Annotated in this window: 50 protein-coding genes and 1 pseudogene; 21 read left to right on the top strand and 30 right to left on the bottom strand. The window is 53.8% G+C overall.

Going from position 1 to position 57,671, the window contains the following annotated elements:
* The first annotated feature begins 209 nt into the window (after positions 1-209).
* The 3 genes from ABEA08_RS08010 (at position 210) to ABEA08_RS08000 (ending at position 932) form a co-directional block, all read left to right on the top strand.
* Complete coding sequence (locus ABEA08_RS08010) at positions 210-524, top strand: hypothetical protein (protein ID WP_345334771.1); 315 nt, start codon at positions 210-212, stop codon at positions 522-524.
* 61 nt (positions 525-585) lie between these two features.
* Positions 586-759: a PspC domain-containing protein gene (locus ABEA08_RS08005; RefSeq protein ID WP_345334770.1), complete on the top strand. Its 174-nt coding sequence runs from the start codon at positions 586-588 to the stop codon at positions 757-759.
* Entirely contained in the window at positions 756-932 is a 177-nt protein-coding gene (locus ABEA08_RS08000; RefSeq protein WP_345334769.1) for a hypothetical protein, read from the top strand. Before ABEA08_RS08005 ends, ABEA08_RS08000 begins: the two co-directional genes overlap by 4 nt.
* Positions 933-990: 58 nt before the next feature.
* On the opposite strand, the gene ABEA08_RS07995 is transcribed toward ABEA08_RS08000, so the two are convergent.
* Positions 991-1,731 (bottom strand): enoyl-CoA hydratase-related protein, encoded by a 741-nt coding sequence (locus ABEA08_RS07995; RefSeq protein ID WP_345334768.1) that lies wholly within the window; start codon positions 1,729-1,731, stop codon positions 991-993.
* Positions 1,732-1,790: 59 nt separating this feature from the next.
* Between ABEA08_RS07995 and ABEA08_RS07990 the strand changes: the two genes are divergently transcribed.
* Genes ABEA08_RS07990 through ABEA08_RS07980 form a run of 3 tightly spaced genes read left to right on the top strand, consistent with a single transcriptional unit; the run spans position 1,791 to position 3,925 of the window.
* Complete coding sequence (locus tag ABEA08_RS07990; protein ID WP_345334767.1) at positions 1,791-2,243, top strand: copper chaperone PCu(A)C; 453 nt, start codon at positions 1,791-1,793, stop codon at positions 2,241-2,243.
* Positions 2,244-2,274: 31 nt separating this feature from the next.
* Positions 2,275-3,249, top strand: a complete 975-nt coding sequence (locus ABEA08_RS07985) for a DUF2333 family protein (protein WP_345334766.1) — start codon at positions 2,275-2,277, stop codon at positions 3,247-3,249.
* Positions 3,250-3,256: 7 nt separating this feature from the next.
* Entirely contained in the window at positions 3,257-3,925 is a 669-nt protein-coding gene (locus ABEA08_RS07980) for a TIGR04219 family outer membrane beta-barrel protein (protein WP_345334765.1), read from the top strand.
* A gap of 98 nt (positions 3,926-4,023) precedes the next feature.
* Here the strand turns inward: ABEA08_RS07980 and tolC are convergent, their stop codons facing one another.
* Positions 4,024-5,361, bottom strand: coding sequence for an outer membrane channel protein TolC (tolC, locus tag ABEA08_RS07975; protein WP_345334764.1), 1,338 nt, complete (start codon positions 5,359-5,361; stop codon positions 4,024-4,026).
* Between the two features lie 210 nt (positions 5,362-5,571).
* Here tolC and nudF point away from each other — a divergent pair, with 210 nt between their 5' ends.
* From nudF to rraB, 10 genes are all read left to right on the top strand, one after another.
* A complete protein-coding gene (gene nudF, locus ABEA08_RS07970) occupies positions 5,572-6,195 on the top strand; it encodes an ADP-ribose diphosphatase (RefSeq protein ID WP_345334763.1) in 624 nt (207 codons plus the stop codon).
* The gene (locus ABEA08_RS07965) at positions 6,192-6,650 is read left to right on the top strand and encodes a DUF1249 domain-containing protein (protein ID WP_345334762.1); all 459 of its coding nucleotides are present in this window, start codon (positions 6,192-6,194) and stop codon (positions 6,648-6,650) included. The genes nudF and ABEA08_RS07965 overlap by 4 nt, the downstream gene beginning before the upstream one ends.
* Positions 6,651-6,652: 2 nt before the next feature.
* Positions 6,653-7,480 carry a 3',5'-cyclic-AMP phosphodiesterase gene (cpdA, locus tag ABEA08_RS07960; RefSeq protein ID WP_345334761.1) on the top strand — a complete coding sequence of 276 codons (828 nt, stop codon included), beginning with the start codon at positions 6,653-6,655 and terminating at the stop codon, positions 7,478-7,480.
* Positions 7,481-7,525: 45 nt separating this feature from the next.
* Positions 7,526-8,146 carry a YqiA/YcfP family alpha/beta fold hydrolase gene (locus tag ABEA08_RS07955; RefSeq protein ID WP_345334760.1) on the top strand — a complete coding sequence of 207 codons (621 nt, stop codon included), beginning with the start codon at positions 7,526-7,528 and terminating at the stop codon, positions 8,144-8,146.
* A gap of 53 nt (positions 8,147-8,199) precedes the next feature.
* Positions 8,200-10,089, top strand: a complete 1,890-nt coding sequence (parE, locus tag ABEA08_RS07950; RefSeq protein WP_345334759.1) for a DNA topoisomerase IV subunit B — start codon at positions 8,200-8,202, stop codon at positions 10,087-10,089.
* Between the two features lie 13 nt (positions 10,090-10,102).
* Positions 10,103-11,266 carry a PQQ-dependent sugar dehydrogenase gene (locus ABEA08_RS07945; RefSeq protein ID WP_345334758.1) on the top strand — a complete coding sequence of 388 codons (1,164 nt, stop codon included), beginning with the start codon at positions 10,103-10,105 and terminating at the stop codon, positions 11,264-11,266.
* The gene (parC, locus tag ABEA08_RS07940) at positions 11,263-13,545 is read left to right on the top strand and encodes a DNA topoisomerase IV subunit A (RefSeq protein ID WP_345334757.1); all 2,283 of its coding nucleotides are present in this window, start codon (positions 11,263-11,265) and stop codon (positions 13,543-13,545) included. Before ABEA08_RS07945 ends, parC begins: the two co-directional genes overlap by 4 nt.
* 69 nt (positions 13,546-13,614) lie before the next feature.
* Positions 13,615-14,292, top strand: a complete 678-nt coding sequence (locus tag ABEA08_RS07935) for a CatA-like O-acetyltransferase (protein ID WP_345334756.1) — start codon at positions 13,615-13,617, stop codon at positions 14,290-14,292.
* Positions 14,293-14,377: 85 nt separating this feature from the next.
* Entirely contained in the window at positions 14,378-15,106 is a 729-nt protein-coding gene (locus tag ABEA08_RS07930; RefSeq protein ID WP_345334755.1) for a 1-acylglycerol-3-phosphate O-acyltransferase, read from the top strand.
* Positions 15,107-15,117: 11 nt separating this feature from the next.
* Positions 15,118-15,486: a ribonuclease E inhibitor RraB gene (rraB, locus tag ABEA08_RS07925; protein ID WP_345334754.1), complete on the top strand. Its 369-nt coding sequence runs from the start codon at positions 15,118-15,120 to the stop codon at positions 15,484-15,486.
* Positions 15,487-15,573: 87 nt separating this feature from the next.
* Here the strand turns inward: rraB and ABEA08_RS07920 are convergent, their stop codons facing one another.
* The 9 genes from ABEA08_RS07920 to ABEA08_RS07880 form a co-directional block, all read right to left on the bottom strand.
* Positions 15,574-16,602 (bottom strand): hypothetical protein, encoded by a 1,029-nt coding sequence (locus tag ABEA08_RS07920; protein WP_345334753.1) that lies wholly within the window; start codon positions 16,600-16,602, stop codon positions 15,574-15,576.
* A 243-nt stretch (positions 16,603-16,845) separates the two neighbouring features.
* Positions 16,846-18,594, bottom strand: coding sequence for an aryl-sulfate sulfotransferase (locus ABEA08_RS07915; RefSeq protein WP_345334752.1), 1,749 nt, complete (start codon positions 18,592-18,594; stop codon positions 16,846-16,848).
* Positions 18,595-18,750: 156 nt separating this feature from the next.
* Entirely contained in the window at positions 18,751-19,437 is a 687-nt protein-coding gene (locus ABEA08_RS07910) for a TetR/AcrR family transcriptional regulator (protein ID WP_345334751.1), read from the bottom strand.
* A gap of 249 nt (positions 19,438-19,686) precedes the next feature.
* The gene (locus tag ABEA08_RS07905) at positions 19,687-20,307 is read right to left on the bottom strand and encodes a disulfide bond formation protein B (protein WP_345334750.1); all 621 of its coding nucleotides are present in this window, start codon (positions 20,305-20,307) and stop codon (positions 19,687-19,689) included.
* An 11-nt stretch (positions 20,308-20,318) separates the two neighbouring features.
* Positions 20,319-20,936 carry a thiol:disulfide interchange protein DsbA/DsbL gene (locus ABEA08_RS07900; RefSeq protein WP_345334749.1) on the bottom strand — a complete coding sequence of 206 codons (618 nt, stop codon included), beginning with the start codon at positions 20,934-20,936 and terminating at the stop codon, positions 20,319-20,321.
* A 75-nt stretch (positions 20,937-21,011) separates the two neighbouring features.
* Entirely contained in the window at positions 21,012-22,766 is a 1,755-nt protein-coding gene (locus tag ABEA08_RS07895) for an aryl-sulfate sulfotransferase (protein ID WP_345334748.1), read from the bottom strand.
* Positions 22,767-22,975: 209 nt separating this feature from the next.
* Positions 22,976-23,935 (bottom strand): LysR family transcriptional regulator, encoded by a 960-nt coding sequence (locus ABEA08_RS07890; protein WP_345334747.1) that lies wholly within the window; start codon positions 23,933-23,935, stop codon positions 22,976-22,978.
* 296 nt (positions 23,936-24,231) lie between these two features.
* Positions 24,232-24,852: a disulfide bond formation protein B gene (locus tag ABEA08_RS07885; protein WP_345334746.1), complete on the bottom strand. Its 621-nt coding sequence runs from the start codon at positions 24,850-24,852 to the stop codon at positions 24,232-24,234.
* Positions 24,853-24,863: 11 nt separating this feature from the next.
* A complete protein-coding gene (locus ABEA08_RS07880; RefSeq protein WP_345334745.1) occupies positions 24,864-25,481 on the bottom strand; it encodes a thiol:disulfide interchange protein DsbA/DsbL in 618 nt (205 codons plus the stop codon).
* A gap of 435 nt (positions 25,482-25,916) precedes the next feature.
* Here ABEA08_RS07880 and ABEA08_RS07875 point away from each other — a divergent pair, with 435 nt between their 5' ends.
* Positions 25,917-27,698 (top strand): aryl-sulfate sulfotransferase, encoded by a 1,782-nt coding sequence (locus ABEA08_RS07875; RefSeq protein WP_345334744.1) that lies wholly within the window; start codon positions 25,917-25,919, stop codon positions 27,696-27,698.
* A 259-nt stretch (positions 27,699-27,957) separates the two neighbouring features.
* Here ABEA08_RS07875 and ABEA08_RS07870 read toward each other — a convergent pair whose 3' ends face one another.
* The 5 genes and pseudogenes from ABEA08_RS07870 to ABEA08_RS07855 form a co-directional block, all read right to left on the bottom strand.
* Positions 27,958-28,980, bottom strand: coding sequence for a LysR family transcriptional regulator (locus ABEA08_RS07870; RefSeq protein WP_345334743.1), 1,023 nt, complete (start codon positions 28,978-28,980; stop codon positions 27,958-27,960).
* Positions 28,981-29,238: 258 nt separating this feature from the next.
* Positions 29,239-31,008, bottom strand: a complete 1,770-nt coding sequence (locus ABEA08_RS07865) for an aryl-sulfate sulfotransferase (protein ID WP_345334742.1) — start codon at positions 31,006-31,008, stop codon at positions 29,239-29,241.
* 474 nt (positions 31,009-31,482) lie between these two features.
* Entirely contained in the window at positions 31,483-32,130 is a 648-nt protein-coding gene (locus ABEA08_RS07860) for a substrate-binding domain-containing protein (RefSeq protein WP_345334741.1), read from the bottom strand.
* A gap of 145 nt (positions 32,131-32,275) precedes the next feature.
* A pseudogene (locus ABEA08_RS22015) lies at positions 32,276-32,473 on the bottom strand (helix-turn-helix domain-containing protein); the annotation flags it as partial.
* Between the two features lie 243 nt (positions 32,474-32,716).
* Positions 32,717-34,495, bottom strand: a complete 1,779-nt coding sequence (locus ABEA08_RS07855; RefSeq protein ID WP_345334740.1) for an aryl-sulfate sulfotransferase — start codon at positions 34,493-34,495, stop codon at positions 32,717-32,719.
* 264 nt (positions 34,496-34,759) lie between these two features.
* On the opposite strand from ABEA08_RS07855, the gene ABEA08_RS07850 reads away from it, so the two are divergent.
* Complete coding sequence (locus ABEA08_RS07850; RefSeq protein ID WP_345334739.1) at positions 34,760-35,416, top strand: TetR/AcrR family transcriptional regulator; 657 nt, start codon at positions 34,760-34,762, stop codon at positions 35,414-35,416.
* Between the two features lie 74 nt (positions 35,417-35,490).
* On the opposite strand, the gene ABEA08_RS07845 is transcribed toward ABEA08_RS07850, so the two are convergent.
* The 4 genes from ABEA08_RS07845 to ABEA08_RS07830 form a co-directional block, all read right to left on the bottom strand.
* Positions 35,491-37,248, bottom strand: a complete 1,758-nt coding sequence (locus ABEA08_RS07845; RefSeq protein ID WP_345334738.1) for an aryl-sulfate sulfotransferase — start codon at positions 37,246-37,248, stop codon at positions 35,491-35,493.
* A gap of 317 nt (positions 37,249-37,565) precedes the next feature.
* Complete coding sequence (locus ABEA08_RS07840) at positions 37,566-38,516, bottom strand: LysR family transcriptional regulator (RefSeq protein ID WP_345334737.1); 951 nt, start codon at positions 38,514-38,516, stop codon at positions 37,566-37,568.
* Positions 38,517-38,740: 224 nt separating this feature from the next.
* The gene (locus ABEA08_RS07835) at positions 38,741-39,424 is read right to left on the bottom strand and encodes a TetR/AcrR family transcriptional regulator (RefSeq protein WP_345334736.1); all 684 of its coding nucleotides are present in this window, start codon (positions 39,422-39,424) and stop codon (positions 38,741-38,743) included.
* A 124-nt stretch (positions 39,425-39,548) separates the two neighbouring features.
* Positions 39,549-41,291 carry an aryl-sulfate sulfotransferase gene (locus ABEA08_RS07830; protein WP_345334735.1) on the bottom strand — a complete coding sequence of 581 codons (1,743 nt, stop codon included), beginning with the start codon at positions 41,289-41,291 and terminating at the stop codon, positions 39,549-39,551.
* An 810-nt stretch (positions 41,292-42,101) separates the two neighbouring features.
* Between ABEA08_RS07830 and ABEA08_RS07825 the strand changes: the two genes are divergently transcribed.
* Positions 42,102-42,470 (top strand): hypothetical protein, encoded by a 369-nt coding sequence (locus tag ABEA08_RS07825; protein WP_345334734.1) that lies wholly within the window; start codon positions 42,102-42,104, stop codon positions 42,468-42,470.
* 156 nt (positions 42,471-42,626) lie between these two features.
* Here the strand turns inward: ABEA08_RS07825 and ABEA08_RS07820 are convergent, their stop codons facing one another.
* From ABEA08_RS07820 to ABEA08_RS07795, 6 genes are all read right to left on the bottom strand, one after another.
* On the bottom strand, positions 42,627-43,394 hold the full coding sequence (locus ABEA08_RS07820; RefSeq protein WP_345334733.1) for a nucleoside-specific channel-forming Tsx family protein: 768 nt from the start codon (positions 43,392-43,394) through the stop codon (positions 42,627-42,629).
* 764 nt (positions 43,395-44,158) lie between these two features.
* The gene (locus tag ABEA08_RS07815; protein WP_345334732.1) at positions 44,159-45,961 is read right to left on the bottom strand and encodes an aryl-sulfate sulfotransferase; all 1,803 of its coding nucleotides are present in this window, start codon (positions 45,959-45,961) and stop codon (positions 44,159-44,161) included.
* A 417-nt stretch (positions 45,962-46,378) separates the two neighbouring features.
* The gene (locus tag ABEA08_RS07810; RefSeq protein ID WP_345334731.1) at positions 46,379-47,095 is read right to left on the bottom strand and encodes a TetR/AcrR family transcriptional regulator; all 717 of its coding nucleotides are present in this window, start codon (positions 47,093-47,095) and stop codon (positions 46,379-46,381) included.
* 367 nt (positions 47,096-47,462) lie between these two features.
* On the bottom strand, positions 47,463-48,080 hold the full coding sequence (locus ABEA08_RS07805) for a disulfide bond formation protein B (RefSeq protein ID WP_345334730.1): 618 nt from the start codon (positions 48,078-48,080) through the stop codon (positions 47,463-47,465).
* Between the two features lie 11 nt (positions 48,081-48,091).
* Positions 48,092-48,709: a thiol:disulfide interchange protein DsbA/DsbL gene (locus tag ABEA08_RS07800; protein ID WP_345334729.1), complete on the bottom strand. Its 618-nt coding sequence runs from the start codon at positions 48,707-48,709 to the stop codon at positions 48,092-48,094.
* A gap of 398 nt (positions 48,710-49,107) precedes the next feature.
* Positions 49,108-50,907 carry an aryl-sulfate sulfotransferase gene (locus tag ABEA08_RS07795; RefSeq protein WP_345334728.1) on the bottom strand — a complete coding sequence of 600 codons (1,800 nt, stop codon included), beginning with the start codon at positions 50,905-50,907 and terminating at the stop codon, positions 49,108-49,110.
* A 249-nt stretch (positions 50,908-51,156) separates the two neighbouring features.
* Here ABEA08_RS07795 and ABEA08_RS07790 point away from each other — a divergent pair, with 249 nt between their 5' ends.
* On the top strand, positions 51,157-51,906 hold the full coding sequence (locus tag ABEA08_RS07790) for a TetR/AcrR family transcriptional regulator (protein WP_345334727.1): 750 nt from the start codon (positions 51,157-51,159) through the stop codon (positions 51,904-51,906).
* 142 nt (positions 51,907-52,048) lie between these two features.
* Here the strand turns inward: ABEA08_RS07790 and ABEA08_RS07785 are convergent, their stop codons facing one another.
* From ABEA08_RS07785 to ABEA08_RS07770, 4 genes are all read right to left on the bottom strand, one after another.
* A complete protein-coding gene (locus ABEA08_RS07785) occupies positions 52,049-53,059 on the bottom strand; it encodes a porin (RefSeq protein ID WP_345334726.1) in 1,011 nt (336 codons plus the stop codon).
* 290 nt (positions 53,060-53,349) lie between these two features.
* Positions 53,350-53,970, bottom strand: coding sequence for a disulfide bond formation protein B (locus tag ABEA08_RS07780; RefSeq protein ID WP_345334725.1), 621 nt, complete (start codon positions 53,968-53,970; stop codon positions 53,350-53,352).
* 11 nt (positions 53,971-53,981) lie between these two features.
* Entirely contained in the window at positions 53,982-54,599 is a 618-nt protein-coding gene (locus ABEA08_RS07775) for a thiol:disulfide interchange protein DsbA/DsbL (protein ID WP_345334724.1), read from the bottom strand.
* 101 nt (positions 54,600-54,700) lie between these two features.
* Positions 54,701-56,488 carry an aryl-sulfate sulfotransferase gene (locus ABEA08_RS07770; protein ID WP_345334723.1) on the bottom strand — a complete coding sequence of 596 codons (1,788 nt, stop codon included), beginning with the start codon at positions 56,486-56,488 and terminating at the stop codon, positions 54,701-54,703.
* Between the two features lie 290 nt (positions 56,489-56,778).
* Here ABEA08_RS07770 and ABEA08_RS07765 point away from each other — a divergent pair, with 290 nt between their 5' ends.
* A complete protein-coding gene (locus ABEA08_RS07765; RefSeq protein WP_345334722.1) occupies positions 56,779-57,468 on the top strand; it encodes a TetR/AcrR family transcriptional regulator in 690 nt (229 codons plus the stop codon).
* Positions 57,469-57,671 lie beyond the last annotated feature (203 nt).

Genomic DNA, 57,671 nt, shown 5'->3' with positions numbered 1-57,671 from the left:
CTTGTGTGACGACTTACGTTGCACTCTATAAAAAGCCCATAGAATCAGTGGCTTGCAGTTTTTGTGAAAGTTGGCATGCCCTCTGCAATCCCTTTAGTCGTCTTTCATTGATAACTGAGGTTACTACCATGTCTGCGTTTACTTCTTTGGTTCGTTGTTCCGTTATTGCTTTGGCTGTGTCGGCTGGGACCGCGCAGGCAGGACAAACCATGACGCTGGCCCAAGCGATCGATCTGTCACTGCGAGCCGGCTTTGCACAAACCACACAGGCCATCGCCAGTGAAGCCCGGGTTGAGGCGCAGCAGTTGGCCCATGAAAGTGTCGGCGATCTCGAATTTACGCTGGTCGCCGAGCCCGCCACTGAGCTGACGGAGACGCTGCAGAGCAGCTTTGCACAAACCCGTCAGACCATCGCTGCTGAGGCCTTGCTGGCGGCGCAGCACTCTGCCGAGCAAAGCCTGACGCTGCCAAGTCGGAGTGTGGCGGCCCACGATGCGGCGACGGTTCAGTTTGGGGCCAAGTAAGGGAGAGGGCGCCGCAACCGGCGCCCGTTCGCAGTGGCGGTGTCGATAAGGGGGAGTGAACATGGCACGTTCAGTAACGAATAAGTGGATCTTTGGGGTGATCGCCGGATTGGCGGCGCGGTTGGAGTGGCATGTGGGCTGGACCCGGGTGGCGACGCTGCTGTTGGTTTGGGTGGCACCGCTGATGGTGGTGGTGCTTTATCTGCTGGCCGCTTGGATCATGCCGCGCTCATGAATTCGCTCTTCACGGTGATACTGGTTGTTTTAACGCTGTTGTTGGTTCTGGCATTGATCGCCTTGGTCGGATGGGTGGATCTCTGGTCGCTGGCGATGATGGATTGGTCGCAGGCGTGGTGGTTGGCCTCCTTGCTGTTGCTGCCCCTGCTTTGGCGCTGGTGGCACCATTAATATCACGTCACGTTCCCGGCGTGAGTCTGTTGGCCCCGGCTTATGCCGGGGCTTTTTTTCATTTGCGCACCATGCCGGCGATGATGGCGCGGGCTTCGTCGCTGTGGACGCGCTCGGTGAATAGGGCGATCTCGCGATCCACCACCTGCGTGAGATCCTTTGGCCGGGCATGACGCAGCAGCGAGAGGGTGTCGGCCAGAGCCAGCGGCGGCTTTCGGGCAATGGAATGGGCCAAACCGAGGGCGGTTTCCAGCAGAGTTTCGGCGGGACAGAGTTGATTGATCAGCCCCCATTGGTGAGCCTGTTCGCCACTGAAGGGCTTGCCCAGTAAGAGCAGCTCGGCGGCCTTTTGGTAGCCCACCAGCGCTGGTAACAGGGTGCTGGAGCCGGCTTCCGGTACGATGCCAAGATTGACAAAGGGCAGGGCCAGTTTGCTGTCGGCGGTGGCGACGATCAGATCGCAATGCAGCAGCAGGGTGGTGCCGATCCCAACGGCCGGGCCGGCGACGGCGGCGAGCATGGGTTTGTTGATCCGAGGCAGCAGGCGCAAAAAGCGGATCACCGGCGTATCCTGATCTAACTGCGTTAAGTTAAGAAAGTCGTGCAGATCGTTGCCAGCACAGAAGCAATCGGTCTGCCCCTGAAACAGGATGGCTTTGATTGAAGGGTCGTCATTAGCGCGTTCAAGGTGGTGACATAGCTCAGAATACATATGCTGTGTCAGTGCGTTACGCTTGTTCTGTCGATTGAGGCTCAGTACCATGACGGCATCGTCAAGGTGGCAAAGGATGGGTTCCATCGGGGCTCCTGCACGGGATTGGCGTCCATGTTTCACAACAGTTTAAGGGAAGAGACGGTATGTTAAAACGTTTGTTTGGATTAGGGGGGCTGGCGCTGTCCAGTGCATCTGCGTGGGCGGCGGTTTCGGTCGAGGACCCTCACGTGCGGGCGATGCCACCTGGGGTGCCGAATACGGCCGGTTATCTTATTTTGACCAGTGACAGCGGCAGCGATCGTTTGCTGGCGGCGCAGTGTGACGGGGTGAAGACCACGGAGATCCACACCATCTTAGAGCAGGATGGGGTGATGAAGATGCGCCCGGTTGAGGCCATTGTTTTGCCTCAAGGCGAAGCGGTGGCGCTGACGCAGGGGGGCTACCATTTAATGATGATGGGGTTGGAGCAACAACCTGAGATCGGCCAAACCCTGCAGTGTCAGTTGCGGTTTGAACGACAGGCGCCGCTGACGGTGACGTTTGCCGTCCGGGATCTGAATCAGGCCGAGCACCAGCATCATCATCATCACCACTGAGCGACCAGCGTCAATGATTGGAGAGCGAGCTATGGAACGTGTGACCCCGAAGCGTATTGGCCTGATCGTGATGGCGATCGTATTGATCAATTACCTGATCGCCGTGTGGTGGAGTGTTGAGCCGGACATGATCACTCACGCTCAGCTGCAGCCGCCAGAGCAGGAAGCGGTGGTCGGTTATGCCACAACCTCGGCGGCGATCCTGGTGGGCGCCACCTTGCTGGATAAGCCGGGCGGCTTCCTGTCCAATGACGTGCTGCCGCCGTCGGTGTTGATGGACAACATGCCGGCGTTTGAGTTTGGCGCGCTGGAGCAGCTGCGTGATCTTGTGCTGGTGATGCGGCGTGACTTTGCTCGCTCGCAATCGCAGTCGACCGAGGATAAGGATCTGCAGATCGCGCAGCCCAAATTCAATATCGATCACCGCAGTTGGATGGTGCCTCGGGCTGAGTCTGAGTACCGGGATGGCATTCGCGCGCTGGAGCGCTACCGGGGGCGGATCTTAGATCAGGGCGATCAACAGGGTCAGTTCTATGCCCGTGCCGATAACTTGGTGAGTTATCTGGATATGGTGGAAAAGCGCCTAGGTAGCCTGTCGCAGCGATTGGCGGCGAGCGTTGGGCAGGAGCGACTCAACACCGATCTGGCCGGCGACGAGGCGGCACGACAGTCGACGGGCACGTCGAGCAGCAGCGAGATCCGCACCAGTTGGTGGAAGATCGATGATGTCTTCTACGAGTCCCGCGGCAACTGCTGGGCCTTGTTGGCTTTCATGCGTGCGATCGAACAGGATTTTGGTCCGGTGCTGGATAAGAAGAATGCGCGGATCAGCCTGCAGCAGATCATCCGCGAATTGGAGGCAACCCAGGACACGGTCTGGAGCCCCATGATCTTAAACGGGGGCGGTTTCGGCCTCGTGGCCAATCACTCGTTGGTGATGGCCAATTACATTTCTCGCGCCAATGCGGCGCTTATTGATTTGAAGCAATTATTAACACAAGGGTAAATAACACATGAAATTAAAGCCGAGCGTAATGGCAGTAGCTCTGGCAGCCGGTCTGGCGATGCCAGCACAGGCCGATTTTTTGGGCGCCAAGGTCGGGATGGATCTGTTTTTCGTTGCCACCGACGGTAGCCTGTCTTCCGACACACAAAACTGGAATGACAAGAGCCGTTTGAGTGCCTACGCGGCGTTTGAGCACTTTATCCCGCTGGTGCCGAATCTGATGATCCGTTACAACCAGATGGGCACCACCGCAGCCGGCAATGAGCTGGATCTGTCCAACACCGATTTCGTGTTCTACTACCAGTTGCTGGACAACACCGGGGTTGAGCTGGATCTGGGCATGAACTACCGCCTCTACAGCGGTGAAGCCCGCGAAACCGGCGATTGGGCGTCGACCGATCTGGATAAAGGTGTGCTGATGGGGTACGCCCGCAGCCGCGTGAACCTGGTCGGCACCGGCCTGTTTGCGTTTGCTGACGTCAGCCTGACCAACTACAACCGCAAGCAGATCAGCGATTTCCAGCTGGGCATGGGCTACAGCATGGGCCTGATCGCGTTGGATCTGAACCTGAAAGCGGGCTACCGTCAGCACGACTTTGATGTGCGTCGCTTTAATGGCGTGAACGTCGATGTGGTGCAGGATGGCTGGTTTATGGGCGCCGAGCTGAACTTCTAAGCGTCAGCTCAGAGCGTGGCTTGTCAGTTCTGCTGGCAAGCCATACGAAAAACCCGCCGAATGGCGGGTTTTTTGTGGCTCACGCAGTGGTGAGGTGATTACTTAGCATCACCGTCGTTGTCGGCGGAGGTGGCCGGGCGCAGACCCTTGTTGATCATCGCCAGATCGTCTTCAGACAGGGTACCTGCCGCTTGTTTCAGCGTCAGCGAGGAGATGATGTAGTTGTAGCGGGCATCAGCCAGCTGCTGCTTGGCGCTGTACAGCTGACGGGTGGAGTCCAGCACTTCAACGATGGTACGGGTGCCCACTTCAAAGCCCGCTTCGGTGGCTTTCAGGGCGCTCTCCGCGGATACGACAGATTGCTCATAGGCGCGGATAGAGCTCAGGCCAGCGTTGACGTTGTTCAGGCTAGCACGGGTGCTGCGCACCACGGAGCGGAAGCTCTCTTCCATGCCCTGCTGGGCGCCGACATAGTTGGCTTGTGCTTGCTTAACCTGGCTGGTCACGTTAAAGCCGCTGAACAGGGGGACGGAGACTTGAACGCCGATGTTGCCGCTGTCGGCGCTGCTCCAGCTGTTTTCAACGTCATAGCTTTGGCCCAGATTGGCGGTTAAGCCGACGCTGGGTAGGTGGCCAGTTTTGGCCAGGTTGATCTGCTGCTTGGAGATCTCAACCGCCAAACGGCTGATCAGCAGTGACAGGCTGGACTCTTCCGCGATCGCTTGCCAGCCTTCGTGGTTCGCCGGAGTCGGCGCACTTGGGCTAAAGCGGGCCGTATCCAGTACGTTGAGACGTTTGTGGTTCAGGCCGGTGATCTCACGCAGCGCCTCAAAATTGTTTTCCAACCGGTTTTCCGCGCTGATCTCATTGGCCACGGCCAGATCGTACTGCGCCTGGGCTTCGTGGACGTTGGTGATCGCGGTCAGGCCCACGGCGAAACGCTGTTTGGTTTGCTCGAGCTGGCGGTCAATGGCACGCTTGTTGGCGCGAACAAAGTCCAGATTATCCTGGGCCGACAGCACGTTGAAGTACGCCTGAGAAACGCGAACGATCAGCGCCTGTTCGGTTTGCTGGAATTGCAGCTCGGCGCGGGAGGCGCTCTGCTTGGACAGATCCAGATTGACGTAGTTGGTGTGGTTATAGATGCTCTGGCTCAGGCGCAACGTTGCACCGGCGCTTTGTATTTCAGCGGCCGGGTTACTGTCATTTTTAAAGGTATTGCCGTAGTCCAGCGTGGCATTCAGCTGTGGCAGCAAGCTGGCACGGCGCTGGCCAATGGCCTCGTAGGCGGCATCGCGATTGGCCATCGCTTGCAGTAAAACCGGATCTTTGGTGAGAGCTTGCTGATAGATCTGCAGCAGATCGTCCGCGTGAGCGGCCATAGAGCTGCAGGCCAAGCCAACAGCCACGCAAACTGAGCGCAGTTTGAGGTTCATTACCAATCCTTAATTTGTTACTGATACCAACCCAAGGGGCCGGGTTGTCTCGAGTGAGGGGTGGATCCCCACACAATCCCCTAGACGACCGAAACTTTGACAGCAATAGTTAACTGAATGTCGACCGATCAAGTCAATGCTAATTTAGCGGCTAAGTGTAACAGAGTACGCTGAACCTAAGCTGTAAGTAATTGTATAAGGAAGGGATGAATGCGAGCGCCACAGCGATTCACGAAAGAGATGGTCCAGATTGAGTCGATAGCGCCTCTATTTGAAGGCTTTTTTCGGATGGAGGAGATCCGTTTTCGCCATCCATTGTTTGCCGGCGGCGAAACGGAGCTGATCAGCCGTGAGGTGTTTGAGCGGGGCGATGCGGTGGTGGTCTTGGCGTACGATCCTCAGCGCGATCTGGTGGTGTTGACCGAACAGTTTCGAGTTCCGGCGATGCGCACTTCGGACAATCCTTGGCTGCTGGAACTGGTGGCCGGGATCATCGAGCTGGGGGAGGAGCCTGAACAGGTGGCTCGGCGGGAGTTGATGGAGGAGGCGGGACTGGTAGCGCACTCATTGACACCGATCTACAGCTATCTATCGAGCCCCGGAGGAAGTACGGAGCGGCTCTATCTGTTCCTGGCGGAAGTGGAGGCGAAAGCGGGTGAGGCGTTGTTTGGCTTGGCCCATGAGCAGGAGGATATCCGCCGGCACTTGGTGCCCCGTGAGCAGGCACTGGCGTGGATAGAGCAGGGGGTGATCGACAACGCCAGCACCATGTTGGGCTTGCAGTGGTTGGCTCTCAATCATGCCCGTCGTTGGGGGGCAGAGGCGGGCTCATGATGGCGTCGCGACGCTATGCCCCAAGTCTGGATCGCTTGCTGCGCTTATACAGCCGTAATTATCGTAACTTGAGCCGATTGTTGGCACGGGCGCGGCGGGTCAATGGCGAAGTGGCGCAGTACCGCTGGCAGCATGCACAGCAGGCGCTGATCCTGCAGCTGACGGTGAATGAGCAGACCCGCTACACCGAAGTGGTGACGGTCGAGCGATTGGCGCCGCCGCTGCCTTTGGTGGCACCGGCACGGATCGAGATCCGGCTCTATCACGATGCCCTAATGGCAGAAGTGTTAACTGGTCAACATTTTTTACGTTTGCTTCCCGCCTATCCTTACCCAAATGCGAGGATGCAGCAGCGTGACGAAAAATTTCAGGTTAATCTATTCCTTGCTGAATTATTGGAGCAATTTGCCCACCGTGAGTGGCAGCTGATAAGCGCGCGCGAGGAGAGTCGCTGATTTTGAGTAACGCATTGGACACACTGATCCCCCAGGCTGATGACGGTAGCGTTGTCCTGGCCCAGTTGAGCGATCCGCATCTGTTTGCGGAGCGCGATAACGTGTTTTTGGGGATCAATCCATACAACAGCCTACGGGCGGTGGTGGAGCAGATGCGGGGCGAAGCGGGCGTGGACGCGGTGCTGGCCACCGGCGATCTGAGCCAGGATCACAGCGTGGAGTCCTATCAGCGATTTGCTGAGTTGGTTGAGCCCCTGGCCAAGCCGGTGTTTTCCTTGCCAGGCAATCACGATCAGGCTGAGTTGATGCACGCTGCGTTAGCGCCGACTCATGTGCATGTACAACGTCGGGTGCAAATCGGCGCTTGGCAGGTATTGATGCTCAACTCGGCCGTGACTGGACTGCCGGCGGGCCATGTCATGCTCGAGGAGCTACGCTGGTTGCAGCAGGTTTTGGCCGAGGATCAAGCCACACCAACCTTGATCGCGTTACACCATCATCCGGTGCCCACGGGATGTGCCTGGCTGGATCAACACAGCCTGGATAACGGTGCCGAGTTTCTCGCGCTGTTGGCGCGCTACCCCAATGTGAAAGGGGTAGTGTTTGGTCACGTCCATCAGGAGATGGATCAATTCAGCCACCATATTCGTTTGATGGCGGTGCCTTCCACCAGCATTCAGTTTTTACCGCGCAGTGCCGGTTTTGTGCTGGACCCACGCCAGCCGGGCTATCGTTTACTGCGTTTATGCCCGGATGGTAGCATCGAAACTCAAGTCAAACGCTTGATCGGGGGACAGTTTGTTCCCGATCCCAGTGCCTCCGGATATTAGCGAGCCGCAGGCGTTTTCGATCGAGCCTGAACAGGAACGCTCCCCATGCTGCTCTATCTGCACGGTTTTAACAGTGCCCCTAGCTCCACCAAGGCGCAACAAGTTGCGCAGTATCTCGCTGGCCATTACCCCGCTGAAGTGGTGTCTATTCCGCAACTGGCCACCGCGCCTGCGGCGGCCATGGCGCAGATCTGGCCCATGGCCGAGCAGGCCTTAGCCCGGGGTGAGCCTTTGCGATTGATGGGCAGCTCGCTGGGCGGCTACATGGCCAGCTATCTGGTGGAGCAGCTGAGTGAGGCCTACCCGGATGGTGATATCCGTGCGGTGCTGATCAATCCGGCGGTGCGGCCCTATGAGTTGCTGACGGAGCTGCTCGGTGATCAGATCAACCCCTACACCGGGGAAGCCTATCGAGTTGAGCCTGAGCATATGGACGAGCTAATGGCTTTAGATACGCCGCTGATCCGTCGCCCGGAGGCGTATCGGGTGCTGCTGCAAAGCGGCGATGAGGTGCTGGATTACCGTCAGGCGGTTGCCAAGTATCAATGTTGCGAGATGTATCTTGAGCCTGGGGGCGATCACAGCTTTGTCGGCTTTGATCAGCAGATCCCCGCGGCCATGGTGTTTTTGGGCTTAGAGCCGGTTGCTCAGCCCTGCACCAGTTGAACCTTTACCCCCGCCATGACTAAGATGGCGGATCACCAAAAATGGAACAGTTGATGAGCAATCAATACAACTCAGATGCGATTGAGGTTCTCAGCGGACTGGAGCCGGTGCAGAAACGCCCGGGTATGTACACAGATACAACCCGGCCCAATCATATGGGCATGGAGGTCATCGACAACAGTGTTGATGAAGCGATGGCGGGCCACGCCAGCGAGATCCAGGTGATCCTGCACGCCGACCAGTCGCTGGAAGTGATCGATAACGGTCGTGGTATGCCGGTGGATATCCACCCGGAGGAGGGCGTGCCGGGGGTGGAGCTGATCCTGACCCGACTGCACGCCGGCGGTAAGTTCTCCAATAAGAACTACGAGTTCTCCGGCGGCCTGCACGGCGTGGGGATCTCCGTGGTCAACGCGCTGTCCAAGCGGGTTAACGTCAAGGTGCGCCGCGATGCGCAGGTGTATGAGATCGCCTTCGAGCATGGCGCCCGGGTCGAAGCGTTGACGGTGACCGGCACCGTTGGTCGGCGCAATACCGGCACCAGCGTGCATTTCTGGCCGGACGCCAGCTATTTTGATTCCGGTAACTTTTCAGCCACCCGCCTGGCGCACAGCCTGCGCGCCAAAGCTGTGCTGTGCCCGGGCTTGCGCATTCGTTTTGACGATAAGGTCAAAGGCGAGAGCCACGAGTGGCACTACGAAGCGGGCCTGAAGGATTACCTGATGGACGCGGTCAAGGAGTGGCCCAAGCTGCCGGAAACACCGTTTGTTGGCAGTTTCTCCGGCAATCTGGAAGCGGCGGATTGGGCGGTGCTGTGGCTGCCGGAAGGCGGTGACAGCATCACCGAAAGCTACGTTAACCTGATCCCAACCGCGCAGGGCGGCACCCACGTCAACGGCTTCCGTCAGGGTTTGCTGGAGGCGATGCGTGAGTTCTGTGAGTTCCGTAATCTGCTGCCCCGCGGCGTCAAACTGAGCCCGGAAGATATCTGGGACAAGGCCGCCTACGTCTTGTCGACCAAGATGCAGGATCCGCAGTTTGCCGGCCAGACCAAGGAGCGTTTGTCCTCCCGTCAGGCCTCGGCGTTTGTTTCCGGCGTGGTGCGCGACGCATTCAGCCTGTGGCTCAATGAGCACACCGACAACGCCGAACTGCTGGCGGAGCTGTGCATCAACAACGCCCAGAGCCGCTTGCGCAAGGCCAAGAAGGTCGCGCGTAAGCGGGTCACTTCCGGCCCCGCTCTGCCGGGCAAGCTGACCGATTGTTCCGGTCAAGACGCGAGCAAGGGCGAGCTGTTCCTGGTGGAGGGGGACTCGGCAGGGGGCAGCGCCAAACAGGCGCGGGATCGCGAGTTCCAGGCGATCCTGCCGCTGCGCGGGAAAATTCTAAACACTTGGGAGGTCGACGCGGGTCAGGTGTTGGCCTCGCAGGAGGTGCATGATATCTCGGTGGCGATCGGCTGTGATCCGGACTCGGACGATCTCTCCGGTCTGCGCTACGGCAAAATTTGTATCCTTGCCGATGCGGACTCCGATGGACTGCACATCGCGACACTGCTGTGTGCGCTGTTCATGCAGCATTACCGCTCCATGGTCAATGCGGGCCACGTCTATGTGGCGATGCCGCCTTTGTTCCGGATCGATCTGGGCAAGGAGGTGTATTACGCCCTGGATGAGGATGAGCGCGACGGCATTCTGGATCGCCTTGCGGCGGAGAAGAAGCGCGGTAAGATCCAGGTCACCCGATTTAAGGGACTGGGTGAGATGAACCCGGGCCAGTTGCGCGAGACCACCATGGATCCCAACACCCGCCGGCTGGTGCAGCTGACCGTGGACGATGCGGAAGCCACCATGGCATTAATGGATATGCTGCTGGCCAAGAAGCGCTCCGGCGATCGCAAGCAGTGGCTGGAAAGTAAGGGTGATCTGGCCCAGCTGGATTAAGGATAGCGACGGGATGAGAAGAGGGATCTTTGCATCGGCTCTGGCGGGGTTCGCCGCTTCACTGGCGCTGCCGCTGATGGCGGCCGTGCCGGCGGTTGAGCAGGCCCAGCTGCCCCCCGGCTTCCTGCTGGAGCTGTATATCGACGAGGTGCCCAATGCCCGGCAGATGGCCTGGGGCGATCAGGGCACCCTGTTTGTCGGCTCTCGCCGTGAAGGCAAGGTGCATGCGGTACTGGACAGCAATAACGACGGCCATCCGGACAGGGTGACCGTGCTGGCCAGTGATCTCACCTTGCCCTCCGGTCTGGCGTTTCAAGACGGCACCTTGTACGTCGGCGCGGTCAGTCAGATCCTCGCTTTCCCGGCGGTGGAGACCCATCTGCGTGATCATCCCGAGGTTCAGCCTGAGCCACAGTCGGTCTATGATCGGCTGCCGCAGGATCGGCATCACGGCTGGAAGTACTTAGCGTTCGCCCCGGACGGTCGATTGATCGTGCCGGTCGGCGCGCCCTGTAACAACTGCGAGCCGGATGAGCCCTACGCCACGATCCTGGCACTGGACCTTGCCTCTGGTGAGCGTGAGATCCTGGCTCGTGGTGTGCGTAATACCGTGGGTTTCGATCTTCACCCGGACAGCGGCGAGCTGTATTTCTCCGACAACGGTCGCGACATGATGGGCGACGACGTGCCGCCGGATGAGATCAACCGTTTGACGGTGCCTGGCAGCCACTTTGGCTATCCCTATTGGCACGGCGGCGCCGTGGCGGATCCTGAGTTTGCCCTGCCCAATGAACTTAAAGGTACGCTGATCGATCCCATCGCCCGTCTGCCGGCCCATGTGGCGCCGCTGGGCGTGCACTTTTATCGGGGCAAGCAGTTCCCCGAGCTGTGGCAGGGCGCGCTGCTCATTGCCGAGCATGGCAGCTGGAACCGCAGCAGCAAGGTGGGTTACCGCATTACCGCGCTGACCGATCCCACCGGCGCGCAGGGACTGGACAACAGCGGCTATCGAGTGCTGATCGATGGTTGGCTCGATGGCGACACCCCTTTGGCCCGTCCGGCGGCAATTTTGCCGCACCCGGACGGCAGTATTTTGATTTCCGATGACTATCACGGCCGGATCTACCGGCTGAGCTACACCGATGACACCGGTAGCACCAAGAAGAGAGAACCATGACCGAACTGACCGACATGAGTCTGGATGGGGTAGAGCAGCTACCCCTGCGCCAGTTCACCGAACAGGCTTATCTGAACTATTCCATGTACGTGATCATGGATCGCGCGCTGCCCTTTATCGGTGACGGCTTAAAGCCGGTGCAGCGCCGCATCATCTATGCGATGAGCGAGCTGGGCCTGAATGCGACGGCCAAGTACAAGAAGTCTGCCCGTACCGTGGGCGACGTGCTGGGTAAATACCATCCGCACGGTGACAGTGCCTGTTACGAAGCCATGGTGTTGATGGCGCAGCCTTTTACCTATCGCTATCCACTGGTGGATGGCCAGGGCAACTGGGGCGCGCCGGACGATCCGAAATCCTTCGCCGCCATGCGTTACACCGAATCCCGCCTGTCCCGCTTCTCCGAGGTGCTGCTGTCGGAGCTAGGCCAGGGCACGGTCGATTGGGGCGTCAACTTCGATGGCACCCTGAAAGAGCCGAAGACCCTGCCAGCGCGCTTGCCGCACATTTTGCTGAACGGCATTACCGGCATCGCCGTGGGCATGGCCACCGATATCCCGCCGCACAATGCGCGGGAGGTGGCCAACGCCTGTGCTCACCTGCTGGAAAACCCCAAAGCCGAACTGGCCGAGCTGATGGAGTTTGTACAGGGGCCGGATTATCCGACCGAGGCGGAGATCATCACCCCCAAAGCGGACATCGAAAAGCTGTACCGCACCGGCAAAGGCTCCATCCGCTCCCGCGCCATCTACAGCATTCAGGATGGGGAGATCGTCATTACCGCGCTGCCACATCAAGTGTCCGGCGCCAAATTGATTGAGCAGATCGCCGCGCAGATGCAGGCCAAGAAGCTGCCGATGGTGGCGGACTTGCGCGATGAGGCGGATCACGAGAATCCGGTCCGACTGGTGATCGTGCCGCGCTCTAACCGCATCGACACCGAGCAGTTGATGGCGCACCTGTTTGCCACCACGGATCTGGAAAAGAGCTTCCGGGTGAACCTCAACATGCTGGGGCTGGATAACCGCCCCTGTGTGAAGGATCTGCGCACTATCTTGTCCGAATGGTTGCAGTTCCGGACCGAAACTGTCCGCCGTCGCCTGCAGCACCGTCTGGACAAGGTGCTGTCCCGCTTGCACATCCTCGAAGGGATGCTGGTGGCCTTCCTTAACATCGACGAAGTGATCGAGATCATCCGCAGCGAGGACGATCCCAAGGCGGCACTGATCGCCCGCTTCGAGCTGTCCGAGAAGCAGGCAGAAGCGATCCTCGAGATCAAGCTGCGTCAGTTGGCCAAGCTCGAAGAGATGAAGATCCGCGGCGAAATGGACGAACTGAGCAAGGAGCGTGACAAGCTGGAGCTGATCTTGGGCTCCGAGCGTCGCCTCAAGACGCTGGTACGCAAAGAGCTGCTGGCGGACGCGGAAACCTACGGCGATGATCGTCGCAGCCCGCTGGTGGAGCGCTCCGAATCCAAGGCGATGAGCGAGCAGGATCTGACCCCGGCGGAAGCCGTGACCGTGGTGATGAGTGATAAGGCCTGGGGTCGCTGCGCCAAGGGCCATGAGGTGGATCCGCAAAGTCTGTCCTACCGCTCTGGTGATAACTACTTGGCGCACGCCCGGGGTAAGAGCAACCAGCCGGTGGTGTTCCTGGAGAGCTCGGGCCGCGCCTACGCCACCGAGCCGCATTCCTTGCCCACCGCGCGCAGTCAGGGTGAGCCGCTGTCCGGCCGCTTTAATTTGGTGGCCGGAGCCCGTCTGGAGCATGTGGTGATGGGCCAGAATGAGGATCTGTTCCTGATGGCGTCCGATGCGGGCTACGGTTTCATCTGTCAGTATCAGGATATGATCAGCCGCAACAAGGCGGGTAAAGCCCTGCTGACCGTGCCCATCGGCGCGGAGGTGTTGGCACCCCAGCGCATCACCGATCAGGGTAATGAGCGATTGCTGGCCATCACCACCGAAGGGCGCATGCTGCTGTTCCCACTGGCGCAACTGCCGGTGCTGTCCAAGGGCAAGGGCAATAAGATCATCGGCATTCCCGGTGAGAAGGCCAAAACCCGCGAGGAGTACCTCAAGCATCTTATCGTGCTGCAGCCGGGGGCCCGCATCACTCTGTGGGCCGGCAAGCGCAAGCTGACGCTCAAGAGCGACGATCTGGATCATTACATCGGTGAGCGCGGCCGTCGTGGCAACAAACTGCCACGCGGTTTGCAGCGGGTCGATAAGGTGGATGTGGAGCAGACCGACGCCGAGCCGGCTGCGCCTCAAGCCTAACCCACAGTACAGAACGCCCTCCAAGCCAGACCGAGAAGGTCTGGTTTTGTTCTTTTGCCAGAGTGAAACATGCACAACGTCACCACCCCGTTAGAGATGGCCACCTTTCCCCGGCGCCAGCAGTTTGAGTTTTATGGGGCGATGGAGCTGCCCAATACCACCTTGTGCGCCGATGTCACGGTGACCGCGTTGCTGGCCTACTGTCAACAACATCAGATCAGCAGCTACCGCGCAGTGGCCTATGCCATGCTCAGCGTGGCCCAGCAGCTGCCTTGGATGCGGTGGCGCATTCGTGATGAGGGCCGCACGGTGGTCGAGCACAGTGTGCTGAGCGCCGGCGCGACCATGTTGGGAAAGGATGAGCAGGTGCGCTTTACCTGTACGCCGTTTCAGCCGGAATTTAGGGCGTTTGATGCTGCGTTTAAGCGCCATACCCAGCAAGCGGCGAGCAGTGACACCCTGTTCAATCAAGGCACCACCAATGACGATACCGATGCCTTTTTGTATTTAACCTGTTTGCCTTGGTTGCGCTTTACCCAATTTAGCAATCCGATGCCGATCGATCGCTTTGATGCGGTGCCGCGACTGGCCTGGGGCAAATACGACGTGCAAGGGGCGGAGACTGTGATGCCGGTCGCCTTACAGGCCCATCATGGTCTGGCCGATGGCCTGCATCTGACCCAGTTCTATCATGCCCTAGAGCGGATGCTGGCACAGCCGGATCAATGGCTTAGCCCGGCTCAATAACTTCAGCGCACAACTGTTATCCAAAACCGTTGCAGGGCCAAGTCAGCGGGGTATACTGAGCGCCCCGAAATATTGGAGAGCTGCTGTGCTGAAGTTGTTGCGTGCCTTGATCCTCGTCCTGTTGGCGAGCGGTGCCTTTGTTGTTGGCGTGCTAATGTGCGTGTTGCGTCCGTTTCACCGAAACAACGTCCATCATGTGGCCTCCTGGTTTGGCCTGGCCAATCCGCTGCTGGGCTTGAAGGTGATCAACCGTGGCCGGGAGAATCTGCTGGTGGATACACCGGTGGTGTACGTCGGCAACCATCAAAATAGCTTCGATCTGGTGACCCAAAGCACCATGGTGCCACCGGGCACGGTCAGCATGGGCAAGAAGAGCCTGATCTGGATCCCGCTGTTTGGCCAGATCTACTGGCTGACCGGCAATATCCTGATCGACCGTGGCAACCGCAGCAAAGCGATCAGCACCATTCAGGGCGCGGCACAGAAGATCCGTGATAAGGCACTGTCGGTGTGGATCTTCCCGGAAGGTACCCGCTCCCGTGGCCAGGGGTTGTTGCCGTTTAAGACCGGCGCATTCCATACTGCCATCAACGCAGGCGTGCCGATCGTGCCGGTGGTGGCCTCCTGTCAGGCCGGATTGTGTATGAACAAACGCGACAATGGCGTGGTCATTGTCGAAGCACTGGAACCGATCTCCACCGAAGGGTTGGGACGGGAAGATGTGCGGGATCTGGCGCAACAGGTCTACGATAAGATGAACCAGCGGTTGCAGGAACTGAACGCAGAAGCGCAGCAGTTGTCCGCGACCCATTGAGGAGAGATCCCATGAACAACATTGAACAATTGATCGCCGATCAGCAGATGGAAACCCGCGAGATCGTGAATGCGCTGCTGGCCGATGGCTCCGATCCGAATGCCACCTACGACATCGAGCATCACTTCGCCTGTGAAGATTTCGATGCCTTGGAAAAAGCCGCCGTTGACGTGTTCAAGGCCGGTTTTGCTGTGGACGATGCCGAAGAGTTGGAGCTGGAAGATGGCAGCATCGCCTACTGCTTCTCGGCCATGGCCCAGCACGGGTTGGAGATCGAGCGTCTGGACGACGACTGCCAAGGCCTGATCCAACTGGCCAGCAAGCACAAGGTGCTGTACGACGGTTGGGGCACCCACTTCGTCGAAGCCGCTCAGGAGTAACAGACTCTTGGCCAACCAAAGCCAGCGCCAATGCGCTGGCTTTGTTGTATCTGGGGCAGTGCATTGCCGCTGCCCAGCTAGGTCGCATTAGAGCAACAAGGACAACGCCAGTGCGGGCAGGAGGGGAAGTATCAGTGCCAGCAGAAACGCCAAAGGCAGCATCTTGAGGTAGGGGATCCCTTGACGGCCGAACAACGCCATAATGTTGAGCGGCAGGATAAGCAGCGCGCTGGCGCACGCGATGTTGAGCAGTAAAGGCAAAACCATCAGATGTTGGATTGTGCTCATCAACTCCCAACTACCACTCTCGGCCAAAGCGATCAGGGCGATATCGCGATTGACCAGAGTTTTTAGCCCCCAATATTGCGCGATTGTGCTTGCGCAATCGGGAGAGAATCCCAGAGAGATGATCAGCTTTTGGGGCCAGAGCAGTAAAGTCTGTAGAAAGGACCAATCGACGATGATGTGGCTGGCCACTCCTTCGATAGCGACGATGACAAGTCCTTTGTTGACGATCAGCTTACAGGAGCCCAGCAGGTAATTTTTGCAGCGCTCCATTAATGGGATGGCAGATCCTGGCTGGAGAAAGTGGTTGATGGAACCCTCTCGTTTCAGGAAAGGGTAAAACACCGCTGCCAGCATTATGGGCAGCAAGACACTGGCCAGCAGCAATTGATACGCAGAGTAGCCCACAGCGCTAAGCGATAGGCAGGTTAAGCCTCCTGCGCTGCCGAAACAGATGGTCAGTAATACCAAGCGTTGTAGAGAGGTCAGTGCTTGTGGGCGGTCTTGCAACACCAGCATCAGCTTGGTGCAGCCAAATAGGATCGAAAATATCCCGACACTAAAACCAAAAGGGACGGTTTTCGAGAGCTGTTGCTCGGGGTAGCGACGCAATAGTGCTTCTATTCCATGGTAAAGCACTGCCAGCACGAGGCTGATAAAGAGGATCCGCGGGGCAACATCGGCTACGAAGATGGAGGTGATGTTGAGTACGGGAAAATGGAGAAGTAGATGCTCGCTTTGCAGGCGAAACATCGCAATTAGGCTAAATACGGATAGGAGTTGAAACAGCTGAGCGTTGGTGACAGGGACACGTAGGTTCTGATACGTCACTAACCGTTTTCCTTCTTTTGGCGTTCGAGAGGATGTATCGAATGCTCCACTCTAGCGGCAAAATTGGGAGTTGAATGTGTTGAACTGCATGAATTCGATTATAAATATCCAGTAATTTTATATCGTCCTCTTTCCTGCGACAGCGAGGATTTTGATGTCGCGGACTCAAATATCCTATTCAAGAAAATGAAGGATGGGGGCATTAGAATCCCCCCATCCTGTTCTAAGTCACTTGGCTTAGTGTTAGAACGCCTTGTCGGGATCGATCACCAGAGTACGATAGGCGGCCAATGACGGCGCTACGTGGTGGATCTTGATCTCCACTTTGACCTCTTTGGAATCGTCTGCTGCGACTTCGGTGATCCATGGAGTGGATACCTCAGGGGCGTTAAACAGGCCGGCGGAGCCAGAGAACATCACCATGGTATTGGTGTCTTCGTGGTAGCGAATGGAAGAGGTTACTGGGCTGTACCACTCGTAGCCTCGCTCTTTACCGTATTCCCAGACCTGCTCAACGGTCATCTTGTTCTCATCGATCTTGTACTCAACACCCCGGCTGTACTTCATGTTGGGCATCGCCGGTTGGTCGAAGGCACGACCATCACCGTTATCGAAGGAGATCACAGTGCCGCGAGAGGTCAACCATGAGGTGTGCTGGGTCCAGGGCCAGTCAAAGTCGCTGTTGTTACACACGCCGGCGTGACAGTCGAGCTTGCGTCCTTTGCTATCGACTGGCGTGAGCACCTTATCTTCCAGATCGCCCCAGCCCAGATTGCCGGCCAAAATCCATTTCACTTCCTTGTCACGACCGATCTTAACGGTGCCTTGGTGGCGGAGGGATAAGATGATGGAGTCATCTTTGTCATCGTAGGCGATGGAGTTGACGTGGGCCCAGTTGCGGCCCGGAGCGACGCCAACGCTGTCACCAAAGGGCGCATCCGGTTCGATTTCCACCTTCTGACCCATCTTGTCCATATCGATATTGAGACAGACTGCAGAGGAGTCCAAGACGGTGAGCAGGTCGCTGCGGTTGTAATCCAAGATGGAGTTCAGATCCCATTCCTCTACCACCTGGCCAAACTCGTCGATCTCAATGATGTGGTCGCGCACGGTACTGACAAATTGGCCATCCGGACGCAGGTAGTTCTTCTTAGCCACTCGGATCATGTAGGTGTCGTTGACGGTACGAATGATCTCGTGGCTGTGATCGATGTAGCCACGCGGCAGGCGGTTCTCGAACACCTTGCGGCCCATCAAGTCGAAGCGGTAATAGCTTTGGCCTTTGGCGACGATCAGATCGCCGTTATCCATTTGATGGTAACCCATCAGTACACCACGTTTGCCCAATTGCTCATCGCCAACAAAGGAGAAGGGGCTCAGGTACCAGCGCACATCGCCTTGAGTGTCGGTGATATATTGATAGTTAGGGTGGCTGTTCCACTCATAGGCACCGCCATTGGGGCGGATCAGGTTTTTGGACTCGGTGCCACGGTGGCTGGCGTTGACCAGATAGAGTCTATCCTCAAACCCTTTCTTGACGGTCTTCACCTCGTTTTCTGGATAGGGGCGCTGCATGCCATCGAATGCTTGAGTGAAGATGGGTTGAGTCTGTACCGCGTAAGTCTCTTGTTTCTTTTCGCCAGACTCAAGGGTGTAGCTCACTTCAACGGAATTGCGATGGTTCGGGTACAGGCCGAATACAGGAATACCATTGTGGGTCAGAATACTCTGGCGACGCACATCGTAGCTAATGTCGCGCCCTTTCTTGCCCTTGCCTTTTACGGTGACCTTGGCATCCACAAGTTTGCGGCCACCTAAGTCGATAACTGCAGCCAGCGGCGCGATGCCGTAGGGGTCGATCACTACGTTCCCAAGTGCTCCTTGAGTCGGTGGCCCACCTGTGGAGGATTTGATACCGACTTTGGCCATGGCAGCTGGGGCTATCATCAGTGCGCCAACCACGATGGCGGTGAGGGTTTTTGTGTGTTTCATCTGTCATCATCCTTTTGTTCATTGAGACAAAGCCAGATTACAGAGCCAGTATTTTGGGGAGGTGATGAGACTCACGGGTGCAGGTACAGCCTGTACTTCCCCAAACGGTGTATCTGATACAGGGTGTACTGGTGTGAGCGTAGTTGAGACTAAGGTTCAGTTAGAGTGCGTTTCCAAGTTTAGATCGCGATGGATCCAGCGCGCGATCTTTGCTCGATCAACAATAAGAACCGGGTTATCACAGTGGGTTAAGAGTTGATGTTCAAGACTGCCAACATAATGCTCAATAGGCAGGCACAAATATTGGTTGCGTGTCGCCACATTCAGGATGTTGACGATGTAGCCACGCTCCTGGGCCATCAAATCCAGCTCGGCCAAGACGATCTGTCTCGGTGACATTTTTATTTCCGCTGCAATACAGGCTTGCTCTAGCAGGTATTCGGGGAATTTGTAGATGCGCTGAAGTAATGCGGTCATCTCATCGACCCGCGATTTCTTCGCTTTGTGCCATAGCGTTGGGTTGGTGGGGAGGAATTTCAGGCCGTGTTGGCTGGGAGACTGGCATTGTAAGGCGATTGAAAGTGCATGGAAGGTCAGCACTTTTTCAACGTTATTCAACAAGGAGCAATGACTCACGGATTGGGCTTGTTGTAAGCGGAGAAGCAATTCACGCCGAAAAACCGCGAGCATGACGTCGTCTTTGGTTGGATACAGCTTATATACGGTAGATTTGGACACATGCGCGCTGTGGGCGACGCCGGAGAGGGAGAAATCGACGATCCCTCGCTGCTCGATCTCTAGCACGGCGATATCAAGAATGTGTTCACTGACGTCTTGCTGCATCGACTTCCTTTGCCCTTATTTCTGTTGCAATGGATACGTTGAGCCAACGATGATGCTCAACAACTGCAAGGGGTTAGCCATGTAGATTGGCGCCTTGTCCGGAGCAGGAAAAGGGTCGAAATGCCATTGTTGGTGTCGGCTCACGAGGTTGGGTGGTTTAAGGAGAAGATATTCGAATGCCGGTATGCTGATCGCTGGTGAAGGAATACAGCCTCTGTCTGCGTGACCGCAGGCAAAGGCTATATGGGGTTAATTGGCGGTCGCTGCTTTCTTCTTGGCAAAGCCTGCGGCCCAGCCGCCGGTAACGATCCCGAGTACGGCAATTTTGATGCTGTAGGTGAAGACCAGCCAGTGGCCCATGGTGCCGCCAAGGAAGCTCCAGTCATCTTCGCCACACACGCCGGTGATGGCGAACATGCCGGGCCACCACTCGTGCAGGGGCAGACCAAATGGATAGGCAGGCTCAGTGGCACAGGCGTTGGCGCCGCCACCGGCTGCGAAGAAGTCCATACCGGAATCCAGCGCGTCCATGGTGTGGTGGCTGGCAATGTAGTCCAGTGAATGGTTCAGACCGTAGAAGATGGCCCACCAGGCGAAAGCGAGACCTGCCAGCTTCATTACCATGTTGCGTGGGGCTGCTGCGAGGGCGATCCCGGCGATGATGATGCAGATCTGACTTAGGCGGATGTAGACACACTTCTCGCAGGGATCCATCGCCAACCAGCCCTGAAAGTACAAGGTGGAGCAGAGCATCAGGAAGCCGGACGCACCGGCCATCACCAACCAGACAGGGCTTTGATTGCCCCAGCGGTGCAGGGTCGGCACCGGTTCGGCCTTGACGTTGGCCCAAAGGGATTTAAGCAGTTCCATGGGGAGTATCCTTATTCGGCCAGCAGTTGGGCAACCATCTCATCGAGCATGGTCATGGAGCGGATCTGAGCGGTGTTGATCAGATATTTACCGTTGACCACCATGGCAGGGATCCCTTGGATCTTGGCCACTTCAACGCCTTGGTCCCAGTAGGCCAGCAGATCGGTCACAGCTTGAGTCTTAACGTGCTTGTCAAAGTCAGCTTTTTTGATCTTGGCGGCTTTGAGGCCGAACGCGATCGCTTCAGCACCGTCGCTGAAACGCTTTTTATCGTCGTGGAAGTGCTTGTAGTAAGCCATTTTGGCGGCTTTGTAGCCTTTATCGTTACCCATCACATTGGCGACGGCTAGCACTTGTGACTTTTCGACGCCCAGTGGGGTTTTGGTGGTGATGTGTAGGCCTTCGTAGCTGGCACCTTTAGGCAGGTTTTTCTCCATGTTGGGGATCACTGCCGTTTCGTACTTGTAGCAGAAGGGGCAGTTGACGGAGTACACCTTGGTGACTTCGCTGTTGGCGGTGAATTGGGCTTCCGGCTTCAGCACTTGATAATGTGTGCCCTCTTTGTAGGTGGCGGCTTGGCCACCAAAGGCGATGGCCAGAGTAAACAGGGCGGTTAGGGTCTTTTTCATGGGAAATTCTCAGCTAACTTTTTTTGAGGAGGGCGGTCAGGCTCAATGCCTGACCGCGTTCAGTTGGTGATCGAATTACTTCTGAAACGCCTTGTTCGGTCGGATCACCGTGGTCCGATAAGAGGGCTGGCGTGGTGTTGTGGATTCAATGTGCAGCTCCACTTTCACGTCCTGGCTGCCATAGCCCAGTTCCACCAGTTTGGGTTTGGTGGTGGCTTTTGAGAACAGCTCGGCGGAGGCGAAATACACCATCATGGAGTCTTTGTCCGCCTGGTATTGGGTGATGGAGGTGATCGGTGAGTAGAACTCGTACCCACGATCCTTGCCGTATTCCCATACCTGTTTAACGGTCATCTTCTTCTCGTCGATCTTGTACTCAACGCCCCGACTGTACTTGGATTCAGCAAAGGCGGGCTGCTCGTGATAGCGACCATCACCATTGTCAAAGGTCACCACGGTGCCCTTTTCTGGTACGACGTAGGAAGTGTGTTGCGAATAGCCAAAGTCAAAGTCGGTGTTTTCACACTTGCCCTGTGGCGAGCAGTTCAGTTTCTTGCCGCGTTTGTCGACCGGCGTCAGCAGCTTCTTGGCCAGATCATCGTTCCAGCCCTCGCTTGGACCTAAGATCCACTTCACCTCTTTATCGCGACCGATCTTAATGGCGGTGGCTTGGTGACGTGGCGAGATAACGATGGAATCATCACTGGCGTCGTAATCGACCGAGTTGACGTGGGCCCAGTTACGGCCAGTGCCGACGCCCGCATTGTCGCCAAACGGCGCATCTGGCTCGATATTGATCCCTTCGGCGTTGTCGTCGACGTTAAGACAAACCGCTTTGGCGTCCAGCGCGATAAGCAGGGCATCCCGCATTGGATCCAAAATGGTATTGAGATCCCAGACATCCACGACTTGACCGTGTGGGTCGACTTCCAAGATATGATCCCTGACGGTATCGACGACCTGCCCATCCGGACGGACGTAGTTTTGTTTGGCAGCACGGATCAGATAGTTGCCATTGGGCATCTCCTGCAGATCGTGTGAGAAGTCGATGAAGCCAGCGGGCAGATCGCGCTCGATGATCATGCGGCCGAGCAGATCCATGCGGTAATAACGTTGGCCCTGACCAAAGATGATGTCACCGTTATCGGTCTGGTGGACACCCATGATGACGCCACGTTTTTGGGTGACGTTAATGTCGTGCATCTTGTTGTGATCAAGGAACCAGCGCACTTCGCCTTGGGTATCGGTGATGAAGTTAATGGCCCAACGATCCCACTCGAATGCACCACCGCCGGCGCGGATCAACAGAGGGTCGTTGGAGTTGTGGGGTAAATGGTTGACCCAGTAGAGGCGGTCTTGAAACTCGCTGTCAACGGCAACGGGCGTCACTTGAGGGTAGGAGTGAACCTGGCCTTCGACGCTCGGGCCGACAACCGGCTGAGTGTGGATCTTGTAGGTTTCAGTGACCGGCTTGCCATCGAGGGTGTAGCTGAGTTCGACCAGATTGAGGTGATCGCCATACAGCCCAAATACAGGGACACCGTCATGGGTGCGCATCATCTGCTCACCAACCGGGTAGGAGATTGGCACCCCATCGTCGCCTTTGCCTAAGACGGTGACGATCATATCTTTGGGTTGTTGTTGCTTGAGATAGATGACGGCTGTCAGGGGCGCATAGCCATATGGGTTAATTTGAACGTTACCCAGTTGTCCCTGAGATGGACGAGTGATCTTCAAGACAGCGTGGGCCTCATTAATAAACGTTACCTGACCAGAGAGTGAGAGTGCCGACGCAATAACTGCGGATAACAGCGCGGTTCTTTTGTTCATTTTGAGCTTCCGATGATTGAATGGCACATTCATCGTAATTCTTGCGACAGTAAGAACCGTGCGCCTTCTGGCATCGAGCGTTCGAACGCTGTTACGCTTTAAGATTTTTGACGACTTTTGCTAAAGGTGAAATGAAATTTACACCTTACATAGCTCATTATCGGCCATGTCGTTAACTCTGTTATTTTTTTGGGCGGCAGAAGATTATGCTAGTCATTGATGGGGCTGTCAGACGACCGTGCGGTACCGCAGCTTTCGGATAAGATCTGTATCAGAAGTTTACGTAACCACTGGTGAAAAGGTGAATCGTGTCGTTCGTTGGGATAGAGCAGGTTATAGCCTCTTTGGTCGACAGTGGCGACCTCATCAGGAACCTCAATAAAATAGAGGTCTTTTCGAAAGGCATGCAAGCTGGTTTTAGAGCTGAAATAGAGGGCCGAACTCGATTTAATGATCGGAATGATGGCCGGCAAATAGCTTATTTTTGCTGAGATCTGCGGTGTGATCCCTTGTTGTTCGCACGCGGCTTCGATAATTGATTTGCCGTCTTTGTTTGCGTGGCTAACGCTGGGAAGTATGAGTGGATAGGCGCAGATATCTTGTAAGCTGACCTCTTTCTTGTTTTTCAATGGATGATGGTGGTGGCAGGCAAAGACACGATTTGACGGAGCCGCAGGTTGACAGCGAACCTGGCTTGAATTGATGGCGTGGAGGTGGATCCCGACGTCAACCTCGGCCTGCTTTATCTTCTCCAGTGAGCTCTCTTCCCAGGTGCGGATCACGATTTGCAAATGAGGGCAAAGCGCATGGAGTTTTTGATATATGGATGGAATGACGGTCATCGCGAGTGGTTCGATGATGTCAATTCTGACGGTTCCATGGAATAACTGGGGGTCAAAATCGACCCGTTCATTGTAGAGCACCTCCAGATCGTGAAACAGCTGAGGCAGGTGATTGTAAATGTGGTGCGCGTGTTCATTGGGGAGCAATCCTGCGCGATTCCGAAGAAATAGCGGGTTGTCGAAGATCTCACGCAGCTTTTTCAATTCGTAGCTGACCGTTGATTGCGACAGATTTAACCGGTCTGCGGCCTTGGTGGTTGAGCGCTCTTCATAGAGCACTTTAAATACGCGAAGTGAGCCTATCCGGATATCGTCTAATGCACTCATTGCTTTCCCCTCTAGCTTGCTGCACGAACACTCACAGTGGCTTGCATGATACGGGTAACAGAAAAGCGATCTGTTGTCGTGTTGCCATCGTGTGCTCGGTGATTGTGCTGAGTTAGCTAGAATGACGACTTGGCGGTTGTTAAGGAAGTCTTGGCGGGCAACGCTGGAAATGAGATCACGGCGATCAGCCAAATACTAGGGAGGATCTTCGAATCGTGTTGCTTGAAGTGCAAAGGGGGGAGGGGGCGAAAAAGCCCCTGCGGCGCTCTAAGCAAGCGACACGGGGGCTTCGTATTTTAGCTTGCGGAAGCGGTTTTGGGCTTAACGAAACCGGCCAGCCAGCCGATGGTGACGGTGCCGAGAACGGCGATCTTCACACCATAGATGAACACCAGCCAGTGACCCATGCTGCCACCAAGGAAGCTCCAGTTGTCTTCACCGCAAACGCCGGTGATGGCGAAGGTGGTTGGGAACCACTCGTGTAATGGCAACCCAAACGGGAAGGAGGGTTCGGTTGCACAGGCGTTCGCCCCACCGCCAGCGGCAAAGAAGTCCATGCCGGTATCCAGTGCTTCCATGGTTGAATGGCTCGCGACTAGGTCAACTGACCAGACCATGCCTTGGAGGATCGCCCACCAGGCGATGTAGAGGCCGATCAGCTTTAACACCAGGTTTTGCGGCTTGATGGCGATCAACAAACCGGCAAACATGATGCAGAACTGGCTGTAGCGGATGTAGACGCACTTTTCGCACGGATCCATCGCCAAGAACCATTGGAAATAGATGTGGGCCGTTGCCTCGAGAAACAGGGCGGCGCCAGCCATGACAAACCAAACCGGGCGCAGGTTGGCCCAGCGGTGCAAGGTGGGCACAGGCTCGGCTTTGACGTTCGCCCAAAGAGACTTCAGTAACTCCATTGGATACGTCCTTATTCAGCAAGAAGCTGTGCAACCATCTCATCGAGCATGGTCATTGAGCGAACCTTTGCGGTGTTGATCAGGTATTTACCGTTCACTACCATGGCAGGAATGCCTTGGATCTTGGCGACTTCAACGCCTTGGTCCCACTGCGCCATTTGATCTTTCACTGCTTTGGTGTTGACCTGCTTGTCAAAATCACTGCGGCTGATCTTTGCGGCTTTGAGGCCAAAGGCGATAGCTTCTTCACCGTTGGCAAAGTGCTTTTTCTCATCGTGGTAGCGGTGATAGAAAGCCATCTTGGCTTCTTTGTAGCCTTTTTCATTACCCATGACTTTAGCAACGGCTAAGACTTGGGTTTTTTCGGTGCCGAGTGGGGTCTTGGTGGTGATGTGGTAGCCGTCGTATTTGGCACCTTTAGGTAGGTGAGAGACCATTCCTGGGATAACGGCGGTTTCATATTTGTAGCAGAATGGGCAATTGACCGAGTAGATCTTGGTGACCTGATTTGGAGCATTGAATTGCATTTCAGGCTTCAATACCTGGTAGTGCTCACCTTCTTTATAGGTGGCTGCGAGAGATGGCATGGCCAAGCAGGCGAAAACGGCGGCGAGAATGACATTGCGCATGGTCTTTCCTTAGATCAGTGATGGATTGGATTCCGTTATCTAATTCTTTATTTCATTTTTTGGATGTCCGCCTTTGCATGCCCGAGCATAAACGAGAGCGGAGTGTGATCATGCTCACTTGGTACGGAGGTAGGCGCAACCATTTGTTTATTTTTATCGGGCGCCGCGCAAGCTTTTTGCTGTCTTATCTAATTATTTAATTGGAGCGTTCGAAAAACCTAATGGTGTGCCGATGGATAATTTGATTTTTTTAATTGTGTGTAGTGAATAGTTGAAAGCAAGGGGGGATTTAGTGGTGCGTTTCTGATTTGTAGCATCGTAATTTTTGTCGAAACAATGTTCGCGGCCAAGGTCGCAAATCGCGGCGAGTTGTCAAACTTATACTGATTTCAACGGGCGGCCGGTGGCAGCTCAAGATAAAAAAAGGATGCGATGATGAACAAAAAGTTACTGGTAACTGCGGTTGCAGTGGGCTTGTTTTCTGCAAGCAGTGTGATGGCTGCGGGCTTCCCTGCGGCTCCTGCGGTTGGCGACCTAGGCCAGATGTGGGTTAATCCAACGGGCAACTCTCCTCTGACTGCTCTTTTAGAAACTGGTCAAAAGAACATTACCGATGTTCATGTCACCGTTCATGGTAAAGGTAAAAAGGGCGTTGATGTTGCTTACCCGGTTGGCCCAAAAGCCATCCTGCGTCATCATGGTATCCCCATTGTTGGTTTGTACGCGGACCACAAAAACAAGGTTACAGTCACCTTTAAAAAGGACGGCAAAAAGCATGTCGATAAATATGATGTTCTGACATCACCTATCCAAAATAAATACGTTGATGCTCGTAACGTCACGGCCATGCAAGAGGTCGAGGTCATCAAGGTCGATAAGAAGTTTAAAGATCGGCTCTACCTCGTAAACTCTCATACACTGACTCAGCAAGGTTCTGACATCCACTGGTCCGGCTCTAAAGGCCCGAGCTCCAAATTGTTTGATGCCACGCCAGCCATGGGCTCTATGCCATTCGAGGCGGCGCCAATGACCTATGTCGTTGATACCAATGGTGACTATCGTTGGTGGTTGGATCAAGATGCGGTATATAATGCCAATGATATCGATATCAATAAACGTGGCTACTTTATGGGGGTTCGCAAAACTGACACCGATAAATTTACCTACGTGCAGGGTCAGCGCTGGGGCCACTTCGATCTGTTAGGCAATTTCAATTCGTTCCGCTTACCACGGGGCTATCAAGATGCCTCTCACGAAGCGGTGACTATGCCAAATGGCGACGTATTAGTCCGTGCGGCAAAAACCAACTACATCAACAGCCGTGGCGATAAGGTACACACGGTTCGTGACCACATATTACAAGTTAACCCTCGCGGTGAACTAGTTGATGTTTGGGTACTGCCAGAAATCATGGATGAGTATCGTGATTCTCTGCTCTCGGCTCTGGATCTGGGCGCCGTCTGCGTTAACGTAGATATCGACCAGGTTGGTCAAACCATGGATGAGATCCCACTCGACGCCCCATATGGTGATACTGCAGGGGTTGTCGCTGGCCGTAACTGGGCGCACGTGAATTCCATCTCCTACGATCCAAGCGATGACGGCATCATTCTATCATTCCGCCACCAGGGTACAGCGAAACTGACTCGCGATAAAAAAGTGAAATGGATCCTGGCGCCACGAGAAGGTTGGCGCGGCGAGCTGGCAGGCAAAGTGTTGCAACCGGTTGATGCTAACGGGAAACCTATTGAATGTACCAGCAAAGGGAAATGTGAAGGTGACTTCGACTTCTCCTATACCCAACACACTTCCTGGTTGAGCCCTCGTGGCACTGTTACCGTTCTTGATAACGGCGATGGTCGCTGGTTAGACCAACCCGTCATGCCGACTGACAAGTGGACCCGCTTCGTAGAGTACGACATTGACGAAGAGAACATGACCGTTAAGCAGGTTTGGGAATACGGTAAGGAGCGTGGTTATGACTGGTATAGCCCAATTACTTCTAACGTAGAGTATGTGCCAGATCGCAACACCATGTTTGGTTTTGGTGGCTCTGTACACTTGCTGGAACCTGGCAGTCGCGTTACCGGTATGATCAACGAGATCGACTACGACACCAAAGACGTTAAAGTTGAGATCCGCGTGAAATCCGATAAGAAAAATGCACCGCATTATCGCGCCCTGTTCATCGAGCCTGCGAAGATGTTCGGTGAATAAGCTTTAGCGGTTCTACTAATATGAATCAAAAGCCCGGCGATGCCGGGCTTTTAGTTTGATGCCTTTTATTGGTATAAGCATTAACCTGATCAGGGCAAGAGCATGAGTGTTTAGTTCCTAACCTGCGCTGGAGAAGGTGGTTAATGTAGTCTCCGAAAAGGCACAATTAATGAACGCAGACGCACGTGGCACTATGAACAATCTCAGCAAGAGTGTGATCAAGCTTCATTCATGATCTCGCCCTGCTAACCTGATTTACTCAGTTGGCTGCGGTAACGGTTAATTTACTTAAATAATCTTCCAGTAGCTCATTTTGTTGCATCAAGGTGCGGGATATTTCTGGTCGGTCTGTCTCTTCATATAGCGACTGAAACGAATCATAGAGCAGCTCCGTCATGAAACTGGTCTCTTGTGAGCCATAGCGGTGACCAGAAATATACAGGCTGTAATGGGTTTTGACTTGGGTGAGCTCCGGGGGAGCAGGTAGCAGTGCGTAATCACTTAGCTCGTATGGTAGTGCCAAGACAGATGAATAGGTGATAGCATTGCTGTATTTCAGAGCTTCGAATAGAGCATGACTGTCGGACAACCTTGCTTTCAAGTTTAATTGCAAGTTATGAGCCTTCAGCACGTTCTCCATAACGGATTGACCATGACAATTCCAGCCGCTTAGATGGTGGATTAGTACCGGATATTGAGTTAGGTCTTGTAGCGCAACTTTGCCATGTTGTGCCAAAGGATGGCCTTTTCGCATGATAAATACACGTTCAGTCGGCCCCAAGGGGATATTATGAAAGTGTGCTGGGGTGTTGGTTAAAATATGAACACCAAAGTGCACTCGCCCCTGCTCAAGCTCTTTGAAGCTTTGAGAGTTCCAGCCTTGTGTCGTCAGGGTAACCCGAGGTGTGCGCTTTTTAAGTTCAGCGAGCAGCAATGGATGCCAGCGCCAACAGGTGGGATCCGTGACAACCCACAACTCCTTTTGCACGTTGGCTGGATCAAAAGAGCCACATTGCAACAAGTCGTCTTCGATGCGACTTAATATGTCATTGATGTGGTGCGATAGCCGCTGGCAATGTTCTGTTGGCTTTAAGCCATTTTGATAGCGGACAAACAGTTCATCATCAAACAAAACCCTGAGGTTTTTTAGGTGGTAACTGACCGAAGATTGGCTGAGCCCGAGTTCTTTTCCTGCATCAGCGGTGCTGCGGTGGATCAACAGCTTTTGGATCAACTGTAAATGGATAACGCCGAGGTCTTTGAGTTGACGGGGAGCAGTCATATGTTCGCCTTTCCTCTACACACAGGTACTCAGAGCATTGCAGCAACAACTTGAAAAAAACAGAACAATAAAAGGGGAGGTGACGACTTTGTTGAGCAAGTTTCGTTTTGTGGCTTTTAGGGGGGCAATGTTTCGATTCGTGTTTTGACTGGGCTGGTTGAGTGTTATCTAAGGTAAGCGGGTTGATGCAGCTTGTGACAGGCTCAAAATAATAGGCCTGACATTCCGTCAGACCTTGGCAGTTATACAGATAGGAATTTATTCACCGAACATTTTGGCCGGCTCTACGAACAAGGCCCGGTAGTGCGGTGTGTTTTTCTTATCCGATTTTACACGGATCTCAACTTTGACCTCTTTGGTGTCGTAGTCGATCTCGTTGATCATACCGGTTGCGCGGCTGCCGGGTTCCAGCAAGTGCACGGAGCCGCCAAAGCCAAACATGGTGTTGCGATCGGGCACATACTCGACGTTGGAGGTAATGGGGCTGTACCAATCGTAGCCTCGCTCTTTACCGTATTCCCAAACCTGCTTCACTGTCATGTTTTCTTCGTCGATATCGTACTCAACGAAGCGGGTCCACTTATCGGTCGGCATGGCGGGTTGCTCATGCCAGCGGCCATCGCCGTTGTCGAGCACGGTAACAGTGCCGCGTGGGCTCAAATAGGAAGTGTGCTGAGTGTAGGAGAAGTCGAAGTCACCCTCACATTTCCCTTTGATGGTGCACTCGATAGGCTTGCCATTGGCATCGACGGGTTGCAGCACTTTTTCTGCCAATTCGCCGCGCCAACCTTCCCGTGGCGCCAGGATCCACTTCACCTGCTTGTCGCGGGTGATTTTTGCGGTGCCTTGATGGCGGAATGACAGGATGATGCCATCATCGCTTGGGTCGTAGGAGATCGAATTTACGTGGGCCCAGTTACGTCCTGCCACAACGCCAGCAAGGTCACCGTAAGGGGCATCGAGGTCCATCTCATCCAAGGTTTGACCGACCTGCTCGATATCCACATTGACGCAGACGGCGCCCAGATCCAGTGACGAGAGCAGCGCATCGCGGTACTCATCCATGATCTCCGGTAGCACCCACACGTCGACGAGCTCACCCAGTCTATTGACTTGCAGGATGTGGTCACGGACGGTGTGGACTTTATCACCGCGGCTGTTGATGTAGTTGGTTTTGGCCGCACGGACCAGCACATCGCCATTGGGCATGGTTACCGCTTCGTGAGAGGCGTCTTGATAGCCCCGTGGTAAGCGGAACGAATTGAAATTGCCTAGCAGATCGAAGTGGCCCCAGCGCTGACCTTGAACGTAGGTAAACTTATCGGATTCGGTTTTCCGAACGCCCATAAAGTAGCCACGCTTATTGATGTCGATGTCATTGGCGTTGTATACCGCGTCCTGATCCAACCACCAACGGTAGTCGCCATTGGTATCGACGATGTAGGTCATCGGCGCCGCTTCAAATGGTATAGAACCCATGGATAGGGTTGCGGACTCTTTCCCTTTGGGAGCAGACCAATGGAGATCGGAACCTTGCTGAGTCAGTGTGTGGGAGTTCACGAGGTAGAGGCGGTCTTTAAACGCTTTATCAACCTTGACGACCTCGACTTCCTGCATCGCGGTGACATTACGGGCGTCGACGTATCTGTTATTAATGGGGGAAGTTAATACATCGTATTTGTCGACGTACTTTTTGCCGTCCATCTTAAAGGTTACCGTGACTTGGTTTTTGTAGTCGGGGTACAGACCGACAATGGGGATCCCATGGTGACGCATCATGGCCTTTGGGCCAACCGGATAGGCAACATCAACGCCCTTTTTACCCTTCCCATGCACAGTAACGTGAACATCGGTAATGTTTTTTTGACCACTTTCCAATAGCGCTGTCAGTGGCGAGTAGCCCGATGGATTTACCCACATTTGACCTAATTGCCCAACCACTGGAGTCGCTGGAAAACCCGCCCCCTGTACCGCAGTGGCAGAAAATAAGCCAACGGCGATCGCGATAGGCAGTAATTTCTTATTCATCATTCATCCCTCTTTGTTTGCATAAGTCACAGAGCTCACATCTCGGGAAAGACCTTATCGACAACGGAGCGGGGTCGTTTGTGACTCGTGCGACGAATGTCATTTTAGTGCAGCTAGGATTGTTGCTAATTATGAGATGGTGAAAGGTATAAGGGCGGATATGCAAATATTTAAGTTTGCCTATATATAAGATTAATGTAGGGGCATGGTGCAAAGGGAGTGCTCGGTTAGTTGGCGCCCACTCTCGCCGTAGTGACTACCTGAAAGGCCCCCTTGAAGGGGGTGGCATTACCCCGGGGTTGTGGCCTGTTGTTCGGTAGACTCCTTCTACGTAGAAAATTATGCAGTGTGCTGAATCGGTTGTTAATCACTGCTGCGGCTTTTGTGTGGTCGGACTTAGTGATGTGGACTCATATTTATAACGATGAATGTTATTTTTTTTGCGTAGTTAACGATTGTTTTATGTCGTCGACTCTACGCCTTGAGTAAGTTATTTTGGGTTGTCAGAACTTGCGCTATTTCTGGGCGTGTCTGTTGGTCGTATAGCTGTTGAAAACAGGTATATATGAGGTCGGATATATAGCTGGTTTCCTGCGAACCATAACGTTGGCTGGCGATATACAAGCAGTATTGAGTTTGCACTTGGGTGAGTGGTTTAGGGGCAGCAAGTAGGACATAGTCGGAGAGATCGTCTGGCAGAGCGAGTGTCGACGTGTAGGCTATGGTATTGCCGCTCAACAGTGACGCGTATAAGGCTTGGCAGTCGGCGACTCTAGCGCGAAGATTGAGCTGCAAGTTGTGTTGCTTTAGTACGCGCTCGATGAGGGAGTTGCCGCTCCCATTTAGCCGGCTGAAATCGTGCAGGGCGACTGGGTATTGAGTCAAATCGTGCAAGTGGACCACTTTTTGCTGCGCTAAAGGATGCCTTTTTCGCATGATAAATACGCGCTGGCACGGACCTAAAGGCACTTTGTGAAACTGCGCTGTTATCGTAGGAATAACATGCACGCCAAAGTGAATTTGACCCTGTTCCAGTTCGGTAAAAGGTTTGTCGATTCCAATATTCAGTAGATAGTGTCGTGCGGGGCATGAGTCGTTGTAGTTCCGCCATGAGTAGCGCATTCAAGCGCCAACAGGTTGGATCCATAACGACTCTGAGCTCCTTGGCGACATTTGATGGCTCGAACGTGCCACATTGCAGCAAGTCGTCTTCGATGCGGCTAAGGATGTCATTAATATGGCGTGATAACCGTTGGCAATGTTCGGTTGGCCTCAGGCCTTGCTGAGAGCGAACAAACAACTCATCGTTAAACAGGCCTCTGAGATTCTTCAGATGGTAACTGACTGAGGGTTGGCTGAGGCCAAGCTCTTTACCGGCGCTGGTCGTGCAGCGGTGGATCAGCAGTTTTTGGATCAGCTGTAAGTGGATGACGCTGAGATCTTTGAGTTGACGGGGGATGGCCATGTCTGTAATCGCCCTTTGCACACAGGTACTCGCAGCATCGCAGCAGCAACGTAGGAAAAACAGAACAATACAGAGGGGAGTGATTACTTTGTTAATGAAGTTTCGTTTTGCTGCTTTTAGGAGAGTAATGTTTCGATTGGTGTTTCGAATGACTGAATTGCATTTTTCTTAAAAATTAGATGGTTTACTTTGCTCGCGTGGGAAAGAAGCGGGCCAAGCGCTAGGCTTGGCCCGCTATCTTACTTATTCACTGAACAGAGTGTCAGGATAGATCTTCAGAGCACGGTAGTGAGGTTGATTGTCTTTGTTGGAAAGAACGTCGATCTCAACTTCAATCTCTTTTGTGTCGTAATTGATCTCGGAGATCTTACCGATGGTGGGCTCGCCACGTTCAAACATGAATACTGAACCGCTGAAGCTAAACATGGTGTTGCTGCGTGCGTCGTATTCGGTGTTTGAGGTGATGGGGGAGTACCAATCGTAGCCTTGCTCTTTACCGTACTCCCACAACTGTTGCACGGTCATGTTTTTAGGATCGACCTTGTATTCAACAAAGCGGCTGTACTTCATGGTTGGCATTGCAGGTTGCTCATGGAAGCGACCATCGCCGTTATCGAAGACGGTGACTGTGCCCTTATCGTTACCCCAAGAGGTGTGCTGAGTGTAGCTCCAATCGAAGTCCGTACCTTCACAGCGAGCACCTTCGCAGTTCAGCTTATTGCCGCGCGCGTCGACTGGAGTCAGTACCTTATTAGACAGCTCGCCCCAGCCAGTATTAGGCGACAGGATCCACTTGACCTCTTTGTCGCGGCCAATCTTAACCGTGGCTTGGTGACGCAGTGACAGGATGATGGAATCGTCGTTTTTGTCATACCAAATGGAGTTAACGTGGGCCCAGTTACGACCGGCACCAACGCCTGGAATGTCGCCCAGATCGGCATCTGGCTCGGCGGTGGCTTTCTTACCGATGGAGTCCATGTCGACGTTCAGGCAAACGGCGCCCAGATCGAGGGAGGTCAGCAGATCATCCCGCATAGGGTCGAGGATCTTGGTCAGGTCCCACACTTCTTGCACGTTGCCCAGCCGGTCGACCTCAACAATGTGGTCACGGACGGTATTGACCATCACCCCATCATCGCGGCGGTAGTTTTGCTTACCGACACGGAGCATGACGGTGTCAATAGAGGTGTAGTGGGCTTCGTGGCTGGCATCGACATAGCCATGAGGCAAGCGTTGGTCGACAAGGAAGCGACCCATCATGTCGAACTCACCCCAGCGCTGGCCTTTGGTGAAGGTAAAGCTGCCTTTGTCGGTTTGGTTGAAGCCCATCATCAAGCCGCGTTGCTCTGCGTCAATGCCAAAGCCGTCGTAGATCGCGTCCTGCTCCATCCACCAGCGGTATTCGCCCTGGGAATCGATGACGAAGTTCATTGGGGCCATATCGAAGAACATGGCGCCGGTAGTTTTTACTGCTGGATATTGAGCACCTTTTTTCTTCGGTGCTTTTTGTGCAGCCCAGGATAGGTTGGTGCCGTCTGGGGTATAGGTGAAGGAGTTGACGAAATACAGCGAATCTTTAAACTCCGGGCTGACTTTTTTGACATCTACCGTCATCAAATCGGAATTATCGCGACTGTCCAGATAGCGGTTGCTGATCCCTGAAGTTTGAATGGTGTAATCTTCAACGTATTTTTTGCCATCTTTAACAAAGCTGACGGTCACTTTATTGCGGTGGGAGGCGTACATCCCCCAGATGGGGATCCCATCGTTGTTGAGCAGTGATTTAGGGCCAACTTCATACTCAATGTCGATGCCGTTTGCGCCTTTACCATGCACTTTGACGCTGACGTCACTGATGGTATTTCCGGCCAGGCCAATCACGGCTGTGAGTGGCGCGTTCTTAAATGGGTTGGTGATGACTGTGCCTAATTGGCCGACATCGGGGGCTGGTGGGTAGGATGCTGCATTCGCAGCACAAATAGTACCTAGAGATAGCGATACCATTAGCGCAATTTTTTTCATTTTCCACTCCATTTTTTCAGGCAGATAAAACCAAATAAGTTTCTACTCGCTAGGTCGAATCAAGAGTCGTCCCTTGATTGTTATTGTATTGCGCTGTTTTATTTAATTTGCGCCGTCCATCAAGAAGAGGGTTCGAAGCTTGGTGCGCCAAATTTACTTGATAAAAAACAATAGGATGGCGTTTGCGAAATAAATTACCGTTGTGTGTGTGGTCTGTTTTTTGGCAGTATTGAGTCTGAGGGAGCTCATCAAAGGAAAAGGGAAATGGTTGACAGGGAGCAGCAATATCATGAATTGATCTCGGCTGCTGAAGCGCTATTGGCGAAGGACTGCATTAACTCACTGTCGTTAAATAAAATTGCCAAGCGCTCAGGTTACTCTAACGGAACGGTTTACAAGCATTTTCGTTCTTTACCTGACTTGATGGCAGCGCTTCTAGGTCAAAGGTATCGGCGGTCTTTGTCTTTTGATGCTTTGGTTGAACGGGACTTTGACGACGTTTATTCACGGCTTTTGGTTCGCAGTACCTATAGGCCTTGGCTGCTGGCTAGCGGAAAGTACGTCATATTGGCGGGCGCCGATCTCCCTTTGGACAGTGTGTCGCCATTCGCCCGATTGGATCTCGAGCGGTTAATGGCAAGGCACCGGCATTGGCTGATGGATCAATTGAGAGCATTGGGTATTGATGCGGCTTATCTGTGCCATGGGATCGACCAGATCGTGGATGGCTGTGTGTTAACCATTAAAAAGGCATCTTCGCAAGAAGAGCGGCTGCGTTCGCTGGAGATCTTTTTTGATTTGATAACGGCGTTTTTATCTACGTTGAAGCAGGAAACGTCGGTATCGACCGAGGATGTGAAGGCGTACTTAAGTCGGTTCGCTCGATCTTATCACCAGAACTACGTAGCTTTGGAGCTATGAAACGCGTGTCATGGTTCGATTCTGCATTTTGCAAAAAAATGGAGGCCGAGGCCTCCATTCTCTACTGGGCGTGATCACTCGCCGAAGGCTTGGTCCGGACGGATGACGATAGCGCGGTAGGAGGGTTGCTTCGAGGTTGGGGCTTCGACATGCAATTCGACCATGACATCCTGAGTACCGTATTTGACTTCGGCCAGTTTGGGCTTGGTGTTCTCGCTGGAGAACAGGCCTGCGGAGGCGAAGTACATCATCATCGTATCTTTATCCGCTTCATAGTCGGTCACTGAGGTAATTGGGCTATACCATTCGTAACCGCGATCTTTACCGTACTCCCACAGTTGTTTGACGGTCATGTTTTTCTCGTCAATCTTGTATTCGACGCCACGGCTGTATTTCGCTTCTGCGAAGGCCGGTTGCTCATGATAACGACCATCGCCGTTGTCGAAGGTCACCAGGGTTCCTTTTTCTGGCACTAACCAGGAGGTGTGCTGGGTATAACCAAAGTCAAAATCGGTGTTTTCACACTTACCCTGAGGCGAGCAATTCAGCTTCTTGCCGCGATTGTCGACCGGTGTCAGCAGCTTTGTTGCCAGATCGCCTTTCCAGCCTTCGCTTGGACCGAGGATCCACTTCACCTCTTTGTCACGGCCGATCTTAATGGCGGTGGCTTGGTGACGTGGCGAGATAACGATGGAGTCATCGCTGGCGTCGTAGTCGACGGAGTTGACGTGCGCCCAGTTCCGGCCTGTGCCAACCCCTGCATGGTCGCCAAATGGGGCGTCAGGCTCGATGCTGACCGCCTCCGCGTCATCATCGACATTGAGACACACCGCCTTGGCGTCGAGTGCCAATAGTAGGGCATCACGCATGGGATCCAAGATCTTGTTCAGATCCCAAACCTCGACCAAGCGACCTTGCTGATCGATCTCCAAGATATGATCTCGAACGGTGTTGGTGACCACGCCATCGGGGCGAACATAGTCTTTTTTGGCTGCGCGGATAAGGTAGTTGCCATTGGGTAATTCGGTCATTGCATGGGAAAAGTCGATATAGCCACGGGGCAGATCGCGTTCGACGATCATCCGGCCCAACAGATCCATCCGATAGTAGCGCTGACCCTGTGCAAAGATGATATCGCCGTTTTCGACCTGATGGACGCCCATAACGATCCCGCGTTTGTTGACGTCATTGTCGTCGTGGATGGTATTGGCGTCCAGATACCAACGTGGCTCACCCTGAGTATCGGTAATGAAGTTAACTGGCCAACGGTTCCACTCCAAAGCCCCCCCTTTGGACCACATGACGTCCATCGAGTCATTGTCCATCAGGATGTGGTTGATCCAATAAAGCCGGTCTTCAAACCCTTTTTTGACGACCTTAGGCGTGACTTTGGGCATGCTGTAGACAGCACCATCGACGCTGATCCCGGCGATGGGTTGTGTTTGTATCTTATACACCTCTTCCACTTTTTTGCCGTCGAGTACGTAGTTAAGTTGCACCTCATTGGAGTGATCGGCGTAAAGCCCGAAGACTGGAATGCCATCATGGGTTTGCTGGATATCCCGGCTGACGGGGTAGGTGATGGGTACGCCATCCTTGCCTTTACCTCGGACGGTCACTACGACATCTTTTGGTTCTTTACTCTGCAGGTTAATGACCGCCGACAAAGGCGCATGGCCGTATGGATTGACCTTAATTTTGCCAAGCTGACCTTGGCCGGGGCGGGCTAGGCTGACTACGGCGGCGTCGGCGCTGCTGATACCGACGGTTATGCTTCCTCCCAAGAGCAGTGCACTGGCAATGGCGGCGGTTAATAATGTGTGCTTCATCATCGTGTCATCCTTTACGTTATTTGTTGTCGTACTCAGTGTCGTAAAAGCGGGAGGTTGTCGGATGTGACCGTGGTCACACTGAGCGGACCATCGGCCGGACTTGGGGGAGGAAGTGGAAGCTGAGGTGGTTTTTTCTGAACGCTGCCAAAGATTGTGGCTAAGGGCATCAGAAAATTGGGTAAGGCATGACGGCATGTGGCGAGTCGCATGAAAAAGAAACGATATACTGTATCCATTAGTTCTATGTACTCGACAGCGTATCGGAGCAATGAAATTCGTTTCTGGGCGCGTGTGTCATCCTATCGCGATAGGGTTTATCACCGTTCGCGGCTATTGCTGACTATCTTGGGCATGAGTTGAGCCAATATCTCGCGCAACTGCGCTCGCAGCCACAGGTTGAACGGGGCTTCGGCTTGGCTAATGGGATAGAGGCAGTGGTAATGGAATGCGTGGCTGCTGAGTTCGCGCGGTGCTGGCAGCAACGTCAGTTGTTGCTGAAATTGCGCCAAACCGATGGCTGAAGAGTAGCATAGTGCATTGCTGGACTGCAGCATGGGCACGATGGCTGGCAGATAGCTGACTCGGGCAGAAATACGCAGTGGTAGCTTCTTCTCTTGGCTGGCTTTTTCGATGATGGATTGACCCTGCTGATTCCAACTGGGCAGATCCTGAAGCAACAGTGGGTAATTGCACATCTCCATCAGGGTTATCTGTTTGCGCTTTAAGATGGGATGGTTATTTCGGCAGGCGAGAATGCGAATGGAGGGGCAAATACGTTCATTGTTGATGTAATCATCCTCAACACTGTGCAGGTGTAAGCCGACATCGATGATCCCCCGTTTTAGTTGTTCTAACGTTCCTTTATTCCAAGGCATCAGTTGCAGATCGACATGAGGACAGTGCTGTTGAAACAGCGAATAGAGCTTCGGCATCACGGCGACCGCCAGTGGCTCCAGGATCGCAATTCTAACGTTTCCTCGGTATTGCTCAGGATGAAAATCGGTACTGCCATTATAGAGGTTTTCCATCTCGGCTAGCACTTTTGGGAGGCCTAAGTAGAGTTGATGTGCCCGTTCATTCGGGAGTAAGCCATCCCGGCAGCGACTGAACAGGGGATCGTCGAAGATCTCTCTGAGCTTCTTTAACTCGTAGCTGATCCCGGATTGAGAATGACCGAGTCGTTCGGCGGCGCGTTGGGTAGACCCTTCCTCATAGATGACCTTGAAGGTATTGAGTGCCCCGATGCGAAGATCACTGAAATCTGCCACTAAGTTCTCTGATCGTTTATTGAACAAGATCTTAGGTTAGGAGGTTGTCCGCATTGAGCCAAGCGACAGATGATTAAGGCATCGTTCTGATCACAGCAAACACAGAGTGGCAACGATAAATTATCGAACGTGCCTTAATGGGTGTTCCGAGAGTAGCGTCAAGACCTGATCATAAAGGCTTACAAACCCCCTGGCATTTGCCGTTTGGCTTTGGAAGTGCGGAATTAGACGCTATTTGACTGATCCGAGACGGTTCGAACCGTCATTTTTATCTTTTTAAGGTCGCAGACCATCATCGGTGATTGCCAGGGTAGGGAATCGATAAGGTTGCTCATATTCTTTTCGATAATTTTGTTCACGAATTGATGCTTGTCGTGCATATATAGCGCATTTTGTAACTGCAGAGAGCACCCCCTGGCATAGGAGCTAAAGAGTTGGTGGTGTTCAACGGCGCAACCGGCAAGCTTCTTTTCATCGATCGCCTGCTGAAATAATGCCAAGGCGGCTTGTGATAATCGAGCAAAGCACTGCGCTAACTGCTGTTGACGCAGTGGGGTTAGCGCCTTCCAGATGGCAGGATTGGATAATAAGAAATGGCAGCCTGAGATGTCCTTGGAAAAGTAGTCTGGATAGATCATGGAAAGGCCGTAGCTAAACACCTTCTCTTTCAGGTTTAACTGAGTCTGGGTTATGTGCAGCAAACGCGTGTGATGGCCGTTAAGGTGGTCTACCAATATTCTTGCGAGCAAATCCTCTTTGCTACAGAAAAGCAGGCGTAGGGTGCTGGTGCTGATCTTCGCCTCATTGGCAATATCCTTAAATTGGAAAGACAGTAATCCATCTTCGGCAATAATCTTACGAGCCGCTTTGACTATCTCGAGTTCCGTCTTGTTCCTTTTTATTGCCACTGCCACGTCCAGTTATAATTGTCATGTCGTCACAATATATCGAATCAATAAACTTGTCTTGCGCTTATCAGCAACAAATGAAAGGGCAGCACGTTTGTGCTGCCCTTTTATAATGTCTTATCGATTATTCACTAAACATCTTATTGGGTTCAACGATGATGGAACGATAGTGCGGCGTATGTGGTTTGGTGTTAAATACATCGATCTCGACTTTTACTTCCTTGGTTTTGTAGTCGATCTCGTTGATCTTACCCCGAGTGCCTTGACCCGGCATGAAGATCTCAATGGAGCCACCAAAGCCAAACATGGTATCGGTTTCGGGGCGGTACTCGGTCACGGAAGTGATCGGACTGTACCACTCGTAGCCGCGGTCTTTGCCGTATTCCCAAACTTGCTCAACGGTGCCCTTCTTCTCATTGACCTTGTACTCAACGAAGCGGGTGTACTTCATGTTGGGCATGGCGGGTTGTTCCATGTGGCGACCGTCGCCATTATCCAAGACGGTAATGGTGCCTTTGGGGGTGATCCAAGCGGTGTGCTGAGTCCAGGTAAAGTCGAAGTTGTCTTCGCACTGCCCGTTTTCGGTACACTTGATCTTCTTGCCTTTGCTGTTGACCGGCTGTAGAACCTTGCTGGCAAGCTCGTCATTCCAGCCAGCACGGGCGGCGATGATCCAGGTTACTTCCTTATTACGACCGATCTTAATGACGGCGGATTGGTGACGCGAGCTGAGGATGATGCTGTCGTCTTTCTCGTCATAGGCAATCGAGTTAACGTGAGCCCAGTTACGACCGGTACCAACGCCGGCGATGTCACCATAAGGGGCGTCAGGCTCGACCTTGACGGTTTGTCCTTCCTGCTCGGCATCGACGTTCATGCATACGGCGCCGGCATCGAGGCTGATCAAGACGTTATCGCGCATCGGATCCAGAATGGTGTTGAGATCCCAGACGTCAACCAGTTGGCCTTTGGGATCGATCTGCAGGATATGGTCTCGCACCGTGTGAACGATGGTGCCATCCGGGCGCAGATAGTTGCGTTTCGCGGCACGAACCAACACATCACCATTAGGCATCTCGACCGCTTCGTGGCTGGCATCTTGATAACCACGAGGCAGCCTTTCGTCGCGGGCCATGCGGCCAGTCAGATCCATCTCAAACAGTTTTTGACCCTGCACAAAGGTGTAGCTGCCGCGCTCGGTCGGACGGATCCCCATCAGCGCGCCGCGCTTGTCGATATCGCGGCCGTCAACGTCGTACATCGCAGCTTGGTCCAGCCACCAGCGGTATTCACCCTGAGTATCGATGATGTAGGTATTGGGGGCCAAATCGAAGTTGGCGGCACCGGTATTGTCACGCCATGCGAGGTCGGAACCATTGGGGTTATAGGAGAACGAGTTGACCATGTAGAGGCGATCTTCAAAGCCAGGCGCAACGGTTTTTACGTCCACGGTCTGAAGGTTGCTCAGGCTGCGGTTGTCGATGGCAATATCGCTGATCGCCGGCGTTTGAATGGTGTAGGTTTCGCGGGTTGCCTTGCCATCAAGCTTATAGCTGACTTCGACGGTATTGCGGAAGTCGGCATACATGCCCACCACAGGAATGCCATCATGGGTTAACAGCGACTTGGGTCCGACGTCGTAGCTAATGTCCAAGCCTTTACGGCCTTTGCCTTTCACCGTCACCTTGACGTCGGAGACGTTTTTATTGGCGGTTTCGATCACGGCCGACAGTGGCGCGTTGCCGTAAGGATTGTGGACGATACGGCCCAGATCACCAGCGGCAGGCGCCGGTGGGAATGAGGCCGCTGAGAGCATCAGTGGCGTTGATATCGCCAGAGCAAGAACCGAGAGCTTTAAACCTTTCATGTACTTTCCTTAGTATTCCAATGTAAATGTTTGGTCAGCGAAATCAGTTTTTCATACAGGGCTTGGCAATAGTGTGAGGCGTCGCGGGATCCACTTGGACCGTCTTCAGCGATGCCGTTAACGTAGTGCGAGTCACAAAAGTTGCGTCGATTTTTTTGTTTTTAAGGACTTAACAGAATGGAATACGTGATCGAGGGCGCGAACTTGATTGTGTAGAAAATATCGATTGAACCCTATTTGCTTTCGAGGAAATCGAGCTTCACGGCCAAGATTAATTTCGAGAACGAGCGCACTGGTTTCAGTGAGCGAGCGCTTTTAACTTCCTTGTGAGCTCTGTGAGATTTCTCTGCGTCAGTTCTAAGATGCATAGATTGTGACAGACGTAAGAGCGTGGTTTTGCGGTGCCCTGAGCGACGAGGGCCAAAATAAGTAGCCCCGCAGTGTAGTGCTGACCATTGTCGTTATTTGTGAGCTTATTTTTGCTCAGTGAGCGGAGGCGCTGAGCTGGAGTGACCGGTTCTTAGCCATTTTAACGTTGGGGGGGCTTTTATGAAGATAGAGCCGTGGGTTTAATTCGTCTTGTGGTGATTAGGATTAAGTCGTTACAGGCAATAGCCTTGAATGGCGTTCGCGCTCGGTGGTCAGGATCCCTTTGCCTGATTAACAGGTTAAGCGAGGAAAAAACCGATGGCGGCAATTGAATTTGTGATCTTGATCAACTTTCGTAAGGCAACTAGTGTTTGCGGTGTAGGCTGAATTTTAAACAGTGGCCATGGTGAAACGGTTTTCACCAGCGAATGAGGGATTACTATGAAAAACGTTTTATCTGTTGCTGCAATGATTGTTACTGGTTTTAGTGCCGTTGTATCGGCCTCTGAAGCTTCAACTGTCGCGCTTGGTGCTGGGATTGAGGTGGTCAGTGTCAATGCGTCTGATGCGCTGATGATGGGTGGTAAACTGCTGGTTGGCTCTGGGAGCGAGATGGTTGCTATCGTCGATACCAATAAAGACCATCAGATCCCAAGTTACTATCTGCTTGAGACGCAGGCAGGCCAGTCTTATCGGTTGGAGCTCAGCGGCCGAGACACTGTCACACTGGTCAATACGAAAGGGGGAGCGACTCAGGTGGTTCAGCCAGAGATATATCCTGCCGGCGCGCCGACACGTTGGAGTTATTAAGGCGAGCAATGTCCGATGGCGAGAGCGGTTGCCCTTCGGGCATTCTACGAGCCTTAACAAAAACACCCTGCACTGTGCAGGGTGTTTTGATTTATGCGTCTGTAAAACTTTGGTCAGCCGATTCTTGCTGTGCTTAACAAAGTGACAATTTGAGACTCAGAATCGGTAGGCGAAGTTCAGCTCCAGGGGGGATGCATCGCCGTAACCGCCCCAGTTGCGGAACTTATGCCATTGCAGCTTGCCGGTCAGCTTGGGTGTGATCTGGTAAGTGGCGGCAATAAAGCTGTTGAAGCCATCTTTTGAACCCCAAGCCATGAGTCGATAATCGTCATCGTGTGCAAAGCGATAAGCGAATCGGCCGATCACATTTATCCGCTCGTTAACCCGGTAGGTGGCTAACAACGCACTGGAGCCCCCGGAGATCCCCTCGAAATCGAGGTTTTTGCCTCTGTTGTGGCCAATGGTGTACTCAACACCGGCATTGGCGCGAAGGAACCAAGAGCCTACGCGTTTGCCATAAGCTAAACCCAGTGCATTGTTCATTTCACCGACGGCGTCATTCAGAATGCCGAACTGTCCCCACCATACCTGAACGCCTGGTATCCCGGTGTTGTAGAACAGATCGAAGTTGGTTTTGTAGCTGTTGACCTGACCGGCAGGATGGCCGCTTTTGGCGTCCTCATTCAAACCAAAGGGGTTTTCCATCCGTGCCCAGCCGCCAATGCTGCCCCAGTCATAGCGGGAGTTGTGGTTAAAACCGAGGATCGCAGCGTGGCCCAGTCGCGGCAGTTTCGCAACGTTGCCTGAGCCGGTCTGATACAGGTAGCCGACTTGCAGTGCGGTAGAGCTGGCCTTTACCTCTGCGCACACCTGTGCACTTGGCACCAGCATCAAAGCCGATGCAATGAGTAATCCTTTTTTCATCATCATTATTCCCTGTCAGTCATCGATTTAGGCTATATCCGTGCTGTTTGGTCAATTTGCACCGATTAAGCAGCGTGGCTGCGACATATGCCGAATCAACTGCTTTTTATTAAGAAAGATTTCTAATCCGGCTGGCTTGCACTTCTTATATTTGCTTCGTTTTGGCAGTGTGCAAACAAGCCTTGAAGTGATATTAAACCGAACAGGATAAGTGGAAGTGAGACATGCGTGGCACTTCTGTTGGCTGTGAGAAGAGGTGGAGTGGTGCGTGATGGAGCTCCCTTGGTCCTTGTGTTGAGATGCAAAAGCTTCAGTTTGTGGCTTTGGTTTGTTTTCCCCACCTCACATAATTGATCTTTCTGTATATGGTTTAAATCATGCCGTGAGAATTTCTCGAGAAGTCATCGAGTGTTTTTATGGGCTGTTATTCTGTTTTGTTAAATTAACTCTTACCTATTAATTTGGATTGGTAAAACAGTTTTTTTGATTTTTGTTGTTTTAAGATTGGCGCCATCTCTCCAGCTTTTTTTGAGCTGTTTATAATATCGCGAGGGAAAATGTTGATGTGGGAAGGAGGGATGGACAATGAGTCGTGAAGAATAACACGCCAGGTACGTTCATCGTCGTTCGTCATCCGGCTATGCGACTGTCTGAACTCGCCGCTTAGTGCTTCGTCTGCGTTGGCATTAGAGGGCATTCGAGGGGACGTGAAAAAAGGGACTGTTGGCTGATGCCAACAGTCCCTCGAGCCTTAACAGAATGGCTTATTTGATCATGTCATCAATCACAATGACCTGCGCCCGATAGCCGGAGGCAAACATCGCATGGCTATTAATGTCGATGCGAACGGCCGGCTCTTGCTCGCCGTAGCGGTGCTCAGTAAGAATGGATTTTACCTTACCTGTGGTCTCGTCCATTTTCAGGTTGCCATAGCCGCCACCAATGCCGAACAGGCCAGCGGAAGCAAAGTAGCTCAGCATGGAGTTTTTGTCGGCTTGGTACTTGGTGATGGAGGTCACCGGCGCATAGCCTTCGTAACCCAGCTCTTTACCGTATTCCCATACTTGTTGGACGGTCATCTTCTTCGGATTGACCTTGTATTCCACCGAGCGGGAATACTTGTCGGTTGGGAAGGTTGGCTGCTCGAGGTGACGACCATCGCCGTTATCAAACACGCTGAAGGTGCCTTTCTCATGGACTTTATACGCGGTGTGCTGAGTCCAAGTGAAATCGAAGTCGGTGTTGTTACACTTGCCGTTCTCGTCGCAGTCCAGTTTGCGGCCACGCTTGTCAACCGGGGTCAGTACCTTGTCGGCCAATTCACCTTTCCAGCCTTTCTTAGCGGACAGGATCCACTTCACCTCTTTGTCACGGCCGATCTTGATAACCGCGGACTGGTGACGGGAGCTGATAATGATGGAGTCGTCTTCCGGATCCCAATCAACGGAGTTGACGTGGGCCCAGTTACGGCCGGTTTCGACGCCGTGAATATCACCGCGGCCGAAGCTGGCTAAGTCTTCAGCCGTTGCTTGATGACCGGCTTGGTCGACATCAATGTTGAGGCAAACGGCGCCAGCGTCCAATGACAGCAGGGCGGCATCACGCAGTGGGTCAAGGATCTCATTCAGATCCCAGTAATCCACCAGGGTGCCGTTCATGTCGACTTCCAGAATGTGGTCGCGCACTGTGTTGACCAAGGTGCCGTCTGCCAGCGGGTAGTTCTTACGTGCCGCACGGATGAGTACGTTGCCGTTGCGGATCTGGATCCCTTCGTGCGATGCATCGCTGAAGTCGCCCGGCAGGCTGTGCTCGCCGATCATCCGGCCCATGATGTTCATGTGCTTCCAGCCTTGGCCTTGCACCCAAATCATGTTGCCTTTGTCGGTGACGTTCATGCCCATGGCATAACCGGCGTTTTCGTAATCCTTGGAGTCGTGCGTGGTGTAAGGATTCATATACCAACGAATGTCACCGGCGGTATCGATGATGAAGAATCCGGGTACCCCATCCCAAGAGAAGGCGCCGTGGCCATCTGGGGTGTTGTGAGTTAATACGCCAACTTTACCGTCTGACTTGGTCCAGTTAACGAAATAGAGTCGGTCTTTAAAGTCTGGGTCGACTTTTTTGACATCAATGGTGGGGTGGTGCGCCCATTGGCCCTGAGAGTAGCCCATGTCCACCTGTGGCGTCATCATCTTGTAGTCATGCGAGTGGGATTTCCCGTCCGCGTCCTTCCAATCGATGGTGAAGGTGTTGTGATAGTCAGGGTACAGGCCGAAGATGGGGATCCCGCCTTCGCTTTGCATGGTGGTATGGCTGACGTCATAAGAGATGGGCACACCGCCGGGCTTGGCGTGTACCGTCACTTTGGCGGAAGCCACCTGACTCTTGACGGCTTTGGGCCCGAGGGTAACCAACGCGGTGAGTGGGGCATTCTCATGTGGATTGTGCACGATGTGACCAAAAGGCGTGCCAGGCATGGGCTTGGGCTTCATCCCGTCCATTGCGGCGGTCGCGCCAAAGCTGGCGACCATAAGCGCGGTGACTATCGCGGTTTTTTTCATCATTATCATCATCCTTGTTGCGCTGCTTAATGCGGCATCCAGTTACCCACATCAGCAACATGGTTTGCTTGTAGGGTGATCCCTACGTGGTGTTGACGGTGTCATTATTGGGTGTTTCTTTGTTAATGGGTGTGATGTGGGTGTGGTCATCGTGATAGGAATTTTATCTTTTCTTGTTTGATTTGTTTGTGTGAGCTTGGACAGAAATTCGCCTCAGTGGGGAGGGGAGCGTCGATAATTTGTAAGGCAATTGAAATATGGGAGGCTGTGTGTCCGCTGCAGGGAATTGAGCCAGAGTCACACGGGGGGGTCTTGATGTTACACGTTGAAAATTGTGCCTAGGTCGATGGTAAAAGCCGGAGAGTTGGTATGTTCTAGCCGCCTTCTCAAGCGGCATAGACTCCCCTATTGGGAGTGCGATTATCCGACCGATTCGTCACAAAATAGGGTTTGGTGAAGCTCTGTGAAGTGGCGTTCAAGCAATAACTCAACGGGTGTTTCTACCACATCAGGGCTCCAGGAAAGTTGTGCCATCTGGTTGGCGATGTTGTCGTGTAAACCGGATAAATTGAATGACTCTTCTTCCTGCATGAAGTAGTTGTTCATCAGGGATATTGCTCCACGCTGAGCCATAACGATGCGTTTTTGTACGTTGAACGCACTTTCGATATCCGATATCAGTTCGCCAGAAGTGACCGCTTGCTGCCAGGCAGCATTCAGTAAGCTGCTGTTTCGTCTTAAAGTCGCGCGTAACGTTTGGATTTTGTCGCCATTGGCTTGGTGAACCAACGAGTTATGGTTGGCGATGAAGTTAATCCAGATGGTGGTGTTTTGATTGGTAACACTCCAGCAGGGCTCGATGAGGTAAGCCAGTAAAAGTCGGGAGCGCAGAGAGACTTCTTGTAGCTCCAGCGCTTGCTCAACCAGTGTGTTGGCGTGCTTCATGTTCAGGGTAAAGAGCTCTACTAGTAAGTCTTCTTTACTGGAGAATATTTTATAGAGGGTGGTGTTTGAGCATCCTGCTTGCTTAGCGAGATCGGAAAATCGAAACCCGATGGCGCCGTGCTGAGTTAAGGCTGCGGCAGCTAAATCCAGTATTTTCTCTTTTTTTTCTTCCAAGGTTGATGCTTTGCTCATTTGTAGATCTGATCCCCTTGTGAACTGGATTTGAGGAGTTTTGTTAAGGCCTGACTGTCTGTTTGGCTTATTTGATTGGGCGTTGAACCTGCATTGTTAGCTAATGAGTCAGTCCGTTTTGTTTACCGTTAACGTGTCACGCTTTGCTTTAGGCGTAAGGTAGCGAGGTGAAAAGAATAAGAAAAGGGTGTGCGAAATAGCGTGAGTTTTTGGTCACAGCAATGCTCGTTACAAGAGAGAGTGTTTCGAGCGCCGCTCAAGCTGGTGATAAAAAAATGGAGCCGTTAGCGGCTCCATTTGGCTTGCAGGGAATAACTAAATAATGCCTCTGAGTCAGCGCAGTGGCTTTCTAAGAGCTTGTTGCTGTTTAGGCGTTGACCGTTTTCGATTTGGCAAAGCCTGCGGCCCAACCGCCGGTGACGATCCCGAGCACAGCGATCTTGATGCTGTAGGTGAAGACCAGCCAATGGCCCATGGTGCCGCCAAGGAAGCTCCAGTCATCTTCGCCACACACACCGGTGATGGCGAACATGCCAGGCCACCATTCGTGCAGAGCTAGACCAAACGGGTAGGCAGGCTCAGTGGCACAGGCGTTGGCACCGCCACCGGCAGCGAAGAAGTCCATGCCGGAATCCAGCGCGTCCATGGTGTGGTGACTGGCGATGTAGTCCAGTGAATGGTTAAGGCCGTAGAATATCGCCCACCAGGCGAAGGCCAGACCGGCGATCTTCACCACCAGGTTGCGTGGGGCTGCGGCCAAAGCGATGCCCGCGATGATGATGCAGATCTGGCTGAGGCGGATGTAGACGCACTTCTCGCAGGGATCCATCGCTAGCCAGCCTTGAAAGTACAAGGTGGAGCAGAGCATCAGGAAGCCAGACGCACCGGCCATCACCAGCCAGACGGGGCTTTGGTTACCCCAGCGGTGCAGAGTCGGCACCGGCTCGGCCTTGACGTTGGCCCAAAGGGATTTAAGCAGTTCCATGGGGATTATCCTTATTCGGCCAGCAGTTGGGCGACCATCTCATCGAGCATGGTCATGGAGCGGATCTGAGCAGTGTTGATCAGGTATTTACCGCCAACAACAATGGCCGGGATCCCTTGGATCTTGGCCACTTCAACGCCTTGGTCCCAGTAGGCCAGCAGATCGGTCACAGCTTGAGTCTTAACGTGCTTGTCAAAGTCAGCTTTTTTGATCTTGGCGGCTTTGAGGCCGAAGGCGATCGCTTCAGCACCGTCGCTGAAACGCTTTTTATCGTCGTGGAAGTGCTTGTAGTAAGCCATCTTGGCGGCTTTGTAGCCTTTATCGTTACCCATCACATTGGCGACGGCCAAAACCTGTGACTTTTCGACGCCCAGTGGGGTTTTGGTGGTGATGTGTAGGCCTTCGTAGCTGGCACCTTTAGGCAGGTTTTTCTCCATGTTGGGGATCACTGCGGTTTCGTACTTGTAGCAGAAGGGGCAGTTGACGGAGTACACCTTGGTGACTTCGCTGTTGGCGGTGAATTGGGCTTCCGGCTTCAGCACTTGATAATGTGTGCCCTCTTTGTAGGTGGCGGCTTGGCCACCAAAGGCGATGGCCAGAGTAAACAGGGCGGTCAGGGTCTTTTTCATGGGCTTTCTCTGTTTTTGGTATTGATGGAAATTTGGCCTGGGTTTCCCCTGGCAGGGTTTCAGAGCTAAAGCCCTGGTTTTGCAGGGAGCAGCCTGCGAACGTTGAGAGGCTCACGTTTTGCACGGTCATGATGGTTAATACACCGCTGAATACGCTCCCATTTCTTTGTTTTTCAGTTGCATGATTGGTTTTTTTGTTTCTCGTGTGTGTGACGGTGACCTCGTTGTTGCGACAAGGAATTTACCTTTTCGCAGTTGGCAAATTTGTGTGAATCGGGCGGTGAAGTCGCCTCAGGGCGGCCTTGGCCAAAGGCGTGCCTTCATGTTCATCGTGATAAAGGTTGGCCGGGATTGCCCCCGGCCGGGTGATCAGAGCCGAAGCCCTGATCTTGCAGGGATCATTCTGCAAACGGCGGGGTGATCACCGTGGCGCGGTAGCCTGGCGCACCAGGGGCGCTGCCATGAACCCAAACCTCAACCGCTGGCTCGGACTCACCGTGTGGGATCTCGACGATCTTGCCGACGGTTTTGCCGGCGTACAGCCCGGTGGACATGGAGGCGATCAGATTGGAGTCTTTATCGGCCTTGTACTCGGTCAGAGAGGTTACGGGGGAGTAGAACTCATAGCCGCGCTCCTTGCCATACTGCCAGGTTTGCTGGACGGTCATCTTCTTCTGATCGATCTTGTACTCTACGCCGCGGGTGTACTTGTCTTCCGGCATGGCGGGCTGCTCATTGAAGCGGCCATCACCGTTGTCCAGCACGAACAGGTTGAAGTGACGTTTGCCTGAGTCTTTACCGATGTAGGCGGTGTGTTGGGTCCAGGTGAAGTCAAACTCATCCGGATTCGGGCACTTACCCGCTTCGGTACAGTCGATCTTGCGACCTTTGCTGTCCACCGGCTGCAGCACTTTCTTGGCGAGATCGCCCTTCCAGCCGCCGCGAGCGGAGAGGATCCACTTCACTTCGTTGTCCTTACCGATCTTGATGTTGGCGGACTGGTGACGGGAAGAGATGATGATGGAGTCATCGTTCTCGTCGTAGACAACCGAGTTGACGTGTACCCAGTTGCGGCCGGTTCCGACGCCAGGAACATCACCATAGGGGGCAGATTTAAGCTGTTCCAGATCGGCGGTTTGGTTGGCTTTATCAGAATCCACGTTCAAGCACACGGCGCCCATATCCAGACCCAGTAGGGTGATGTCGCGGTACGGGTCGAGGATGGTGTTCAAATCCCACTCGTGCAGGACTTTGCCTTGAGGATCCACTTCGATGATGTGATCGCGCACCGTGGTGACCAGATCGCCCATGTCATTGAGGTAGTCTTTCTTGGCGACGCGGATGATCATATTGCCATTGGGCCGATGAGCGATATCGTGGGAGAAATCGGCGTAGTTGCCTGGCAGTGGCTTGGACCAGACGTGCTGACCCATCAGGCTCATGCGGTGGTAGGCTTGGCCTGCGCCCCATACCAGATCTTTGCCGACCTGTTTGACCCCCATAACGTAACCGGTTTTGCGGTAGTGCTCGGCATCACGGAATTTCTGATAGTCCATATACCAGCGCAGATCGCCATTGGTATCGACGATCATCATGGTGGGGGAGCGATCCCACAGGGCTGCGCCGGGGGCCTGTGGGTTGTTGTGTGACACCATGGAGCGCTGGGCACCATCACCGAAGCCGTCGACCAGATAGAGACGATCTTCAAATCCCTCTTTGGCTACCATCTTGGCTTCGCCTTGTGGGTAGTCGGCCCAAGAGTTGGCTTGCGGCACAAAGGTGACGCCACCGGTGCGCATTTTGTAGGTGTGGCTGTGCTGCTCGTTGTTTTCGGTCCAGCTCACCACGACTTGGTTGGTGTGTTGCGGGTAGAGACCGAATACAGGAATACCGGCGTGATCCAGCAGCTCGTTGGCGGAGACGTCATAGCCGATATCGACCCCTTTTGCGCCTTTGCCTTTAACCAAAACGCTGACATCTTTGATGCCACTGCGCCAGCTGGGAATATCGATCACCGCAGTCAGCGGCGTCAGGCCATATTTGTTCATATGGACGGCGCCAATGACGTCGCTCTGTTTGGAATACACCGCCATACCGCGGGTAGATTTTAGTGAACTACCGACCTTGGCGGCGAGTACATCGGGGCTAAAGGCGAAGACTGCCAAGGTGGATAGGGCCACGAGGGATAGTTTTCTCATCATCATCTCCATGTTGCTGTTAGGCATTATTGTTGGCTTGCCTCTTAGCTTATGGGTCTGAGATCAGGAGAAATGGGATCTTGGATTTGAAAGTCTGACCGGATCCATTGATGGCGACGTGGTGAGCGCACCGTTCAGTTTCGTTGCTTTTTCGATAAAGTTTTTTATCGAGCAGGTTGAGTTTCTGTGGTGCTGGGCTTGAACGCCATGGACTTTTCTGCAAGTCGCGCTGGGATTGTTGAGAATCCCATGAGCAAACGGCGAGAATTTCTCGAGTTGGTGTTTACCTTGGAGTACGGCATGAAGAAAACACGGGATACGGTCAGGCGAAATTTGTTGCAGGCAGCCAAACGGGTGATTGTGCAGCAAGGGGTGATCGGCTTTCGGTTTTGTGATGTTGCCAAGGAGAGCCAGGTATCCATGGGCTCGCTCTATTCCCACTTCTCTTGCAAAGAGAGCCTGTTGGTTTCGCTCTACATCGAGCGGGTTATGAGGCTGATTGAGGTGCGCCGCCAGATCGCTCAATGCCAGCTTTCCCCTTATGAGAAATTGATCGCCGTGAACCTCCTGTCGGTGATGGCCAGCTTGCATCACCAAAAAGCCGATGGCCTTAACTTTCTGCTGGCCAATCCCAGTGTTTGGGAGCAGGCGGAGCCGAGCCTGAAACTTCAAATGGAAGGGGGTTACGGGGCAATGACCGAGCAAACTCGTGATCTTTGGGATCAAGCGGTCGCAAGTGGAAGTTTGTTGTCGGAGCCTAGCGCGATCGCCATGAGCCGCCATCAGCTGTTGTGTTACCAACGCGGCTGCGTGATGCAGTTACAAAACCCCATGGTCAACAAAAGCCGGGAAAAACCGGATCTGTCCTTATGTTTGGACACCATGGTGGCGATCTTGAGTACATTAGCTTGGGCTGAAGGCGCGGACCGGCTTGACCGCACCCAACTGCTGTCAGTATGCCGTACCTTGGTGGATCAGCACGAGGTTGCGTTGATCTGATTGATACGCAGTATGAGTTGAATAAGCTCTCCCACTGCACAGAGGCGACACAGCATATTTCTATAACAAAGCCAGCACTCAGTGCTGGCTTTGTGGTTTCAGCCCGTCGGCTTAGTGGAGCAGGCGAGCCTATGCCTTGCGATTAGAACTTGGTGATAAAGCCCAAGTTGAAGTTACTGTCGCTGGTGTAGATAGTGGTGGCATTCGGGCCCCACCCTTCCACCTTACTGAGGCGGTCAGAGTAGTGTGCCCCTTCGACGAACAGGCTGAAGTTCTCGCTCACTGGGTAGTGGGCACTGGCGATGGTCAGATGGTTGTCATCAAGGTCGCCATCCCAGTCCTTAAACTGGTGGCTCAGACGAAACTCTAGGTTGTTGTATTTGTAGATGGCAGAAGCGGCATAAACCGTGCTGTCCACACCGGCGGTGTCAACGTTGGCTTCAACCACGGCGGCCAGCGTCAGTGCATCGCCGCGATGCTGGAATACCCCGCGGTAACCTTTAGCATCGGTGTCCTTCCCCCCCAGCATTTCCCCGCTGATTTGGGCATAGTTGAATCCGGCGTAGATGGCACCCTTATCGTAGTACAGGCCGCCACCGACGATGTCCAGATCTTTACCGGAATGGCAATCAGGGGTCACGGCATTAAATTTCAACTGCAGGCCATTCCATTTCGGAGTGGCGTAGGCAACTGCCTGAGTGCCATAGCGTTGCTGGGAAAACAGGTAGTCGTGGCTGCCGGTGTTTCCGGTGTTGACCTCGTGGATATCAACTTTCGATACGACGTCGGTGTAGGCCGCGATCTGTCCGGCGGCGGAGGCGACAAAGTTACCGTAATCAGTAATGGCGATCACAACCGCTTCGCGCACATCGAGGTCGGAGCCGTAGTGGTTGGCCTCATAGGTACTGTGATGCACTGTGGCGGTGTAAATGAGTTTGGTGTTGCCGAGGAAGTGCATACCATTTAGGCCGAAACGTGAGTCGTAAGAGCCCACCTCGAAGTCTTGGCCACTTTGCCAGCCCGCGTTGATGCCGATCTGACCGGAGAACTTTGGGCCTGGCTTTGGCGCGCCTTGTGGGGCGGCCATGGCTAACGTGGACACACCGCCCAGTGCAACGGCGAGAATACCCAATGTGATTTTATTCTTTTTCATCATCCATTCCTTGCATAAGTAAAAGAGAGAAATTTGCCCAAATCTCGATCTTCAGTCCGCGAGCGCGGCATCGTCACTGAAGACACCCGTCTGAGCTTCCTCTGGTGCTTTGATAGAGCCTGATCCACTCAAGCTCTGTCGAAGTCAGGCGATCAGAGTCCAATCCATCGCAAACGTAATTCTCTATCCGGTACCGCTGTCCAAGCTGGCCTTGATATCGATCGCGCAAGCGTGCGTTTGCATTGTCTCTGTTGCAGCGATAGGGCCTGGTGAGTCAGGCCCTATCTAATTCAGGCGTTCGCGGCTTTGTTGTTGCGGGCGAAGCCTGCGGCCCAGCCGCCGGTGACGACACCGAGCACGGCAATTTTGATGCTGTAGGTGAAGACCAGCCAGTGACCCATGGTGCCGCCGAGGAAGCTCCAGTCGTCTTCGCCACACACACCGGTGATGGCGAACATGCCGGGCCACCACTCGTGCAGCGGCAGGCCAAACGGGTAGCTCGGCTCAGTGGCACAGGCGTTGGCACCGCCACCGGCAGCGAAGAAGTCCATACCGGAGTCCAGCGCGTCCATGGTGTGGTGGCTGGCGATGTAGTCCAGTGAATGGTTGAGGCCGTAGAAAATTGCCCACCAGGCGAAGGCCAGACCGGCGATCTTCACCACCAGGTTGCGCGGGGATGCCGCCAAAGCGATACCCGCGATGATGATGCAGATCTGGCTGAGGCGGATGTAGACACACTTCTCGCAGGGATCCATCGCCAACCAACCTTGGAAGTACAAGGTGGAGCAGAGCATCAGGAAGCCAGATGCACCGGCCATCACCAGCCATACGGGGCTTTGGTTACCCCAGCGGTGCAGGGTCGGCACCGGCTCGGCCTTGACGTTGGTCCAAAGGGATTTAAGCAGTTCCATGGGGATTTTCCTTATTCGGCCAGCAACTGGGCAACCATCTCGTCGAGCATGGTCATAGAGCGGATCTGAGCAGTGTTGATCAGGTATTTACCGCCAACGACAATGGCCGGGATCCCTTGAATTTTGGCGACTTCAACCCCTTGGTCCCAGTAGGCCAGCAGATCGGTCACGGCTTGAGTGCTGACGTGCTTGTTGAAATCGGCTTGTTTGATTTTTGCGGCTTTCAGACCGAATGCGATGGCTTCCTCGCCGTTGTTGAAACGCTTTTTTTCGTCGTGGAAATGCTTGTAGTAGGCCATCTTGGCGGCCTTGTAAGCTTTGTCATTGCCCATCACCTTAGCGACGGCCAGAACTTGTGATTTTTCGACGCCCAGTGGGGTCTTGGTGGTGATGTGCAAGCCTTCGTAGCTGGCACCATCCGGCAGGTTTTTCTCCATATTGGGGATCACTGCGGTTTCGTACTTGTAGCAGAAGGGGCAGTTGACCGAGTACACCTTGGTGACTTCGCTGTTGGCACTGAATTGGGCTTCCGGCTTCAGTACCTGATAGTGCTGACCTTCTTTGTAATCGGCGGCGTAGCCGGCAAAGGCGATGGTCATGGTAAACAGGGCAGTGAGTGTCTTTTTCATCGTGTGCTCGTGCGGTACTCAAATAAATCGAAAACTTAAGGGGTGGCCGGGGACAGAGCCCCCGGCCGGGGTGTCTGAGCAAGCTCAGACGCTGCAGGGCATTAGTCTGCGAATGGTGGGGTGATCACTGTGGTGCGGTAGCCCGGTTGACCCGGTGCCGTGGCGTGTACCCAAATTTCGACGGCTGGCTCGGACTCGCCGTGCGGGATCTCGACGATCTTGGCGACCGATTTGCCACGCAGCAGGCCGGTGGTCATGGAGGCGATCAGGTTGGAGTCCTTATCGGCGTTGTACTGGGTCAGCGAGGTGATCGGGCTATAGAACTCATAGCCGCGATCTTTGCCGTACTGCCAGGTTTGCTGAACGGTCATCTTCTTCTGATCGATCTTGTACTCCACACCTCGGGTGTACTTGTCTTCCGGCATGATGGGCTGCTCGTTGAAGCGACCGTCGCCGTTATCCAGCACAAACAGGTTGAAGTGACGTTTGCCCGAGTCTTTACCTATGTAGGCGGTGTGTTGGGTCCAGGTGAAGTCAAACTCGTCTGGATTGGGGCATTTGCCTTGTTCGGTACAGTCGATCTTACGGCCGCGGCTGTCCACGGGCTGCAGCACCTTCTTGGCCAACTCGCCTTTCCAACCACCGCGCGCGGAGAGGATCCACTTCACTTCGTTGTCCTTGCCGATCTTGATGTTGGCGGACTGGTGACGGGCGGAGATCACGATGGAGTCGTCGTTTTCGTCATAGACCACAGAGTTGACGTGAACCCAGTTACGACCGGTGCCGACCCCAGGAATATCGCCATAGGGGGCATTGGCCAGTGCATCTTCGTCGGCTGTCTGGCCGGCTTTGTCGGTGTCGACGTTAAGGCAGACGGCGCCCATGTCCAGACCCAGCAGGGTGATGTCACGGTAGGGGTCGAGGATGGTGTTGAGATCCCATTCATGGATCACCTTGCCATTTGGGTCCACCTCAATGATGTGATCACGGATAGTGGTGACCAGATCGCCCCGGTCATTGAGGTAGTCCTTCTTGGCAACCCGCAAAATCATGTTGCCGTTGGGTCGGTGATGGATATCGTGGGAAAAGTCGGCGTATTGACCTGGCAGCGGACGGGACCACATATGCTCACCCATGAGGCTCATACGATGGTAGGCCTGGCCTGCGCCCCACACCAGGTCCTTGTCCACCTGCTTAACGCCCATCACCATGCCGGTTTGGCGGTAGTGGTTGGCGTCACGGAATTTTGAGTAGTCCATAAACCAGCGAAGATCACCGTTGGTGTCGAAGATCATCAGAGTGGCTTGAGCATCCCACAGGGCAGCACCTGGCGCCGCTGGGTTGTTGTGAGAGACGATGGACTTCTGGCCAGCATCGCCGAAGCCATCCACCAGATAGAGCCGGTCTTTAAAGCGCTCGTCGGCGACACGTTTGGCCTCGCCCTGAGGGTATGGCGCCCAAGCGTGAGCGGGTGGGGTAAAGTTCACCGGTACGGTGCGCATGCGGTAGGTATGACTGTGCTGCTCGTTGTTCTCGGTCCAGGAAACAACCACTTGGTTGACGTGGTCCGGATACAGGCCAAACACCGGAATGCCGCTGTGATGCAGCAAATCGTTGTTGGACACGTCGTAGTCCAGGTCGACGCCGTTGTCGCCCTTGCCCTTGACGGTGATGCTGACGTCTTTGATGCCGTTACGCCAAGTCGGGATATCGATGACGGCGGTCAAGGGGGCCAGTCCGTACTTGTTCATGTGTACAGCACCGATCACATCCGTTTGCTTGGAGACGACGGCCATGCCACGGGACATATTCAAGTCTATGGCCTGAGCGATGGGGGCGTAGGTTATGACGGCACAGACCGATAAAGCAACAAGCGACAATCTTTTCATATCGTAGTCCTTTGAGTTTTGGTGGAGGTGAAATCCGTTGGAGAAACGATATGGGTTTGGAGAGCCGCATAGTGTGCGCTTGGGTGGGAATACGTCGCTGAGCTTAGCCAGGCGAGTAAAACGGGAGTGTTGTGCAAAAAAAAGGGTGAATACAAAAAAAAAATTCGAGGTCGTGGGCGATAAGCTCACGCAGAGGCCGTGAACAGCATATCTATCTCCCGGTTTGCATTGTGGCACTGAGAATATTTTGAGAAAAAACATTTCAGTTAGCGTCGCTTTAGGGAGAACAGGTGAAAAAAATTCGGGAATCTGTACGGCGAAAGATCGTTTTTGCGGCGAGGCAAGTGATAGCCGAGCAAGGGCTACTTGCTTTTCGATATAGCGACATTGCCAAGCAGGCACAGATCTCGATGGGGACGCTCTATTCGCACTACGCCAATAAAGAAGCGTTAGTGATCTCCATGTTCATTATGCGCTTGGATATATTAGTGGACCTGCAAAGTCGGGTTGCTCAAGCAGCGATGACACCCTATGAAAAACTCATCACCCATTATTTCTGTCCCATCTTTTTTTCACGCCATCACCAGCAACACAATGAGCTGAATTTTCTGTTTTCCAATCCCAGCATTTGGATGCGCGCTGAAGATACGTTACAGCTTAGGCTTAGAGCTGGGTTTGATGCCATGAAAGCAGTTTCTGCGACGAGTTGGTCGCAAGCCTTGGAAGCGGAGCACTTGCTGACTGATGAGGCGGAGATCATGCGACAATCATACACACTGTTGTCGTATCAGCGCGGCACTGTGCTGATGTTTCAAAACCCTATGGCGGCCAATCACCCCAAAATCGAAGAGTGCCTTCAAACCATTGATGGCTTGCTGCGCCAACTGAACTGGCAAGAGGGCACCACGGGGTATGACGTCAAAAAAATTGTCACGTTTTGTCGCACGGCTTTAGATCAATACGACTCATCGCTTATCTAAATAGTTGACCCTAAATATGCTCCATTTGGGTGGGAATTCAGAGCTAACGCGGCCCATTGGCTCAGAGGGATGAGTTCCTAAATAACTGATCCTAATTGTGCTCCAGTTTCTGCAATCCATGACCACCACCCGGGAATGGTGAGGCGTTGTTCATGAAGTACTTCACCCGCCTGATTAGTTGCCACATGTGCTTGCACCGATGA

The sequence above is a fragment of the Ferrimonas pelagia genome (assembly GCF_039543565.1).
Taxonomy (GTDB): domain Bacteria; phylum Pseudomonadota; class Gammaproteobacteria; order Enterobacterales; family Shewanellaceae; genus Ferrimonas; species Ferrimonas pelagia.
Note: the sequence above shows the minus strand (reverse complement) of the source record. Positions and strands in the feature narration are given on the sequence as shown.

Excerpts from the sequence above, each read along its gene's own strand:
- ABEA08_RS08010 (WP_345334771.1), top strand. The coding sequence starts at position 210 with ATGACGCTGGCCCAAGCGATCGATCTGTCACTGCGAGCCGGCTTTGCA.
- ABEA08_RS08005 (WP_345334770.1), top strand. The coding sequence starts at position 586 with ATGGCACGTTCAGTAACGAATAAGTGGATCTTTGGGGTGATCGCCGGA.
- ABEA08_RS08000 (WP_345334769.1), top strand. The coding sequence starts at position 756 with ATGAATTCGCTCTTCACGGTGATACTGGTTGTTTTAACGCTGTTGTTG.
- ABEA08_RS07995 (WP_345334768.1), bottom strand. The coding sequence starts at position 1,731 with ATGGAACCCATCCTTTGCCACCTTGACGATGCCGTCATGGTACTGAGC.
- ABEA08_RS07990 (WP_345334767.1), top strand. The coding sequence starts at position 1,791 with ATGTTAAAACGTTTGTTTGGATTAGGGGGGCTGGCGCTGTCCAGTGCA.
- ABEA08_RS07985 (WP_345334766.1), top strand. The coding sequence starts at position 2,275 with ATGGAACGTGTGACCCCGAAGCGTATTGGCCTGATCGTGATGGCGATC.
- ABEA08_RS07980 (WP_345334765.1), top strand. The coding sequence starts at position 3,257 with ATGAAATTAAAGCCGAGCGTAATGGCAGTAGCTCTGGCAGCCGGTCTG.
- tolC (WP_345334764.1), bottom strand. The coding sequence starts at position 5,361 with ATGAACCTCAAACTGCGCTCAGTTTGCGTGGCTGTTGGCTTGGCCTGC.
- nudF (WP_345334763.1), top strand. The coding sequence starts at position 5,572 with ATGCGAGCGCCACAGCGATTCACGAAAGAGATGGTCCAGATTGAGTCG.
- ABEA08_RS07965 (WP_345334762.1), top strand. The coding sequence starts at position 6,192 with ATGATGGCGTCGCGACGCTATGCCCCAAGTCTGGATCGCTTGCTGCGC.
- ABEA08_RS07955 (WP_345334760.1), top strand. The coding sequence starts at position 7,526 with ATGCTGCTCTATCTGCACGGTTTTAACAGTGCCCCTAGCTCCACCAAG.
- parE (WP_345334759.1), top strand. The coding sequence starts at position 8,200 with ATGAGCAATCAATACAACTCAGATGCGATTGAGGTTCTCAGCGGACTG.
- ABEA08_RS07945 (WP_345334758.1), top strand. The coding sequence starts at position 10,103 with ATGAGAAGAGGGATCTTTGCATCGGCTCTGGCGGGGTTCGCCGCTTCA.
- parC (WP_345334757.1), top strand. The coding sequence starts at position 11,263 with ATGACCGAACTGACCGACATGAGTCTGGATGGGGTAGAGCAGCTACCC.
- ABEA08_RS07935 (WP_345334756.1), top strand. The coding sequence starts at position 13,615 with ATGCACAACGTCACCACCCCGTTAGAGATGGCCACCTTTCCCCGGCGC.
- rraB (WP_345334754.1), top strand. The coding sequence starts at position 15,118 with ATGAACAACATTGAACAATTGATCGCCGATCAGCAGATGGAAACCCGC.
- ABEA08_RS07915 (WP_345334752.1), bottom strand. The coding sequence starts at position 18,594 with ATGAAACACACAAAAACCCTCACCGCCATCGTGGTTGGCGCACTGATG.
- ABEA08_RS07910 (WP_345334751.1), bottom strand. The coding sequence starts at position 19,437 with ATGCAGCAAGACGTCAGTGAACACATTCTTGATATCGCCGTGCTAGAG.
- ABEA08_RS07905 (WP_345334750.1), bottom strand. The coding sequence starts at position 20,307 with ATGGAACTGCTTAAATCCCTTTGGGCCAACGTCAAGGCCGAACCGGTG.
- ABEA08_RS07900 (WP_345334749.1), bottom strand. The coding sequence starts at position 20,936 with ATGAAAAAGACCCTAACCGCCCTGTTTACTCTGGCCATCGCCTTTGGT.
- ABEA08_RS07895 (WP_345334748.1), bottom strand. The coding sequence starts at position 22,766 with ATGAACAAAAGAACCGCGCTGTTATCCGCAGTTATTGCGTCGGCACTC.
- ABEA08_RS07890 (WP_345334747.1), bottom strand. The coding sequence starts at position 23,935 with ATGAGTGCATTAGACGATATCCGGATAGGCTCACTTCGCGTATTTAAA.
- ABEA08_RS07885 (WP_345334746.1), bottom strand. The coding sequence starts at position 24,852 with ATGGAGTTACTGAAGTCTCTTTGGGCGAACGTCAAAGCCGAGCCTGTG.
- ABEA08_RS07880 (WP_345334745.1), bottom strand. The coding sequence starts at position 25,481 with ATGCGCAATGTCATTCTCGCCGCCGTTTTCGCCTGCTTGGCCATGCCA.
- ABEA08_RS07875 (WP_345334744.1), top strand. The coding sequence starts at position 25,917 with ATGAACAAAAAGTTACTGGTAACTGCGGTTGCAGTGGGCTTGTTTTCT.
- ABEA08_RS07870 (WP_345334743.1), bottom strand. The coding sequence starts at position 28,980 with ATGACTGCTCCCCGTCAACTCAAAGACCTCGGCGTTATCCATTTACAG.
- ABEA08_RS07865 (WP_345334742.1), bottom strand. The coding sequence starts at position 31,008 with ATGAATAAGAAATTACTGCCTATCGCGATCGCCGTTGGCTTATTTTCT.
- ABEA08_RS07860 (WP_345334741.1), bottom strand. The coding sequence starts at position 32,130 with ATGCGCTACTCATGGCGGAACTACAACGACTCATGCCCCGCACGACAC.
- ABEA08_RS07855 (WP_345334740.1), bottom strand. The coding sequence starts at position 34,495 with ATGAAAAAAATTGCGCTAATGGTATCGCTATCTCTAGGTACTATTTGT.
- ABEA08_RS07850 (WP_345334739.1), top strand. The coding sequence starts at position 34,760 with ATGGTTGACAGGGAGCAGCAATATCATGAATTGATCTCGGCTGCTGAA.
- ABEA08_RS07845 (WP_345334738.1), bottom strand. The coding sequence starts at position 37,248 with ATGATGAAGCACACATTATTAACCGCCGCCATTGCCAGTGCACTGCTC.
- ABEA08_RS07830 (WP_345334735.1), bottom strand. The coding sequence starts at position 41,291 with ATGAAAGGTTTAAAGCTCTCGGTTCTTGCTCTGGCGATATCAACGCCA.
- ABEA08_RS07825 (WP_345334734.1), top strand. The coding sequence starts at position 42,102 with ATGAAAAACGTTTTATCTGTTGCTGCAATGATTGTTACTGGTTTTAGT.
- ABEA08_RS07820 (WP_345334733.1), bottom strand. The coding sequence starts at position 43,394 with ATGAAAAAAGGATTACTCATTGCATCGGCTTTGATGCTGGTGCCAAGT.
- ABEA08_RS07815 (WP_345334732.1), bottom strand. The coding sequence starts at position 45,961 with ATGATGAAAAAAACCGCGATAGTCACCGCGCTTATGGTCGCCAGCTTT.
- ABEA08_RS07810 (WP_345334731.1), bottom strand. The coding sequence starts at position 47,095 with ATGAGCAAAGCATCAACCTTGGAAGAAAAAAAAGAGAAAATACTGGAT.
- ABEA08_RS07805 (WP_345334730.1), bottom strand. The coding sequence starts at position 48,080 with ATGGAACTGCTTAAATCCCTTTGGGCCAACGTCAAGGCCGAGCCGGTG.
- ABEA08_RS07800 (WP_345334729.1), bottom strand. The coding sequence starts at position 48,709 with ATGAAAAAGACCCTGACCGCCCTGTTTACTCTGGCCATCGCCTTTGGT.
- ABEA08_RS07795 (WP_345334728.1), bottom strand. The coding sequence starts at position 50,907 with ATGAGAAAACTATCCCTCGTGGCCCTATCCACCTTGGCAGTCTTCGCC.
- ABEA08_RS07790 (WP_345334727.1), top strand. The coding sequence starts at position 51,157 with ATGAGCAAACGGCGAGAATTTCTCGAGTTGGTGTTTACCTTGGAGTAC.
- ABEA08_RS07785 (WP_345334726.1), bottom strand. The coding sequence starts at position 53,059 with ATGAAAAAGAATAAAATCACATTGGGTATTCTCGCCGTTGCACTGGGC.
- ABEA08_RS07780 (WP_345334725.1), bottom strand. The coding sequence starts at position 53,970 with ATGGAACTGCTTAAATCCCTTTGGACCAACGTCAAGGCCGAGCCGGTG.
- ABEA08_RS07775 (WP_345334724.1), bottom strand. The coding sequence starts at position 54,599 with ATGAAAAAGACACTCACTGCCCTGTTTACCATGACCATCGCCTTTGCC.
- ABEA08_RS07770 (WP_345334723.1), bottom strand. The coding sequence starts at position 56,488 with ATGAAAAGATTGTCGCTTGTTGCTTTATCGGTCTGTGCCGTCATAACC.